Origin of the sequence: Cucumibacter marinus DSM 18995 (assembly GCF_000429865.1) — a bacterium.
Classification (GTDB): Bacteria; Pseudomonadota; Alphaproteobacteria; order Rhizobiales; family Devosiaceae; genus Cucumibacter; species Cucumibacter marinus.
The window spans coordinates 1-53,277 of the sequence record NZ_AUCR01000001.1 but is presented as its reverse complement, the minus strand read 5'-3'; the positions used below and the strand labels follow the sequence as shown (position 1 = coordinate 53,277).

General features: G+C 61.7%; 71 protein-coding genes and 1 tRNA gene (1 of these 72 only partly in view). 24 read left to right on the top strand and 48 right to left on the bottom strand.

Annotated elements, in window-relative coordinates; all coding sequences use genetic code 11:
• The 4 genes from topA to rpmG form a co-directional block, all read left to right on the top strand.
• Positions 1-38, top strand: partial view of a type I DNA topoisomerase gene (gene topA, locus G489_RS0100360; RefSeq protein WP_029039839.1) — the end only. 2,566 nt of this gene lie to the left of the window's left edge; only the last 38 of its 2,604 coding nucleotides appear in the window; its start codon lies off the left edge, out of view; the stop codon is at positions 36-38.
• The gene (gene rnr / locus G489_RS18455) at positions 39-2,393 is read left to right on the top strand and encodes a ribonuclease R (protein ID WP_051332155.1); all 2,355 of its coding nucleotides are present in this window, start codon (positions 39-41) and stop codon (positions 2,391-2,393) included.
• The gene (locus tag G489_RS18450) at positions 2,393-2,818 is read left to right on the top strand and encodes a DUF983 domain-containing protein (RefSeq protein ID WP_051332154.1); all 426 of its coding nucleotides are present in this window, start codon (positions 2,393-2,395) and stop codon (positions 2,816-2,818) included. The genes rnr and G489_RS18450 overlap by 1 nt, the downstream gene beginning before the upstream one ends.
• A gap of 107 nt (positions 2,819-2,925) precedes the next feature.
• Positions 2,926-3,093, top strand: coding sequence for a 50S ribosomal protein L33 (gene rpmG / locus G489_RS0100345; RefSeq protein WP_029039838.1), 168 nt, complete (start codon positions 2,926-2,928; stop codon positions 3,091-3,093).
• A 393-nt stretch (positions 3,094-3,486) separates the two neighbouring features.
• Here the strand turns inward: rpmG and G489_RS0100340 are convergent, their stop codons facing one another.
• Together G489_RS0100340 and G489_RS0100335 are read right to left on the bottom strand one after the other, a co-directional pair.
• A complete protein-coding gene (locus tag G489_RS0100340) occupies positions 3,487-4,860 on the bottom strand; it encodes a PleD family two-component system response regulator (RefSeq protein WP_029039837.1) in 1,374 nt (457 codons plus the stop codon).
• 43 nt (positions 4,861-4,903) lie between these two features.
• Entirely contained in the window at positions 4,904-5,284 is a 381-nt protein-coding gene (locus G489_RS0100335; RefSeq protein ID WP_029039836.1) for a response regulator, read from the bottom strand.
• A gap of 101 nt (positions 5,285-5,385) precedes the next feature.
• Here G489_RS0100335 and G489_RS18445 point away from each other — a divergent pair, with 101 nt between their 5' ends.
• The 5 genes from G489_RS18445 to G489_RS0100310 are packed head-to-tail and all read left to right on the top strand — an operon-like array spanning position 5,386 to position 9,390.
• On the top strand, positions 5,386-5,664 hold the full coding sequence (locus tag G489_RS18445; RefSeq protein WP_035871085.1) for a DUF3572 family protein: 279 nt from the start codon (positions 5,386-5,388) through the stop codon (positions 5,662-5,664).
• A gap of 5 nt (positions 5,665-5,669) precedes the next feature.
• Complete coding sequence (locus G489_RS0100325; RefSeq protein ID WP_029039835.1) at positions 5,670-6,977, top strand: DNA polymerase IV; 1,308 nt, start codon at positions 5,670-5,672, stop codon at positions 6,975-6,977.
• Between the two features lie 6 nt (positions 6,978-6,983).
• Positions 6,984-7,448 (top strand): RidA family protein, encoded by a 465-nt coding sequence (locus G489_RS0100320; RefSeq protein ID WP_029039834.1) that lies wholly within the window; start codon positions 6,984-6,986, stop codon positions 7,446-7,448.
• Positions 7,448-8,209: a glycerophosphodiester phosphodiesterase family protein gene (locus tag G489_RS0100315; RefSeq protein WP_029039833.1), complete on the top strand. Its 762-nt coding sequence runs from the start codon at positions 7,448-7,450 to the stop codon at positions 8,207-8,209. The genes G489_RS0100320 and G489_RS0100315 overlap by 1 nt, the downstream gene beginning before the upstream one ends.
• Before the next feature lie 8 nt (positions 8,210-8,217).
• Complete coding sequence (locus G489_RS0100310; RefSeq protein ID WP_407059815.1) at positions 8,218-9,390, top strand: GNAT family N-acetyltransferase; 1,173 nt, start codon at positions 8,218-8,220, stop codon at positions 9,388-9,390.
• A gap of 14 nt (positions 9,391-9,404) precedes the next feature.
• Here the strand turns inward: G489_RS0100310 and G489_RS0100305 are convergent, their stop codons facing one another.
• Both G489_RS0100305 and G489_RS18440 read right to left on the bottom strand, forming a co-directional pair.
• A complete protein-coding gene (locus tag G489_RS0100305) occupies positions 9,405-9,674 on the bottom strand; it encodes a hypothetical protein (RefSeq protein WP_029039831.1) in 270 nt (89 codons plus the stop codon).
• 63 nt (positions 9,675-9,737) lie between these two features.
• Entirely contained in the window at positions 9,738-11,342 is a 1,605-nt protein-coding gene (locus tag G489_RS18440; RefSeq protein WP_210162553.1) for a D-alanyl-D-alanine carboxypeptidase, read from the bottom strand.
• A gap of 320 nt (positions 11,343-11,662) precedes the next feature.
• Here G489_RS18440 and clpS point away from each other — a divergent pair, with 320 nt between their 5' ends.
• On the top strand, positions 11,663-12,076 hold the full coding sequence (gene clpS, locus G489_RS0100295) for an ATP-dependent Clp protease adapter ClpS (RefSeq protein ID WP_081691312.1): 414 nt from the start codon (positions 11,663-11,665) through the stop codon (positions 12,074-12,076).
• A 9-nt stretch (positions 12,077-12,085) separates the two neighbouring features.
• Complete coding sequence (gene clpA, locus G489_RS18435; protein ID WP_051332153.1) at positions 12,086-14,575, top strand: ATP-dependent Clp protease ATP-binding subunit ClpA; 2,490 nt, start codon at positions 12,086-12,088, stop codon at positions 14,573-14,575.
• Between the two features lie 54 nt (positions 14,576-14,629).
• Here clpA and G489_RS0100285 read toward each other — a convergent pair whose 3' ends face one another.
• The 6 genes from G489_RS0100285 to mgtE form a co-directional block, all read right to left on the bottom strand.
• Complete coding sequence (locus tag G489_RS0100285) at positions 14,630-14,959, bottom strand: hypothetical protein (RefSeq protein WP_155889269.1); 330 nt, start codon at positions 14,957-14,959, stop codon at positions 14,630-14,632.
• 1,298 nt (positions 14,960-16,257) lie between these two features.
• The gene (locus G489_RS0100280) at positions 16,258-16,683 is read right to left on the bottom strand and encodes an HIT family protein (protein WP_029039828.1); all 426 of its coding nucleotides are present in this window, start codon (positions 16,681-16,683) and stop codon (positions 16,258-16,260) included.
• Positions 16,684-16,775: 92 nt separating this feature from the next.
• Complete coding sequence (locus tag G489_RS18430) at positions 16,776-17,687, bottom strand: division plane positioning ATPase MipZ (protein ID WP_051332152.1); 912 nt, start codon at positions 17,685-17,687, stop codon at positions 16,776-16,778.
• A gap of 167 nt (positions 17,688-17,854) precedes the next feature.
• Complete coding sequence (locus tag G489_RS0100270) at positions 17,855-18,271, bottom strand: DUF1489 family protein (RefSeq protein ID WP_035871077.1); 417 nt, start codon at positions 18,269-18,271, stop codon at positions 17,855-17,857.
• On the bottom strand, positions 18,268-18,933 hold the full coding sequence (locus G489_RS0100265) for a glutathione S-transferase family protein (RefSeq protein WP_029039826.1): 666 nt from the start codon (positions 18,931-18,933) through the stop codon (positions 18,268-18,270). The genes G489_RS0100270 and G489_RS0100265 overlap by 4 nt, the downstream gene beginning before the upstream one ends.
• Before the next feature lie 355 nt (positions 18,934-19,288).
• A complete protein-coding gene (gene mgtE / locus G489_RS0100260) occupies positions 19,289-20,707 on the bottom strand; it encodes a magnesium transporter (RefSeq protein ID WP_035871074.1) in 1,419 nt (472 codons plus the stop codon).
• Positions 20,708-20,900: 193 nt separating this feature from the next.
• Between mgtE and G489_RS0100255 the strand changes: the two genes are divergently transcribed.
• The 3 genes from G489_RS0100255 to G489_RS0100245 are packed head-to-tail and all read left to right on the top strand — an operon-like array spanning position 20,901 to position 23,712.
• Entirely contained in the window at positions 20,901-21,929 is a 1,029-nt protein-coding gene (locus tag G489_RS0100255) for a 3-oxoacyl-ACP synthase III family protein (RefSeq protein ID WP_051332151.1), read from the top strand.
• Entirely contained in the window at positions 21,926-22,912 is a 987-nt protein-coding gene (locus G489_RS0100250) for an NAD-dependent epimerase/dehydratase family protein (RefSeq protein WP_029039823.1), read from the top strand. Before G489_RS0100255 ends, G489_RS0100250 begins: the two co-directional genes overlap by 4 nt.
• Entirely contained in the window at positions 22,909-23,712 is an 804-nt protein-coding gene (locus G489_RS0100245; protein WP_029039822.1) for an MBL fold metallo-hydrolase, read from the top strand. Before G489_RS0100250 ends, G489_RS0100245 begins: the two co-directional genes overlap by 4 nt.
• Positions 23,713-23,725: 13 nt before the next feature.
• Here G489_RS0100245 and G489_RS0100240 read toward each other — a convergent pair whose 3' ends face one another.
• Both G489_RS0100240 and G489_RS0100235 read right to left on the bottom strand, forming a co-directional pair.
• On the bottom strand, positions 23,726-24,115 hold the full coding sequence (locus G489_RS0100240; RefSeq protein ID WP_029039821.1) for a hypothetical protein: 390 nt from the start codon (positions 24,113-24,115) through the stop codon (positions 23,726-23,728).
• Between the two features lie 141 nt (positions 24,116-24,256).
• A complete protein-coding gene (locus G489_RS0100235; RefSeq protein WP_029039820.1) occupies positions 24,257-24,883 on the bottom strand; it encodes an NAD(P)-dependent oxidoreductase in 627 nt (208 codons plus the stop codon).
• 118 nt (positions 24,884-25,001) lie between these two features.
• Here G489_RS0100235 and G489_RS0100230 point away from each other — a divergent pair, with 118 nt between their 5' ends.
• The 3 genes from G489_RS0100230 (at position 25,002) to G489_RS0100220 (ending at position 26,336) form a co-directional block, all read left to right on the top strand.
• Positions 25,002-25,373, top strand: a complete 372-nt coding sequence (locus tag G489_RS0100230) for a winged helix-turn-helix transcriptional regulator (RefSeq protein ID WP_029039819.1) — start codon at positions 25,002-25,004, stop codon at positions 25,371-25,373.
• A gap of 80 nt (positions 25,374-25,453) precedes the next feature.
• Positions 25,454-26,023, top strand: coding sequence for a hypothetical protein (locus G489_RS0100225; RefSeq protein ID WP_155889268.1), 570 nt, complete (start codon positions 25,454-25,456; stop codon positions 26,021-26,023).
• Complete coding sequence (locus G489_RS0100220; RefSeq protein WP_029039817.1) at positions 26,016-26,336, top strand: hypothetical protein; 321 nt, start codon at positions 26,016-26,018, stop codon at positions 26,334-26,336. Before G489_RS0100225 ends, G489_RS0100220 begins: the two co-directional genes overlap by 8 nt.
• Before the next feature lie 152 nt (positions 26,337-26,488).
• On the opposite strand, the gene G489_RS0100215 is transcribed toward G489_RS0100220, so the two are convergent.
• Both G489_RS0100215 and G489_RS0100210 read right to left on the bottom strand, forming a co-directional pair.
• Positions 26,489-26,575, bottom strand: a tRNA-Leu gene (locus tag G489_RS0100215).
• A gap of 101 nt (positions 26,576-26,676) precedes the next feature.
• Complete coding sequence (locus G489_RS0100210) at positions 26,677-26,910, bottom strand: FliM/FliN family flagellar motor switch protein (protein ID WP_029039816.1); 234 nt, start codon at positions 26,908-26,910, stop codon at positions 26,677-26,679.
• Between the two features lie 97 nt (positions 26,911-27,007).
• Between G489_RS0100210 and lipB the strand changes: the two genes are divergently transcribed.
• The 6 genes from lipB (at position 27,008) to folK (ending at position 31,549) form a co-directional block, all read left to right on the top strand.
• Positions 27,008-27,718, top strand: a complete 711-nt coding sequence (gene lipB, locus G489_RS0100205) for a lipoyl(octanoyl) transferase LipB (protein WP_029039815.1) — start codon at positions 27,008-27,010, stop codon at positions 27,716-27,718.
• Between the two features lie 97 nt (positions 27,719-27,815).
• Positions 27,816-28,451 (top strand): DUF4282 domain-containing protein, encoded by a 636-nt coding sequence (locus G489_RS21475; protein ID WP_051332150.1) that lies wholly within the window; start codon positions 27,816-27,818, stop codon positions 28,449-28,451.
• Positions 28,452-28,535: 84 nt separating this feature from the next.
• Positions 28,536-29,864: a 30S ribosomal protein S12 methylthiotransferase RimO gene (gene rimO / locus G489_RS0100195; RefSeq protein WP_029039814.1), complete on the top strand. Its 1,329-nt coding sequence runs from the start codon at positions 28,536-28,538 to the stop codon at positions 29,862-29,864.
• Positions 29,861-30,715: a dihydropteroate synthase gene (gene folP / locus G489_RS0100190; RefSeq protein WP_029039813.1), complete on the top strand. Its 855-nt coding sequence runs from the start codon at positions 29,861-29,863 to the stop codon at positions 30,713-30,715. Before rimO ends, folP begins: the two co-directional genes overlap by 4 nt.
• A complete protein-coding gene (gene folB / locus G489_RS0100185) occupies positions 30,715-31,092 on the top strand; it encodes a dihydroneopterin aldolase (RefSeq protein WP_035871070.1) in 378 nt (125 codons plus the stop codon). Before folP ends, folB begins: the two co-directional genes overlap by 1 nt.
• A gap of 1 nt (position 31,093) precedes the next feature.
• Complete coding sequence (gene folK / locus G489_RS0100180; protein WP_029039811.1) at positions 31,094-31,549, top strand: 2-amino-4-hydroxy-6-hydroxymethyldihydropteridine diphosphokinase; 456 nt, start codon at positions 31,094-31,096, stop codon at positions 31,547-31,549.
• On the opposite strand, the gene G489_RS0100175 is transcribed toward folK, so the two are convergent.
• The 6 genes from G489_RS0100175 to G489_RS0100150 are packed head-to-tail and all read right to left on the bottom strand — an operon-like array spanning position 31,528 to position 37,112.
• Positions 31,528-32,313 carry an ATP12 family chaperone protein gene (locus tag G489_RS0100175; protein ID WP_029039810.1) on the bottom strand — a complete coding sequence of 262 codons (786 nt, stop codon included), beginning with the start codon at positions 32,311-32,313 and terminating at the stop codon, positions 31,528-31,530. The genes folK and G489_RS0100175 overlap by 22 nt on opposite strands.
• Complete coding sequence (locus G489_RS0100170) at positions 32,306-32,977, bottom strand: HAD-IA family hydrolase (RefSeq protein ID WP_029039809.1); 672 nt, start codon at positions 32,975-32,977, stop codon at positions 32,306-32,308. The genes G489_RS0100175 and G489_RS0100170 overlap by 8 nt, the downstream gene beginning before the upstream one ends.
• Positions 32,974-33,969 (bottom strand): RluA family pseudouridine synthase, encoded by a 996-nt coding sequence (locus G489_RS0100165; protein WP_029039808.1) that lies wholly within the window; start codon positions 33,967-33,969, stop codon positions 32,974-32,976. The genes G489_RS0100170 and G489_RS0100165 overlap by 4 nt, the downstream gene beginning before the upstream one ends.
• Positions 33,966-34,349 (bottom strand): fluoride efflux transporter CrcB, encoded by a 384-nt coding sequence (gene crcB / locus G489_RS0100160; protein WP_029039807.1) that lies wholly within the window; start codon positions 34,347-34,349, stop codon positions 33,966-33,968. Before crcB ends, G489_RS0100165 begins: the two co-directional genes overlap by 4 nt.
• A gap of 26 nt (positions 34,350-34,375) precedes the next feature.
• Entirely contained in the window at positions 34,376-35,698 is a 1,323-nt protein-coding gene (locus G489_RS0100155) for a replication-associated recombination protein A (RefSeq protein WP_029039806.1), read from the bottom strand.
• A 1-nt stretch (position 35,699) separates the two neighbouring features.
• Positions 35,700-37,112, bottom strand: a complete 1,413-nt coding sequence (locus tag G489_RS0100150) for a DegQ family serine endoprotease (RefSeq protein WP_035871068.1) — start codon at positions 37,110-37,112, stop codon at positions 35,700-35,702.
• A 186-nt stretch (positions 37,113-37,298) separates the two neighbouring features.
• On the opposite strand from G489_RS0100150, the gene G489_RS18420 reads away from it, so the two are divergent.
• Complete coding sequence (locus tag G489_RS18420) at positions 37,299-38,450, top strand: type III PLP-dependent enzyme domain-containing protein (protein WP_051332149.1); 1,152 nt, start codon at positions 37,299-37,301, stop codon at positions 38,448-38,450.
• 580 nt (positions 38,451-39,030) lie between these two features.
• On the opposite strand, the gene rplQ is transcribed toward G489_RS18420, so the two are convergent.
• From rplQ to G489_RS22130, 28 genes are all read right to left on the bottom strand, one after another.
• On the bottom strand, positions 39,031-39,456 hold the full coding sequence (rplQ, locus tag G489_RS0100140) for a 50S ribosomal protein L17 (RefSeq protein WP_029039804.1): 426 nt from the start codon (positions 39,454-39,456) through the stop codon (positions 39,031-39,033).
• Positions 39,457-39,596: 140 nt separating this feature from the next.
• Positions 39,597-40,613: a DNA-directed RNA polymerase subunit alpha gene (locus G489_RS0100135; protein WP_029039803.1), complete on the bottom strand. Its 1,017-nt coding sequence runs from the start codon at positions 40,611-40,613 to the stop codon at positions 39,597-39,599.
• 101 nt (positions 40,614-40,714) lie between these two features.
• A complete protein-coding gene (gene rpsK / locus G489_RS0100130; RefSeq protein WP_029039802.1) occupies positions 40,715-41,104 on the bottom strand; it encodes a 30S ribosomal protein S11 in 390 nt (129 codons plus the stop codon).
• An 83-nt stretch (positions 41,105-41,187) separates the two neighbouring features.
• Positions 41,188-41,556 (bottom strand): 30S ribosomal protein S13, encoded by a 369-nt coding sequence (rpsM, locus tag G489_RS0100125; RefSeq protein ID WP_029039801.1) that lies wholly within the window; start codon positions 41,554-41,556, stop codon positions 41,188-41,190.
• A 189-nt stretch (positions 41,557-41,745) separates the two neighbouring features.
• The gene (locus G489_RS0100120; protein ID WP_029039800.1) at positions 41,746-42,315 is read right to left on the bottom strand and encodes an adenylate kinase; all 570 of its coding nucleotides are present in this window, start codon (positions 42,313-42,315) and stop codon (positions 41,746-41,748) included.
• Positions 42,312-43,646: a preprotein translocase subunit SecY gene (gene secY / locus G489_RS0100115; RefSeq protein ID WP_029039799.1), complete on the bottom strand. Its 1,335-nt coding sequence runs from the start codon at positions 43,644-43,646 to the stop codon at positions 42,312-42,314. Before secY ends, G489_RS0100120 begins: the two co-directional genes overlap by 4 nt.
• A gap of 37 nt (positions 43,647-43,683) precedes the next feature.
• A complete protein-coding gene (gene rplO / locus G489_RS0100110) occupies positions 43,684-44,166 on the bottom strand; it encodes a 50S ribosomal protein L15 (RefSeq protein WP_029039798.1) in 483 nt (160 codons plus the stop codon).
• A gap of 11 nt (positions 44,167-44,177) precedes the next feature.
• Positions 44,178-44,369 (bottom strand): 50S ribosomal protein L30, encoded by a 192-nt coding sequence (rpmD, locus tag G489_RS0100105; protein ID WP_029039797.1) that lies wholly within the window; start codon positions 44,367-44,369, stop codon positions 44,178-44,180.
• 26 nt (positions 44,370-44,395) lie between these two features.
• The gene (gene rpsE / locus G489_RS0100100) at positions 44,396-44,932 is read right to left on the bottom strand and encodes a 30S ribosomal protein S5 (protein ID WP_029039796.1); all 537 of its coding nucleotides are present in this window, start codon (positions 44,930-44,932) and stop codon (positions 44,396-44,398) included.
• Between the two features lie 39 nt (positions 44,933-44,971).
• Complete coding sequence (rplR, locus tag G489_RS0100095) at positions 44,972-45,334, bottom strand: 50S ribosomal protein L18 (RefSeq protein WP_035871066.1); 363 nt, start codon at positions 45,332-45,334, stop codon at positions 44,972-44,974.
• A gap of 11 nt (positions 45,335-45,345) precedes the next feature.
• Positions 45,346-45,879, bottom strand: coding sequence for a 50S ribosomal protein L6 (gene rplF, locus G489_RS0100090; RefSeq protein WP_029039794.1), 534 nt, complete (start codon positions 45,877-45,879; stop codon positions 45,346-45,348).
• A 58-nt stretch (positions 45,880-45,937) separates the two neighbouring features.
• The gene (gene rpsH / locus G489_RS0100085; RefSeq protein ID WP_029039793.1) at positions 45,938-46,336 is read right to left on the bottom strand and encodes a 30S ribosomal protein S8; all 399 of its coding nucleotides are present in this window, start codon (positions 46,334-46,336) and stop codon (positions 45,938-45,940) included.
• A gap of 12 nt (positions 46,337-46,348) precedes the next feature.
• Positions 46,349-46,654 carry a 30S ribosomal protein S14 gene (gene rpsN / locus G489_RS0100080; RefSeq protein ID WP_029039792.1) on the bottom strand — a complete coding sequence of 102 codons (306 nt, stop codon included), beginning with the start codon at positions 46,652-46,654 and terminating at the stop codon, positions 46,349-46,351.
• A gap of 35 nt (positions 46,655-46,689) precedes the next feature.
• On the bottom strand, positions 46,690-47,244 hold the full coding sequence (gene rplE, locus G489_RS0100075; protein WP_035871065.1) for a 50S ribosomal protein L5: 555 nt from the start codon (positions 47,242-47,244) through the stop codon (positions 46,690-46,692).
• Positions 47,237-47,551 carry a 50S ribosomal protein L24 gene (gene rplX / locus G489_RS0100070; protein ID WP_029039790.1) on the bottom strand — a complete coding sequence of 105 codons (315 nt, stop codon included), beginning with the start codon at positions 47,549-47,551 and terminating at the stop codon, positions 47,237-47,239. Before rplX ends, rplE begins: the two co-directional genes overlap by 8 nt.
• 2 nt (positions 47,552-47,553) lie before the next feature.
• Entirely contained in the window at positions 47,554-47,922 is a 369-nt protein-coding gene (gene rplN, locus G489_RS0100065) for a 50S ribosomal protein L14 (protein WP_029039789.1), read from the bottom strand.
• Between the two features lie 77 nt (positions 47,923-47,999).
• Positions 48,000-48,233: a 30S ribosomal protein S17 gene (gene rpsQ / locus G489_RS0100060; protein WP_029039788.1), complete on the bottom strand. Its 234-nt coding sequence runs from the start codon at positions 48,231-48,233 to the stop codon at positions 48,000-48,002.
• Between the two features lie 12 nt (positions 48,234-48,245).
• Positions 48,246-48,443 carry a 50S ribosomal protein L29 gene (gene rpmC, locus G489_RS0100055; protein ID WP_029039787.1) on the bottom strand — a complete coding sequence of 66 codons (198 nt, stop codon included), beginning with the start codon at positions 48,441-48,443 and terminating at the stop codon, positions 48,246-48,248.
• A gap of 11 nt (positions 48,444-48,454) precedes the next feature.
• Positions 48,455-48,868 carry a 50S ribosomal protein L16 gene (gene rplP / locus G489_RS0100050; protein ID WP_029039786.1) on the bottom strand — a complete coding sequence of 138 codons (414 nt, stop codon included), beginning with the start codon at positions 48,866-48,868 and terminating at the stop codon, positions 48,455-48,457.
• A gap of 12 nt (positions 48,869-48,880) precedes the next feature.
• Complete coding sequence (gene rpsC, locus G489_RS0100045; protein ID WP_029039785.1) at positions 48,881-49,594, bottom strand: 30S ribosomal protein S3; 714 nt, start codon at positions 49,592-49,594, stop codon at positions 48,881-48,883.
• Positions 49,594-49,974 carry a 50S ribosomal protein L22 gene (gene rplV, locus G489_RS0100040; protein WP_035871064.1) on the bottom strand — a complete coding sequence of 127 codons (381 nt, stop codon included), beginning with the start codon at positions 49,972-49,974 and terminating at the stop codon, positions 49,594-49,596. The genes rpsC and rplV overlap by 1 nt, the downstream gene beginning before the upstream one ends.
• A gap of 2 nt (positions 49,975-49,976) precedes the next feature.
• Positions 49,977-50,255 carry a 30S ribosomal protein S19 gene (gene rpsS, locus G489_RS0100035; protein WP_029039783.1) on the bottom strand — a complete coding sequence of 93 codons (279 nt, stop codon included), beginning with the start codon at positions 50,253-50,255 and terminating at the stop codon, positions 49,977-49,979.
• Between the two features lie 5 nt (positions 50,256-50,260).
• Complete coding sequence (rplB, locus tag G489_RS0100030) at positions 50,261-51,100, bottom strand: 50S ribosomal protein L2 (protein ID WP_029039782.1); 840 nt, start codon at positions 51,098-51,100, stop codon at positions 50,261-50,263.
• A 19-nt stretch (positions 51,101-51,119) separates the two neighbouring features.
• On the bottom strand, positions 51,120-51,413 hold the full coding sequence (locus G489_RS0100025) for a 50S ribosomal protein L23 (RefSeq protein ID WP_029039781.1): 294 nt from the start codon (positions 51,411-51,413) through the stop codon (positions 51,120-51,122).
• The gene (gene rplD, locus G489_RS0100020; RefSeq protein WP_029039780.1) at positions 51,410-52,030 is read right to left on the bottom strand and encodes a 50S ribosomal protein L4; all 621 of its coding nucleotides are present in this window, start codon (positions 52,028-52,030) and stop codon (positions 51,410-51,412) included. The genes G489_RS0100025 and rplD overlap by 4 nt, the downstream gene beginning before the upstream one ends.
• On the bottom strand, positions 52,030-52,773 hold the full coding sequence (gene rplC, locus G489_RS0100015) for a 50S ribosomal protein L3 (RefSeq protein ID WP_029039779.1): 744 nt from the start codon (positions 52,771-52,773) through the stop codon (positions 52,030-52,032). The genes rplD and rplC overlap by 1 nt, the downstream gene beginning before the upstream one ends.
• 27 nt (positions 52,774-52,800) lie before the next feature.
• The gene (gene rpsJ / locus G489_RS0100010) at positions 52,801-53,109 is read right to left on the bottom strand and encodes a 30S ribosomal protein S10 (RefSeq protein WP_029039778.1); all 309 of its coding nucleotides are present in this window, start codon (positions 53,107-53,109) and stop codon (positions 52,801-52,803) included.
• A 72-nt stretch (positions 53,110-53,181) separates the two neighbouring features.
• The coding region (locus tag G489_RS22130) for an EF-Tu C-terminal domain-related protein (RefSeq protein WP_455423263.1) at positions 53,182-53,277 on the bottom strand (96 nt) is incomplete at its 5' end.

Genomic DNA, 53,277 nt, shown 5'->3' with positions numbered 1-53,277 from the left:
AAAAGAGCGCCAAATCGGGCGCAGAGGCAGGCAGCTAATTGGCACGCAAATCACGGCCGGATAGTGCCCGCCAGTCCCCCGAGCAACGGCGCGTTCGGCGGGGGCGTCCGGGCGCCGGCAAAAGCGCCCTGCCCGACAAGGGCGATGTGCTGGCTTTCCTGGCCGAGCATCCCGATCGCGGCAACAAGCGCGAACTGACCCGCGCCTTTGGCATCAAGGGCGACGCCCGGGCACCGTTCAAGGCCCTGCTGCGCGAGATGGAGCGCGAGGGGCTTCTGTCCCGCAGCCGCAAGACCGTTCGCCGCGCCGCCGAACTGCCGTCGGTCACCGTGCTCGATATCCCCACCGACGCCGATCCCGACAATCTGATCGCCTATCCCGCAAAATGGGATGAGGAAGACGGCGAACGGCCCCGCGTCCGCATCGAGACGCCCAAACGCGCCCGCGTGGTGCCCGGTCCCGGTAATCGCATTCTCGCCCGTATCGAACGTGGCGATGGCGAAGTGCCCGATTATGTCGGCCGGGCCATGAAGATCATCGACCGGCCCCGCCGTGCGATTATCGGCATCGTCCGCACGGCGCGCGAAGGCGCGCGGCTGGTGCCGGTCGAGCGCAAGGGTCGTGAGCTGTCGATTGCACCCGGCGATCTGGGTGAGGCCGAGGACGGCGATCTCGTCGAGGTCGAGATCACCACCACGGGCCGTGCCATGCGCCAGCGGGCGCGTGTGCTCTCGGTGATCGGCAACCCGCATTCGGAGAAGGCGATCAGCCTGATCGCGATCCACAATCTCGAGATCCCCTATCGTTTCCCTGGCGATGTGCTGGCGGAGGCCGAGGCTGCAGAACCCGTCGACCTCAAGGGCCGGGAGGACTGGCGCGAAATGCCGATCCTCACCATCGACCCCGCCGATGCCAAGGACCATGACGACGCTGTCTATGCCGAACCCGACACCGACAAGGCCAACAAAGACGGCTTCATCGTCTATATCGCCATTGCCGATGTGGCCCATTACGTCCGGCCCGGTTCGGATCTCGACCGGGAAGCCTATCTGCGCGGCAATTCCGTCTACTTCCCCGACCGCGTCGTCCCGATGCTGCCCGAACGCATCTCGAACGATCTGTGTTCACTCAAGCAAGGCGAGAACCGGCCGGCCATGGCCCTGCGCATGGTCATCGACAAGTCGGGCGCCAAGAAAAGCCATTCCTTCCACCGGGTGGTGATCCGCTCAGCGGCAAAGCTCAGCTACCAGCAGGCTCAGGCCGCCATCGACGGCAATCCGGACGATCAGACCGGTCCTCTGCTCGAACCGGTACTCAAGCCGCTCTGGGCCGCTTACGGCGCCATGCACAAGGCCCGGCTCGAGCGCGAACCGCTCGATCTCGACCTGCCCGAGCGCCGTGTCGTTCTCAACGACAAGGGCCTTGTCGAAGACATTGTCGTCCCGCCCCGCCTCGATGCCCACAGGCTGATCGAGGAAATGATGATCATGGCCAATGTCTGCGCCGCCGAGACCCTCGAAGCGCATGATGTGCCCCTGCTCTACCGCGCCCACGATGCACCCAGCATCCAGAAGCTCGAGGGCCTGCGCGAAACGCTGAAATCGCTGGAGCTCAACCTCGCCAAGGGAATGACGCTCAAGCCGGCCCACTTCAACCGCATTCTGGCCCGCGCCGATTCCACCGACAATCCGCACCTCGTGAACGAGCTGGTGCTGCGCGCGCAGGCCCAGGCCGAATATACCCATCAGAATTACGGGCATTTCGGCCTCAATCTGCGCCGCTACGCTCACTTCACCTCGCCGATCCGCCGTTATGCCGATCTGATCGTGCACCGCGCGCTGATCCACGCCCTCAAGCTCGGCCCCGATGGCCTCACCGAAAGCGAGGTGTCGAAACTTCCCGGCATCGGTGAACACATTTCGATGACCGAGCGGCGCGCCATGGCCGCCGAGCGCGAAACGGTCGACCGCCTGATGGCGCATTTCCTCGCTGACCGGATCGGAGACACCTTCAAGGGCCGCATCGCCGGGGTCACGCGCTCCGGGCTGTTCGTCAAGCTCGATGTCACCGGTGCCGACGGGTTCATCCCGGCTTCCACCCTGGGCACGGACTATTACCGCTATGTCGAAACCGAGATGGCGATGATCGGTGAGCGCTCGGGCGAGCGCTTCCGCATGGGCGATCGCGTCGAAGTGCGACTATTGGAGGCAGCGCCCATGGCTGGCGCTTTGCGCTTCGAGCTACTAAGTGAAGGGGAACGGGTTACTCCTCTGGTCGGCGGCGGCCGGAGGCAAGCATCGGGCAAGGCTCGGCCGGGCGGGAAGACTTCCGCGCGCGGCAAGAGCCGGTCCGGTGGCCCCAACAAACCCCGCAAGAAGGCGAGACGCCCCTGATGACCGTCACTTATGATTCTGCCAGCCAACGCCAGTCCGACGATGTCCGCGCTGTATGGCCCGCCATCAAGAAGGGGCTGCGCACCCGCTGTCCCAAATGCGGCACCGGCTCCCTGTTCAATGGCTTCTTGAAAGTCAACGACACTTGCGGCCATTGCGGCGAGGAACTCCACCATCACCGCGCCGATGATTTCCCGCCCTATGTCACCATGGTGATTGTCGGTCACATCATCGTTTTCGCCATGCTGCACATGGAAATGGCCTATGAAGTCCAGCCCATGTTCTACCTGTGGACCATGGTCCCGGCAGCCATCATTCTCTCGACGCTGATGATGCGGCCAGTCAAGGGTGCGATCGTTGGACTGCAATGGGCCAACCGCATGCACGGCTTCGCCAGGCAGCCCGTCGGCGCCGACGGAATCTAGTTCACACTTGTCTTGACATTCCCCGCGTTCTGACTAGTTTGCGCGCCAACGAATTCGCCGCGCGTCCGATCGGAAGCATGCGCGGCCTTTTATTTGGAGCCTGACCGATGGCCAAAGCCAACACCGTCAAGATCAAGCTCGTGTCGACCGCCGACACCGGTTTCTTCTATGTGACCAAGAAGAACGCGCGGACGATGACCGAGAAGCTGACCAAGAAGAAATACGACCCGATCGCGCGCAAGCACGTCGAGTTCAAGGAATCCAAGATCAAATAGCGATCTCGGCATTCCCGTTTTTGAGCCCTGCCGGTCCGCCGGCGGGGCTTTTTTGTGTCTCTATGGAATTGGAAAAATCGCGGAAATCAGTGGCTGACCCGGACCGGCGTATGAAGAGGCCACTCTCGCCGGTACCGGGCCAGCCGCCCTACGGACCCAGGAGTTGCGGCGGACCTGAGAAATACCGTAGGGAACCCGAACGCGGTGGCATTAACAGCCCCGCGAATTCCACAACAAATACCTATGCATTTTTCACGTGGTTGCCAATCGGTAAACGCCGGGGGTCCGGCGCTTTCATGCGCTATGGCAAACACACACGGTTAATTTCGCCAACTGAAGACTTTCCCGTCGGCAAGATCAACTCGAAAATACTGCTGGAATGGTCCGGTGACCTCAGGCCGCGTCGTAAACGACCCGGTTGCGCCCTTCGCGCTTGGCCCGATAAAGCGCGATATCGGCACGCTTCATCAGGGCATCCGGCGTGTCGGTGGGATTCTCGTAGAGCGACACCCCGACCGACACCGTCACATTGATCAGCTTCTTCTCTGGCCCCACCGCAATCGGCTCTCCGGCCATGGCCTGCCGTACGCGCTCGGCTACCGCCTGCGCCTGGGCCAGGTCGGTGTCGGGCATCAGTACCACGAATTCCTCGCCGCCGATCCGGCACGCCAAGTCGACCCCGCGCGTATTGCGCTGAAGCCTTCGGGCGAATTCCTTGAGCACCGCATCGCCCACATCGTGACCATGCGTGTCGTTGATCGCCTTGAAGAAATCGATGTCGAGCATCAGCACCGAAAGCGCCCGCTCCTGCTCGCGCGATTTCTCGAGCAGCATGGCCAGGTGCCGATCGAAATAGCGCCGGTTGTAAAGCCCGGTCAGCTGATCGATCACCGCCATCGCCACGGTATTGGAAAGGTTCTGCCGCAGTTCGGCGGAATATCGATGCCGACGGATCTGGGTGCGCACCCGCGCGGCCAGTTCGTTGCGTTCGACCGGACGCTGGATGAAATCGTTGACCCCCAGATCAAGCCCGCGCACGACCTTGGGCTTGTCCTTCTCGTCCGCCACCAGGATGATCGGCATGTTCCGCGTCTGCTCAAGCGTGCGAAGCTGCGAACACACCCGCAGCGGATCGTAGCCATCGAGCGACATAGAGACGACGGCAAGCTCGAATTCCTTCTCCGCCACGGCAAACACCGTGTCCGCGGGCGACGTCAGCAGGTCGACCTCATGCTCTTCCTCGATATAGCCCGCGAGCCGCGCCGCGCTGCGCTCATCGGTATCGATCAGCAGCACACGCCCGTTCCGGGTCTCGATGGAGTTGGTCATGCCGACCGCATCCTCAATGGCGATGACATGGCCGGTCATGGCGCGCGCGCGCAATTCGTCGGTGAGGTTCTTGAGCCGCACCAGGCTTTTGACGCGCGCAAGCAGAGCAACATCGTCGACCGGCTTGGTCAGGAAATCGTCGGCGCCCGATTCGAGCCCCTTCACCCGGTCGGAGGGCTGATCGAGCGCGGTGACCATCACGATGGGTACATGCTGGGTCAGCGGGTCTTCCTTGAGCCGCTGGGCGGTTTCAAACCCGTCCATTTCGGGCATCATCACGTCGAGCAGGACGATGTCGCATTCGCCGCGTCGGCATATGTCGATGGCGTCCTGGCCCGAGAAGGCCCCGATAACATCGAAATATTCCGCCGTCAGCCTTGCTTCCAGCAGCTTCACATTGGTGGGGATGTCATCGACAACCAATACGCGCGCTGTCATGCCGGCTACTCTCTCAACTCGTACTCAACTCGATGCCGCCCGACTAAGCCTGGTCGGCCGGGCCGATGTAACTCTGAATGGTTTCCAAAAAGTGAGGCACAGAGATCGGCTTGGAGATGTAACCCTCGCATCCGCCTTGCAAAATCCGCTCCTCGTCACCCTTCATCGCAAACGCCGTGACTGCGATCACCGGAATCGACGCCAGGTCCTCGTCTTCCTTGAGCCACTTGGTCACCACTAGTCCCGAGACTTCGGGCAACTGGATGTCCATCAGGATGAGATCGGGATGATGGGCACGGGCGAGATCGAGCGCTTCCATGCCGTTCCGTGTCTGGATCGTGCCGTAGCCGCGCGACTCCAGCAAATCGTGGAACAGCTTCATGTTCAGCTCATTGTCTTCCACGATCAGGACGGTCTTCGCCATAAGATGCCGGACCCTTCTGGTTGGCGCTGTTCCATACTATCTCTGTTTGCAATACCATCAAAACCTTACAAAACCCGTAATGGCAGACCCGGATCGCGGCGATGAACTCAGCCACCTTACCCTCGGAAGAACTTGAACAAATTGCCGGTGCCTGCATCGATTTTCTGGCCTCGGACCCGGAGATGCTGGCCCGATTCATGGCCGATGCGGGCATCGGGCCGGATGCCCTGCGGCGAGGCCTTTCCGATGGATCGCTGACTCCGGGCCTCATCCATCACTTCGCCCATGACGAATCGGCGCTCGTCGCCATGTGCGCAAACAAGGGACTGACCCCCGAACGGGTGATGCGCGCCTATTACTCCCTCAATCCGGACGGATAGGACCGATGCCGCGCACAATCGCTGTGTTGTGCCGAGATTGCGATCACGTCATCCCGCAGGCCGAGACCCGGCCGGCGCGCTGCCCCAATTGCCACTCTCCACGACTTCTGGCGCATGAAGAACTGCTCGAGCTCTCGATTGCTCATATCGATTGCGACGCGTTCTACGCCTCGGTCGAAAAGCGCGACAATCCCGAACTCGCCGACAAGCCGGTGATCGTTGGCGGCGGCCAACGCGGCGTTGTCTCGACCTGTTGCTACATCGCCCGTATCGACGGCGTCCGTTCCGCCATGCCCATGTTCCGCGCCCGCCGGCTCTGCCCCGACGCCATCGTCATCAGGCCCGACATGCAGAAATATGTCGCGGTCAGCAAGCAGATCCGCACCCGCATGGATGCATTGACCCCGCTGGTCGAGCCCCTGAGCATCGACGAGGCCTTTCTCGACCTCTCCGGGACCCAGCGGCTGTTCAAGGCCCCGCCCGCTGTCCTGCTGTCCCGCTTCGCACGCGAAATTGAAGAGCAGATCGGAGTCACCGTTTCGGTGGGCCTGAGCCACAACAAGTTCCTTGCCAAGATTGCCTCGGACCTCGACAAGCCACGCGGTTTTGCCGTGATCGGCGAGGCAGAGACCAGGGACTTCCTCGCCGACAAGCCCGTCTCCATTATCTACGGCATCGGCAAGCGCTTCACCGAGAAGCTCGAGAAGGATGGCTTGCGTACGGTTGGCGACATTCAACGCCGCCCCGAACGCGACCTGATCCTCGCCTATGGCGAAATTGGCGCCCGGCTACACCGCCTGTCCCAAGGACTCGACGCACGAAAGATCAATCCGCGCGGCAAGGCAAAATCCGTTAGCAATGAGACCACATTTTTCGAGGATATCAGTGACTTCGATGAACTTTCTCGCCTTTTGATGAAACTGGCAGAAAGCGTCTCTGCCCGCCTCAAGAAGTCCGCGATTGCTGGCGACACGGTCACTCTCAAGCTCAAGACAGCCGGCTTCAAGACCCGCACTCGTGCCAGACAACTGACTGTGCCGACCCAGCTCGCCCATGTCATTTATGAGGCCGGCAACGACCTGCTCGCCCGAGAGGTGGGCACCGCTGCCTTCCGCCTGATCGGCATCGGCGTATCCGGGTTGACCGATGCCGGTGACGACCCCGTCGACCTCGTCGATCCTGGCGTCGCCCGAAAGGCAGCCGCCGAACGGGCCATGGACCGGGTCCGTGACAAGTTCGGCAAGGATGCTGTCTTGCGTGGCAAGCTCTATCCGCGTAACCGTTCTGGCACCGACAATTCGACTCCGGAGTAGCCCCAAATGTCCGAGATCGAAGCACGTCTCGCCGAGTTGGGCGTGACGTTGCCAAGGCCTGCCGCGCCTGCCGCCAACTATGTGCCCATCAGTCAGCAGGGGCGCACGCTGTTCATCTCCGGCCAGCTCTCCGCCGGCCCCAACGGGATGATCACCGGACGGCTGGGTGACACAGTCAGCCTCGAAGAGGGGCAGGCCGCGGCCCAGGCCGCCGCCGTCAACATCCTCGCTCACATCCGGCACACAGCTGGCTTCCCGCTCGAAAGCGTGGCGGCGTTCCACAAGCTGACGGTTCTGGTGTGCGCCGCACCTGATTTCACCGAACATCATCTCGTGGCCAATGGCGCCTCGAACCTTATCGGCGATGTTTTTGGCGAAGCGGGCAAGCATGCACGGGCGGCCTTTGGCGTCACGTCCCTGCCGTTGGGCGCTGCTGTCGAGATCGACGCGATCGTGGAGCTGGCAGACTGATGAGTGCCATCGATGAGGTGTTTGCCCGGCCGATCGCCCATCGCGGTCTGCACGGCCAGGGCCAGGACGCCGTGGAAAACAGTGCAACCGCCTTTGCCCTCGCCATCGCGGGCGGTTTCGGCATCGAATGCGACCTTCAACTGATAGGTGACCAGGTGCCACTCGTCTTTCACGACGAGACCCTCGACAGACTGACCGACCAGTCTGGCGCCGTTGCCGATATCAGCGCCGAGCAGGCAATCCGCATTCCCTTCTCTGGCAGCCGGGAAGGCCCGATCACCCTGCCCCAGATGCTCACCCTTGTGGGCGGGCGCGTACCGCTCGTGATTGAACTCAAGACCCAGCAAACGCGCAATCTGGCCCTGGCCAAGGCGACCATGGACGCCCTCACCGGCTATCATGGTGTCGTCGCCATCAAGTCCTTCGAACCGCGGCTTTTGACCGCCATGCGATCCGCAGGCTTCGCTGGCCCGCTTGGCATTCTCATCGGGCCGGTCAGCCTTGGCGGCAAACCCGAGGATTCAACGGCAACTTTGCAGGTCGCCGGGCGTATGGCGCTACGCCAGCTCATTCACGAACCGCCGGCACAGTTCGATTTCATCTCGACCGCCTATTCGATCATCGACCTGCCGGCCTTCAACCTCTTGCGCCGGGTCGGCAAGAAAATGATGGCCTGGACCATCCGCAGCCATGAGGAAGCCAAAAACGCCCTCGACCATGCGGACCAGATCGTATTCGAAGGATTCATGCCCAAAGGCTGAAGAGCCGCTTGATGGATGCCGAACGTGAACTGACAGCCAGCGTGATGACCGCGGCGGCCGATATCGATGCGGCCCTGTGGAACGCGTGCGCGTCTGGCGGGAAGGAACAGCCCGGCAACCCGTTCCTCGACCACGCTTTTTTCCTTGCGCTTGAGGCATCGGGCAGCGCCCGCGCGGAGACCGGCTGGCTGCCCCAGCACCTCGTCTTGCAGGACGCGACAGGAACGGCAATCGGGATCATGCCGCTCTATCTCAAATCCCATTCCCAGGGAGAATACGTCTTCGACTACGGCTGGGCTGATGCCTTTGAGCGCGCCGGTGGCGATTACTATCCCAAGCTTCAGTGCTCGGTGCCGTTCACCCCGGTGACCGCGCCCAAGCTCATGGTACGAGACCCATCGGACCTCACTGCGAAGTCAGGGCTTCTGGCGGCGGCGGAATCGCTTTGCGCCCGACACCATGCATCCTCGGTTCACGCCACCTTCATTCCAGAAGCCGAACAGGCACTCGCCGCCGATCGGGGCTGGCTCGAGCGCATCGACCGCCAGTTCCATTGGCACAATGATGGATTCTCATCCTACGAGGACTTCCTGGCCGCCCTCGCCTCGCGCAAGCGCAAGGCGCTGAAAAAGGAACGCCGCGCTGCCCTCGAAGAGGGCATCAAGATCGATTGGCTCACCGGCGGCGACATTACCGAGGCCCATTGGGACGCATTTTTCGATTTCTATATGGACACCGGCTCCCGCAAATGGGGACGGCCCTATCTCAACCGCGCTTTCTTCTCGCTGCTGGGGGAAGCCATGGCGGATCGCGTGCTGCTGATCATGGCGCGCGACGGTGACGACTATGTCGGTGGGGCACTCAACCTGATCGGCGACGACACGCTGTACGGGCGCTATTGGGGCTGCAGCCGGCACGTACCTTTCCTGCATTTCGAGGTCTGCTATTATCAGGCAGTGGATTTCGCCATCGAACACGGCCTTGGAACCGTGGAAGCAGGTGCCCAGGGTGAACACAAGCTCGCCCGCGGCTATGTGCCGGTCACGACACGTTCGGCTCATTTCATCGCGCATCCCGGGTTGAGACGCGCGATCGCCGATTATCTGGAAGGAGAGCGGGACTATATGGACCGTGAGCACGAAGTGCTCGGCACCATGACCCCGTTCAGGAAACCGGACTGATGTCCGGTTTCAGATCAATCGTCGTTGTCGAGGATTAACCGGACCGCGCGATGCCCTTCCGGGGTGAACACGTCGAGATCGACCTCGACCCCGGCCTGTGCCATCCGGCGGGTGCGGGCCGAAAGGGCCATCACCGTTCCCAGCAGATCTGTGACGCCTTTGCGCCGCACAGGCTGGTGTTTCCGGGCGGTTGCGCCGTCCGTGTGAATACCCGCAAGCTGGGCCGACCGGTACTCAGCGTCGGCAAGGTTTGCGAGCCGGCTCAGGGCCGTCAATTCACTCATCTCACTACTCCGATACGCACTACTCTACTTACCGAAGTGTGGCGTATTTAAGCTAACATCTCCCTAACCAGGCATTGCCAGGCAGTTAATGTCGCGTTCCTTGAGAGCACGGCAGACGGCGCTAGCCTCGTCTCTTCCGGCGAACCCGACATAGCGGGCGCGGAAGAAGGTCTGGCCGTCGCGTGAGGTGATTTCGACATAGGGCCGGTAGTCACGCAAGGCCCCGTATTTCGAGGACACGTCGGTCAACAAACGGTTGGCCCCGTCTTCACTCGGCGCGGCCCCCACCTGCACGGCCCAGCTGCCGTCGGGCAGCATCGGCGCCGACTGCGGCGGTATGAACGCGCTGGTGTGATCATTGCCGACGGCGGCAGGCGGCACCGGCACGCCATTGTTGCTGGCGCTTGTGTCGTCGCGGCCGATCACGCGGTTGATCAGGTCGCCAATCACATTCACCGGACGAAGTGCGGTCAGATTGCCGCCGCCGGCTTCTACCGGCTCAAGCGAGACCGGGCGTTTTGCCGGCTCTGGTGCCGCGATGCGATTGACTTCTGCAAGCGCGGGCGGCGTCTCCTGGATCAGCATGGTCGGGCGCGCCGGCGGAACCGGAATCTGACCGTTGACCGAAGCAACGCGGATATTGTCCGTGCCCTGATCGAGCAGCACAGGTTCGAGCGGCGCAGGCGCCGGGGCAAAAGTCTGCCCGCCACCCAGATGCGCCGGGCGTTGTGGCGGCGGCGAGGCCAGCGCGACCTGGATCGGATTGGCATTGGATATCCCTGCCCCCCCGGGACGCGGGATCTGCGCCTGCCGCCAGTAATCGCCTTTGCGGGCCTTGGGCAGATAGGCATTCACCAGTTCGGCCACTTTCGCATCGCGCGAACCGCCGGAATTGAACCCGAAGGCGATCACGACGATATGCCGGCCATCCTTGCGTGCGGCGGTCATCAGATTGAACCCGGCGGCGTTGATATAGCCGGTCTTGATACCGTCGACCCCGTTCCGGCCGAGAAGCCGGTTATGGTTGCCGTAGGTCTGGCCCTTGTATTTGAACGATCGGGTCTGGAAATATTCGTAATATTTCGGGAAGTGCTGATAGATCGCCGTCGCCAGCCGCGCCTGGTCGCGCACCGTCGTCACCTGGCGGCTGTCCGGCAGGCCCGATGCATTGCGGTAGACCGTACGGTTCATCCCCAGCGCCTTGGCCGTGGAGGTCATGCGCTCGGCGAAAGCGGATTCCGAACCCGAGATGTTTTCGGCCACAACCCGCGCCACGTCATTGGCTGACTTCGTCACCAGCGCCAGAATGGCGTCCTTGGCGGCGATTGTGCTGCCGGGCTTCAGATAGAGCTTGCTGGGCTGGGCATTCGCGGCGTGCTGGGAGACCTTGAGCGGGGTTGAAAGGCTCATCCGCCCCGCATCGATCTCCTGGAACAGGATATAAAGCGTCATCACCTTCGCCACGGAGGCGGGGTAACGCTGACTGTCCGCTGCGTTTGAATAGAGCACCTTGCCGGTTTTCGCATCGACCACGATCCCCGCATACTTGCGCAGATTCTGGGCCTGTGCCGGGGTTGCCGCCGCAAGCGCAACCAGCACGATCATCACGAAAACGAGGACACGGGAATAAAGACCGCCCGCGCGGTTTGACGCCTGCTGGGTTCTCACCCTCTACTCCAACTCGCCTGGCGGAACCCGCCCCCGTGGGCCCCGACCGGTTACTTTTCACGGCATTCGCCCCGCCTTCTACGCGGACAGGACCGATACGCGCCGTGTGACCTTGGCCGGACTCTATGGCCGCCCCCGTTACGAATGGGTAAAATTGCAGGCAAATCGCGCGAAATTTGTTCGGATTGTGCGGTCAAGCGCGTGGCTGGCGAAGTTGTGTTCCAGCGCGCCTAGTGGGGCCTTAACAAGCCGCAATTTTTCCCTACATAATGAGGTCCATGCGTCGCTTCTGATTTGGGCGCAGTGAGAAATAGGCGGACATGCTCGACACGACCAAGAGATGGGATGATCTGACCGAGCTCGGCTTCGCCGGCTTGCCCTTTGTGGCATCCGGGGACGACGAGGGTCGCGGTTCTGACGGTGACAACGGTGATGACGAGGGCGGCACCGGAACCGCAACCAAGGCGCGTCAGAAGGTCAAGCGACCGAGCATGTACCGCGTGCTTTTGCTGAACGATGACTACACGCCGATGGAATTCGTCGTGATGGTTCTGCAGAAGGTTTTTCACAAATCCCAGGACGATGCGACGCGCATCATGCTGCATGTCCATACCCAGGGCATCGGCGAATGCGGGGTCTATCCCTACGAAGTGGCCGAAACCAAGGTCACCCAGGTGATGGATCTCGCCAGACGCAATCAGCACCCGCTGCAGTGCGTCATGGAAAAGAAGTAGGAACGCGATATGCCCTCATTTTCTCGCGGACTTGAAAAAGCCCTCCACAAGGCCATGAACCTGGCAAGGGAGCGGCGCCACGAGTTCGCCACTCTCGAGCACCTGTTGCTGGCGCTCACCGAAGACCGGGATGCAATCTCGGTGCTCGGCGCCTGCAATGTCGATATCGAGGTGCTGCGCCAGGACATTGAGGACTTCCTCGATGAGGAACTCGACGCGCTCGTCGCCGAGGTCGAAGAGGATTCGCGTCCCACGGCCGCTTTCCAGCGCGTCATCCAGCGCGCGGTGATTCATGTGCAGTCGTCCGGCCGCGAGGAAGTGACCGGCGCCAATGTGCTTGTCGCGATCTTTGCCGAACGCGAAAGCCATGCCGCCTATTTCCTCGAACAGCAGCAGATGACCCGCTACGACGCGGTCAACTATATCGCCCACGGCATCACCAAATCCGGCGCCTCCGAGACCCGGCGCGTACGTGGTGCGGAAGAAGGCGGCCCCGGCGGACCGGAAGAAGCTGGTGGTGCAACCAACTCCCCGCTCGAGGATTTCTGCGTCAACCTCAACGAGAAGGCCAAGGCCGGCAAGATCGACCCGCTGATCGGGCGCGAGAAAGAACTTTCCCGCACCATCCAGGTCCTGTGCCGCCGTTCCAAGAACAACCCGCTTTATGTCGGTGATGCCGGCGTCGGCAAGACCGCGATCGCGGAAGGGCTGGCCCGCCGCATTACCGAAGGCAAGGTCCCCGAAGTCCTCAAGGATTCTGTGATCTACGCCCTCGACATGGGCGCCCTGCTCGCCGGCACGCGCTATCGTGGCGATTTCGAGGAACGGCTCAAGGCCGTGATGAAAGAACTCGAAAAGCACGAGGAATCGGTGCTTTTCATCGACGAGATCCACACCGTTATCGGTGCGGGTGCCACCTCGGGCGGCGCGCTCGATGCCTCGAACCTTTTGAAGCCCGCTCTGGCCTCCGGGGCCATCCGGTGCATCGGCTCGACGACCTACAAGGAATACCGCCAGTTCTTCGAGAAGGACCGCGCCCTTGTGCGTCGGTTCCAGAAAATCGATGTGGCCGAACCGACAATCTCGGACGCCATCGAGATCATGAAGGGCCTCAAGCCCTATTTCGAAGACTACCACAAGGTCGAATACACCGACGACGCGCTCAAATCGGCGGTCGAACTCTCGGCACGCTACATCAATGACCGCCGCTTGCCCGACAAGGCCATCGACGTGATCGATGAAACCGGTGCATCACTGAAGTTGCTGCCGGAAGATCAGCGCAAGGCCACCATCGAGGTCGAGGACGTCGAAGCCACGGTGTCGACCATGGCACGCATTCCGCCCAAGACGGTGTCCAAGTCCGATTCCGAACTGCTCGCCGGCCTCGAGAACAATCTCAAGACCGTCGTTTTCGGCCAGGACAAGGCCATCGACTCGCTGTCATCGGCCATCAAGCTGGCCCGCGCCGGTCTGCGCGAACCGGAAAAGCCCATCGGCTCTTACCTGTTCACCGGCCCGACTGGTGTCGGCAAGACCGAAGTGGCAAAGCAGCTCGCCGATACCCTCGGCGTGGAACTGCTGCGCTTCGACATGTCCGAATATATGGAACGCCATACCGTCTCACGGCTGATTGGCGCGCCGCCGGGCTATGTCGGCTTTGACCAGGGCGGCCTTTTGACCGATGGCGTCGATCAGAACCCGCATTGTGTGGTGCTGCTCGACGAGATCGAAAAGGCTCATCCGGACCTGTTCAACATCCTGTTGCAGGTCATGGACCACGGCAAGCTGACCGACCATAACGGCAAGCAGATCGACTTCCGCAACGTTATCCTGATCATGACCTCGAATGTCGGGGCCATGGAGCTGGCCAAGGCGCCAATCGGCTTCGGCCGCACGCGCCGCGAGGGCGACGACGAGGAAGCGCTCAAGCGCACCTTCTCGCCCGAGTTCCGCAACCGGCTGGATGCGACCATTTCCTTCGCCTCGCTGCCGGCGGAAGTGGTGTCGCGGGTCGTCGAGAAGTTCATCATGCAGCTCGAGGCTCAACTTTCGGAACGTGGCGTCGAGATCGAACTCTCCCCTGCCGCCAACACCTGGCTGGCCGAGCGCGGTTACGACGAGCAGATGGGCGCACGCCCGCTTGGCCGCGTTATCCAGGAGCACGTCAAAAAGCCCCTTGCCGACGAAGTGCTGTTTGGCAAGCTCAAGGATGGCGGTCTCGTCAAGGTCGATGTCTCCAAGGACGGCGAGAGCCTTGTGCTCGAATCCATGCCCCTGCCCCCGGCCCGCCCCAAGGCGCTCAACCCGCCCAAGGATGGCAGCAAGGACGCAGACAAGGGTTCGGACACCGAAGGCGATCCGACAGCCGGAGGCAAAGGTGGATCCGGCGATCAGTCCAAGGACGGGTCGAAGGACGACAAGCCCTCAGGCGGTCGAACGAGCCGCGTGCCCAGCGCCGCCAAGAAGTCGCGCAAGAGCACCAGCACCCAGAAGAGCTGAACGCCACGCGATACGCAGAAAATGTGAAAGGGCCGGTCAATGACCGGCCCTTTTTCAAACCGTGCCTGCTTCCGCGCCATAGGCCTTTAGAACCCGAAGCGCCATAAGCGTGATCCACCGGCTCGGTTGACCGCCGGTTTCCATGTTGAAGTGGGTCTTGCCGGCCAACCTTGATTGCAGGGCCCAACGTCCGTCCTCCCGGCGCTTGTCTGTCAGCACACCGATCGCGTCGCTCATCCTTTCATCCCACGGGTGCCCCGCCACCTGGAAATAATCGAGCGCACGCAGGATGTTGTACTTCCAGCGCGGCGGGTACCGCAGGATCAGGAACTCCGGATGGATAATCTCGCCGGTGTGATCTGACGTGTAGAGCCGGTGCATCACGCTTATGACGCTGCGGGCAGGATTGGATGCCCTCAAGACGATACAGCCCTCACCCTGAGCTCCTCATGGTGCGCGTCCTGAGCCTGTCGCAGGGCGAGCCTCGAAGGGTGGGTACGGTATATGAAAGCGCTTGTGATCTGCCTTTCCCTCGCCCTTGCGGGGGGGAGGGTTTGGGCGGTGCCGGCTTCACCGATGGAGTTGAAGGAACAATGAGCTGGCCCCAATGTCACCTCCCCCTTTGACGGGGGGTGACAAGCGGTTGGGCGAAGCCCAAACCGAGGTGCCTGTGGAACCTTGGTAGTGCTGGAACGGGTGGGGCTGAAGCCAGTTATCCGGCCACAGTCTAGCCTGTTTCTCCTTCGTCATTCTCGGGCTCGACCCGAGAATCCATGACGAGGTGCCATTCAGCAAACGGTATGGATGGTTCGCGACCGCTGAACCTGCTGCAGCGCCTCATGGACCCTCGGATCAAGTCCGAGGGTGACGAGCGAGTTGGAGCAGCCTCCTTCGAAAAACTTATCCCCACCCACACTACCTCCCTTATCATCCACCTACCTGCCGGCACGGAGCGAGGATGCATACGAGCCTTCTGCCGGAAAGGGTCCGGGTTCCATGAGGGTCGCCTCAGGGAAGGCCAAAGTGAGGCGCGGTCAGGCGCAGCCTGATCCAAAGGTCCAGTGGACCTTTGGAAGCGTTGAACGCCGGAGCCGGCTGCCGTCAAGGCGGTGGCGCACCGTGGAAACATGGCGGGGAGAGAAGCCCGTCCGTAAGGCAATTCGCTCCGGTGGAGCGAATTGAGGGCGTAGCGCCCGTAGAGCTATGCTCGAAGGGCGGAGAGCCTGCACAACAAAGACCTCCCAACCCGCCCCGCGTACCGCTCGAGCGTAGCTCTCACGGTGTTCGGCCCTACAATCGTGCCACCGGCACGATTGTGCCAAACGGCACGGGCCTCACTCTCTCCCGCTCTGTTCTTTTTTGAACCCTGGAGGTGAAAGCCTGCCGGGCCTGCTGGGGTGTACGCTTGCACCAATACCGCGCTGTCCCGGCCTTGAGCCGGGACCTCGTTAGAAATGATCTTGGCCCCGGATCAAGTCCGGGGCGGCCCGTGGGATAGAAACCCTCACCCTGAGCCCTCATGGTGAGCTTGTCGAACCACGAAGGGCGAGGGTGGCCCATCCTTCGACAAGCTCAGGATGAGGACAGTTTATGTTGCGGTGCCGTACAAACACACAGCGCTGTCCTGGCCAGTCCGCCGGCGTGAGGCAAAAGGCGTCCGGTGCAGCCCTCAAGGATGCCCTCTATTCGAACGCTGCGCGGATTTCCTCGGCAAGCGCTGCCAGTTCGTCCTGATCGGCCATCTCGCCATCGGCGTGGCGCCCCATGGGCTGGCCTTCGAACACTGGGATGATGTGGAAATGCAGGTGAAAGACCGTCTGGCCGGCCGGTGTTTCGTTGAACTGCTTCACCACCATCCCGTCCGGCGAGAGGGCACGATTGACGGCATGGGCAACGATCTGGACCTTCTGAATGAGGTCGGACAACACCTCGGGGTCGGCATCGATGAGATTGCGCGAGCCGCTCTTGGGGATCACGAGCGTATGGCCCCGCGATTGCGGCATCACATCCATGAAGGCGAGCGTGTCTTCATCCTCATAGACCTTGTGGCTCGGGATATCCCCGGCGATGATCTTGGCGAAAATATTGTCCGCGTCATAGGCCGGCATGGCATATCCTCCAATCGTCACTGGCGCGATGATTGGCGGCCCGCCGGGCTCAAGTCAACACGACAAAGTGCCCGCAAGCATGTCGGACCGGGTCAGGCGCTGCCCTGCCCTTCAGGGAGCCCCGCTTCGGCGCCGTTGGCATGCAACGCCCATTCGGCATGGGCCTTCATGCGGCGCTCGGCCCGCTGGCGCATGGGCAGATTGAGGGCGCTGACCAGATGACGGTATTCTTGGCGCGCACTGACATGGGACATGGTCGCCACGCCACCAAGCGTCTCGTCTTCGAGCGGATCGAACACCGTCAGGCCCAGCGGGAACAGCGAGCGGAACACCACCCGTTCGGCGATCCCGTCCGCCACCCGGCAGCCGAGCCGCGTCGCCACCTGCTCGATACCGCTCTGCACCGCGCGCATATTGCGCGAGGACAGCATCGAGATCCGGTTGCGCGTGATGACCCAGTCGATGGTGCGGCCGTCGATCGACAGCCTTTCCTTGCGGGCGCGCTGCACCAAGCGCGAATAGTGGCTGATCCCGCGCATCTCCATGGTCACCGGATCGATCTTGGCGAGCACGTCGAGATCGATGAGGCTGTCATTGACCGGGGTGATCAGCGTATCGGCCAGCGAATGGCTCAAGCGCGTGAGATGGGTATCGAAACCCGGTGTGTCGACGATGAGGAAGTCGGCCTCGCCCTCGACCTCGGCCACCGCCTGGCGAAACAGTTCGAACTCCAGCCGCTCGTTTTCGCGAATGCTGTCGCCCTTGGTGCGCGGCAGGTGAAAGTGAGTCGTATGCGGTACGCTCAGATCGTGCTCACGCACCCAGTTGCGGCGGTTGGTGATGTATTGAGTGAGAGTCTGCTGGCGGCTGTCTGTGTCGATCGTGGCGACGTTAAAGCCCTGATAAAGCAGGTAAACTGCGAGATGAAACGCCGTGGTCGACTTGCCGGAGCCGCCCTTTTCGTTCCCCAGCACGATGACGTGTGCACTCTCGCCGAAGGCCATTCCCAGCTCCTTCGAGCCCGAAAACGGACCCGCTCCCGATGCTCCCCCGTCAACATTCTGCCGTATTCCCCGAGACCCGGCAACAACGCCGATCACCGAGATGATGTTAGGCTTAATTTAACCAGTTCATGATGTCGGGGCGCCACAGGTCGCTTGACCAGCCGGGTCTAGAGCAAGCCGAGTTCCGCCAGTTCGGCGGCCATCTCTTCGGGCAATTCTCCGGTATCGCCGGACCCGCCGAGATCGGCCGGTGCGTCCCCGGGTTTGAGATAGCGCCAGCCCTGGAAAGGCCGCTTGGGCTGCGGCACCGTTCGGATCACGGTTGTGTCCATGATAATGGCGCAGCAGCTGCGCCCCTCGGCATCTGTCTGCGCTTCAAGGTCGATGATCCGCTGCCGCGCCCGGATCTGTCCACCGATCACCCAGTACAAAGAGCCGCCCTCAATGATGGCGTCGCGCTGTTTCGGCATCATCCGGGTCACGTGCACGCTTTGTGTATGTCCCTCGGCCCGGCGCCTCTCACGATAGGCCTCGAGCTGTTCAACCGAGGTCACGCCGACGCACAGTTTGACCAAATTCATCATTCAGCCACCAGGCCCTGCACCACGTCGATCTCATCCGACGGCACGATCCAGGGCTCTTCCAGCGCCGCGAGCTTCCATTCAACGAAAGCCGGGAGCACGAACAGGGTTTCCATGTACTGGCGCGCCGTATCGCTCACCTCAATGGCATAGGTTTCAAACCGGGCCGCAACCGGCGCATAGAACGCATCCGCCGCGCTGAACTGGCCGAAAAGGAACGGCCCGCCGGACAGATCAAGGGCCTCCTGCCAGATCTGCTCGATCCGCGCCACATCCGCCTCAACGCTCGAGCGGTCCACACGCCCCGGATAGGAAGCGCGCAGATTCATCGGTGCCTTTGAGCGCAAAGTCTGGAAACTGGCATGCATCTCGCAGGCCGCCGCCCGGGCCCGCCCCCGCAGTTTCCGGTCTTCGGGCCAGAGCGCCTTCTCAGGATATTTGTCCGCCACATACTCAACGATTGCCAGGCTCTCGGCGATGTAAACATCGTCGTCAACAAGGGCCGGCACATTCCCCGTCGGCGAGATCCTGATCAGCTTGTCTTTCCACCCTTCCCCGTCGAGCCGGGCCATTTCCTCTTCGAACGGGACACCGCTGCCGCGCAGCGACAGCCAGGCGCGCATCGACCAGGTCGAATAGTTCTTGTTGCCAATGAAGAGTTTCATGCGTCGCCTCCCGCACCTCCGGCGCCTCGACCGGGAATCAAAAAGGGCGCCGATCTGATTCGGCGCCCCTTGTTATACACCAGCAATGAGCCGCCCTTAGGGCCTTGGTTCTCAGCTGCCGGCGATGATTGAAACTACGAAACCAAAGACAACCAGGCAGACCAAAGTCCAGCTCGCGGCCCGCCAGCACACCGCCTTGGATTGGCTATGCATGCGTACTCCTGTTGCTGTTTCCCGCATATGTCGGCGGGCTCGACGCCCCTTGCATTTGCTAACGATCCATTAACGTCTCGCCTTGCCACAAACAAGCCCCAATTCGGCCCGTCCCCCGCGCCCTGTGCATAACAGACCTGCTTCAGAGGAGCCCGAACCAGACTGCGGCAAGCGACAAGAATGCAAAGAAACCAACAATATCGGTGACCGTTGTCACGAAAACGCTCGAAGCGATGGCCGGATCGACATGCAGTTTTTCAAGGGCAATCGGGATGAGAATGCCCGACAAACCCGCGGCCAGCATGTTCACCACCATGGCAATCCCGATGACGATGCCAAGATCGACATTGGCGAACCAGACGGCGGCCACGATCCCCATGATGATGGCAAAGGTGAACCCGTTCACCACACCGACAAGAATTTCTCTGGTGACGAGCCGGCGGGCGTTGTGGATATCGAGGTCCCGGGTCGCGAGCGCACGCACGGTCACGGTCATGGTCTGGGTGCCGGCGTTCCCCCCCATCGAGGCGACGATCGGCATCAGAACGGCCAACGCCACCATCTGCTCGATTGTGCCATTGAACAGGCCAATGACCAGCGAGGCCAGAATCGCCGTCACGAGGTTTGCCGCGAGCCATGTGACACGGCTCTTCACCGTGCCCCAGACATTGTCGGAAACCTCTTCGTCACCGACACCGCCGAGGCGCCTGATGTCCTCGCTGGCCTCTTCGTTGATGACGTCGACGATGTCGTCGATGGTCAGCACGCCGACCAGCCGCTGATTGTCGTCGACAACCGCGACCTCGATCAAATCGTACCGCTCGAAAACACGGGCCGCTTCTTCCTGGTCTTCTTCGGCCTCGATCTCGATCACATTGGCATTCATGATCGCTTCGATGGTCTCAGGCCGCTGGGAACGCAGGATTCGGTCGAGCGCGATGGTCCCGAGCAGCTTGTAACCGGGATCGACCACATAGATCTGGTAGAAATCGACAGGCAGATCCTCGTCTTCGCGCATGTAGTCGATGGTCTGACCCACCGTCCAGAAGGGCGGAATCGCAATGAACTCGGTCTGCATCCGCCGGCCGGCGGAATCCTCGGGAAAGTCGAAACTGCGTTTCAGCGACAGCCGCTCGAAGGTCGGCAGCGCCGCAAGGATCTCCTCGCGGTCCGGCGCGGAGATGTCCTCGAGGATGTAGACCGCATCATCGCTGTCGAGATCGAGCACGCCCTGAACGATCTGTTCATTGGGCAGTTCGTCCATCACCGTGAGGCGGATATGGTCGTCGACCTCGGTCAGCGCGGCGAAATCGAATCGGTCGCCCAGCAGGTGGATCAGCGCCAGCCGCTCATCGTGATTGAGGGCCTCGAGAACGTCACCGGTGTCCGAAGTGTGAAGAGGCGCCATCAGCGCCTCGACTTCGCCCTTGTCTCCTGCTTCGATGTGCTCGGAAAGCTCGGCCAGCCAGTCCCGGCTCAGCCGCCCTTCTTCGTCGCGAAACAGAATATCGTCGGCAATCGGGGCCGGGTCGCGCTCGGCGATGTCGAGTTCGTCAGTCATAGGCGGCCCCGGCAAGAGTTATCGGGCGTTTCTCAAACGCCTTCGTGTACCCAATTCGCTTGCGCGATGCCAGCGCGATCGGGCGGAATCAAGGCACACGGAAAACAAACTATAGGGGCGGGATGCCGCGTTGACACGGCCCCTTCTCACCTTAACCCTGTATCGTCCTTGGTGTATCACTGCCCCCGAGATTATGACCACCCGAACCTCTCCGCCCACCGCCGACAAGACATTGCAGCTTTGCGGCACCGGCATGGCCGTGCCTGCCCGCCATCGCACCTCTGTGGAGATCGACTCCGAACTGGGGCGCCCCGCCGGCTGGCTCGAACGCCAATGTGGCGTGCGGGCGCGCTTCGTCTGCGAAGGTGAAGGACAGGAAGAGCTGAGTCTCAGCGCCGCAGAGCGGGCCCTGGCCGATGCCGGCATGCGGGCGCAGGATGTCGATCTCGTGATGTTCACGGGCGCAGTGGGCCTGCAGCCCATCCCGGCCACCGCCCCCCGTCTTGCCGGGCTCCTTGGGCTTTTTGATGCAGGCATTGCGGCCTTTGACGTCAATGCCACCTGCCTGGGCTTTCTCGCCGGGTTCGACATTGCCGTCTCGCATTTGCTGGGCGGGCGTTACCACACCGCGCTGATCATCGCCTCCGACATTTCTTCGCGCGCCCTGCCTTGGCACAGCGAGCCGCAGATTGCCGGCCTTTTCGGCGATGGCGCAGCCGCCTGCGTGATCAGCACCCGGGCAGACACGGGGCTGACTTTCGACCTGCGCTCGGCGCGCTTCGAGAGCTATCCGGAAGGCTATGACTATTGCGCCCTGCCCGCCGGCGGCACCCGCATCGATTATCATGCCGACCCTGCCGCCTTTGCAGCCGGCGCCTATTTCGAAATGAACGGCCGCGAACTCTATCGGTTAACCGCCAAACACTTCCCCGCCTTTGTCGACACCCTGCTCGACCGGGCCGGCTGGTCCCATGCCGATGTGGACCTCGTCGTGCCGCATCAGGCCAATCTGAAGGCGCTTGAACATCTCGAACGCCGCTGCGGATTCGACCGCGACCGCGTCGTCTCGATCATGGCCGAATATGGCAACCAGGTCTCAGCCTCCCTGCCGACGGCGCTCCACCTCGCCCTCAGCGAGGGGCGTATCGTGAAGGGCCAGAAACTGCTGATGCTGGGCACCTCTGCCGGCATCTCCTTCGGCGGTCTGGCACTGCAGTTGTGAGCGCGAGCGAGACCATTCTCGTCACTGGGGCGACAGGGTTTTTCGGTGGTGCGCTTGTGAAGCGCCTCTCTCACATCGGACACAAGATCGTGGCGACGGGCCGCAACCCGGGCCGGCTCGACGAACTTGCCCAGTCTGGCCGCGTTACAGTTTTATCGGCAGATCTCGCCGATCCTTCTACCGTCGAGCGCCTGACCACCGCAGGACCGTTCGGCACGATCATTCATTGCGCTGCCCGCTCTTCCGCCTGGGGGCCTCGACCGGCCTTTGATCGCGACAACGTGTTGGGCACGCAAAACGTGATCGAGATTGCACGCCGCGCGAGTGGCGCCAGGATGCTGCACGTCTCGACGCCCAGCATCTATTTTCGGTTCGCCGATCAGTTCGACACCAGAGAAGATGCTGCGCTTCCGTCGCCGGTCAACGCCTATGCCGCCAGCAAGCGCAGGGCAGAAGAGCTGGTCACAGGATCGGGCCTGCCGCACACCATTCTGCGCCCGCGCGGGCTTTACGGCAAAGGCGATACGGCCCTCCTGCCACGACTGATCCACGCCGCGCGGACAGGCCCGCTGCCGTTGCTGCGTGGCGGGCAGGCGGTGACCGACCTCACCTACATTGAAGACGCGGTCGATGCGGTCCTTGCCGTTCTCAATTCCCCCGGGGCAACGGACGGCGCGATCTACAATATTTCTGGCGGCGAGGCCTTGCCGCTCACCCACATGATCGAAAGTGCCGCGCGGCATGCGAATGTCACGGTGCGTTGGCGGCGGGTACCGTTGCCCCTCGCGCTTGGCGTCGCCAAGGCATCCGAAGCCGCGCACAGGGCTTTCGCGCCACAGCGGGAACCCCGCGCTACGGTCTATGGTGCCGGCGTACTCGCTTTCTCGAAAACGCTCGACATTTCAGCCATTTCGCGCGACACCGGCTGGCGCCCTGTGGTTCCGTTTGAAGAGGGTCTGGTTCGAACATTCGGCACGACATGAAAGCCCACTTCTTCATCAATTCCCGACTGTTCGCGCGCGGCAGGCTGACCGATAGCGGCGCCCCCTGGTCGAAGACGGTCATGCCCGTGCGGTTCGCGGTGCTGGAGCACCCCTCGCTTGGCCCGATCCTGGTCGACACGGGCGATGCGCCGCACATGATCGCCGAGAAATCGCCCGCGCTGCGCTTCTATTACGACGTGCTCAAGCCCGATCTCGGGGATGGCCACACGCCAAAATCCGCGCTGAGCGACCTTGGCCATACGCCGGCGGACCTGCATTCTGTCGTGCTGACCCACTACCATGCCGATCATATCGCCGGCCTGCCCGAGATCATGGATGCAGACCTGATTGGCGACCGGCACGCGCTGGCCCGCCTCAAGGCCATGTCCCGGCTCCGCCGGCTGCGTCATGCGGTGTTTCATCAACACCTTGAACCGCTGGCCAAAGGCGTTCGGGGGTTTGACGAAACACCGGCCGTTCGCAGCGAAACCGCGCTCGGTGACGGATTTGATATTCTGGGAGATCAGAGCCTGTTGGCCATTCCCCTGCCCGGCCATGGCCTGGGGCACCACGGTCTGATGTGGCGCGAGGCCGATCGTCCCGTGCTCTATGCCGCCGACACGAGCTGGACCATGGCAGCCCTGATGAACGACAGCCTGCCGCTTCTCACCCGCGGCGCGATCTTCGCCCAGTCCCGCGCCGGGCGCGACAGCGAAGACCGGGTCCGCGCTTTCATTGCCGAAGGCGGGTTGGTGCATTTGTGCCACGACGAAAAATCGAGCGACGACATCGCCCGTTAGCCGGAAGGCCAGCCTAGCTCCCTGAAGGTCTCAGCGGTTGATAGCGCATGCGCGAATAGCCTGCGGATACATCATCGGCCAGTTCCTCGATGAGGCGATGGAAGAAGTCACCTTCGACAAGGAGCCCGGCGATTGCGGCCTCAGCATCACCGTCATAAATGCGCAGCACTTCGGCTGCGGCCTCGCGCCAATCGCCATCCGTGCCGGGTGCGGAAACCAGGAGTGTGCCGCGGCCTGCGCCCGTCAGAGCAATACTGCAATCGCCATAGGCTTGCTTCGCCGCACCCATGGCGGCCCTGCCCACCATCTCGTCGGCACATCGGCACAAGATCGAGACTTCGCCATCCGGCGCGGTTCTGGTGACGGTGATCGGCATGGGTGTGAGATCGGCGGGTTCTGTCATGCCGTCATCGCTAGCACTAGAACAAAAACGGAACAAGTCGGTTTTGTCTGACCCTAGGTTCGACCATTTCGAACAAATCGGGCGGGAATTTTCGGTAACCCCGCCCGCCACTCACAAGTGCCGCGTCTTCAACAGGCGCCGTCAGTAGCCAATCGTGAAGATCTTGCCGGTGTGCTTCGGTTCTTCGATCTCGTCGACAAGCGCTGCAGCATAGTCCTCGGCCGAAATGAAGCTTTTGCCTTCCGCATCCGCGATCTGGATGGTCGTGCCGAGCCGATACCGGCCCGTCTTTTCACCGGGCTGGATCAACCCTGCCGGCGCGAAATAGGTCCATTCCCCGGCGCTGTTCATGGCGGCGCAACTCGCGAGCCGCATGCCGATGACCTCGGCTTTGTAAGCGTCCGGCACCACGGCTGCGACCGGCGTACCATCTTCGAGATTGAGAGTGCCCGAGCCGCCGACGATCACCAGCCGCTTGCCGGCCTTCTCGGCCCCGGTCACCGCGCCCCCCACATTCGCCTGCGCCTCGCTGACAGGATCCCCCGTCGAACGCGGGCTTGCAGCAGCCACCACTACATCGACATCGGCGGAAGCCGCCGCAACGGCATCGCTGTCTGTGATATCGAGCTTGATCGGGGTAACACCCTCCCGCGCCTCGATTTTGTCGGGGTTCCGGCTGGCGGCCACGACACTGTGGCCGCGCTCGAGCACTTCGTCGAGAACCCGCGACCCGATCATGCCTGTCGCACCGATAATGAGAATTTTCATGCCTGCTCCTGCTTATTTTTCGTAACTATGTGATGTAAGGTGCGTGGAACATGACCATCCCGGCCGGGTCGCGAAAGGCGTTTCGGTCGTCACATAGTTATTCGGGAGTAACCCAGACATGGCCAACCGCACCGGCGGAGACCGCAATTACGACTGCCCCGTTCGCGACATTCTCGATCGGATCGGCGACGCCTGGAGCGTCCTGGTGATTCTCGAACTGGCGCGCGGCCCCTGCCGGTTCAATGCCTTGTGCCGCGTGATCGACGGCATCTCCCAGCGCATGCTGGCAGTCACGCTCAGGCGCCTTGAACGCGACGGCTTTGTCAGCCGCAATGTGCTGCCCGTCGCCCCGCCCCAGGTCGAATACGCCCTCACGGACCTAGGCTGGTCGCTCAAATCGCAATTGTCCGGACTTTACGAATGGGCCGACAATCACCAACCTGCCATCCGCCAGGCACGCGAGCGCTATGACGATCTCGCCGACGCGTAATCGCAAGCGGGGGCAAGAGTTGAATGTCGGCATTTCGGCAATTTCCAGGCGTCCACGTTCCGTTGGACGGACGCCCAAGCGTGAGTGTCACCGAGAACTATATCTCGCTGCAGGACTGCAAAGTGGTCCTCCCGCATCCCAGAGAACGGATACGCCCGCTTTTGCCACGCAAAGAGCTGTTAATGTGGTGGCTCTGTTCGGCCGGAATCCTGATCCTCGCTGTCCCAACGAGCGGCGAATCCTTTTCGCGCTCACTGCAATATCCGTTTACCGCCGCCATCGTCCCTGCAGTTCTCCTGTTCGGGCTTTTCAACCTCGCTGTCTACATGATCCCGATCTACCGGCGCCATGCAGCGCCGTTCTATCTCGACCGGGATGTGATCGCGGAGCCGGTCGGGCATCGCCACACACTTCACTATTGGGATGAACTGACAAACATCGGCCTTGCCTACGAAAGGGGTCCCAACCCCATGCTGACACTCGAGTTTGACGACAAATCACACCGTGCTGTTTTGCTCCCCGAGCTCACCGAATCGGAACTGTTAGAATTCCGCGATATCATTGCTGCGGTCAGGAGCGAGCGGGGTTTGCCATCACCGCCCAAGAAGGCCGCCTCTGAAGCCGGGAACACAGGAAAACACGATGGGTGATCTGGTGATCGTGGCCTACAAACCCAAACCGGGAAAGGTCGAGGAGCTTCTGGCGCTTTCGCGCGCCCATGTGCCGATCCTGCGGGCATTGGGCTTGGCGACCGACCGCACGCCGATTATCGCACAGGCCGCAGACGGAACGGTGGTCGAAATCTTCGAATGGGCGGATGGCGCCATTGCCACGGCACACGAGTTACCCGAAGTCCAGGCCATGTGGGGCCGCTACGCGGAGGTGAGCGACTACATCCCGATTGCCGACTTGCCGGAGGCGACTGAAGTCTTCTCGCAATTCGCACCGGTCCACAGCCATTGATGTGCACTTCGGCCCGTCGAGGAAGCCCTCGCCGGCCCTGCAAAACCATCAAGATTTTCGAGGGGATTTGCCACTCGAGCGCAGCTCTCCAAGCTTTCGAACCTCAATTCGGTCCACTGGACCGAACGGGCGCCGGAGGCGCCGGTTCGAAATGGTGCGGTCGAGAAGACTCGAACTTCCACGGGTTTTACCCCACAGCGACCTCAACGCTGCGCGTCTACCAATTCCGCCACGACCGCACGTGATGGAGGCGTCCGAAGCGATCCGCTCCGGAGCGCGCTTGCTCTATCAAATGAATTGACGGCGCTCAAGCGCTCAATGCGAGAAAAGTGAGCCGCGCTCAAACTTTCTTGTGCGCCTTCTCCACCACCTCGACGGAAAGGTGCCCATCATCGATCTTCACTTCGCCAAAGGCCACAAGCGTCTTGTTGGCATAGATCTTCATGAGATCGGTTTCGATCGCATCGAGTTCGATGACCGCGCCACGCCCCATCCGCAAAAGGTGATGGATAGGCATGGTCGTCGCCCCCAGCTCGACGGTAATGTCCACCTCGATCGAATCGAATGTGCTCATGAAGCGCCTTTCAAAACTCCACCCGCTGTCCCATATGGTGAATCGCGCGGGGATAACCGCTTCACAATCGGTTATCCTTGGTTAGGGAAAAGTTAAGATGGATACCACTTCCGTGCCGAAACAGGATCGAACGCCGCTTCTCGCCGGTGACGGGGTGACTCCGGCCCGCTGGGAGATCGCTTCGGCCCCGGTCGACTACCCTTACGCCCTTGACGAAATGCAGGCCCATGCGGCCGCCATTGCGCGCGGTGAAGCGGGCGAACGCATCTGGCTCCTCGAGCATCCGGCCCTGTTCACCGCAGGCACCTCCGCCAAGCCCGAGGACCTGCTCGACGCCAACGCCCTGCCCGTTTTCAAGACCGGTCGTGGCGGCCAGTACACCTATCATGGCCCCGGCCAGCGCATTGCCTATGTCATGCTGGACCTGAGGACGCGCGGTCGTGACATCCGGGCGCTCGTCAACGGCCTCGAACAATGGGTGATCGACACGCTTGAACGCTTCAACATCAAGGGCGAGCGCCGCGAAGGCGCCATTGGTGTCTGGGTCAAACGCCCCGAAAAGGGCCCGCAGCGCTATGACAAGATTTCAGCGATTGGTGTCCGGGTCAGCCGCTGGGTCAGCTATCACGGCATCTCACTAAACGTGTCGCCCGACCTTTCCCACTATGCCGGTATCGTGCCTTGCGGCATTGCCGATCAGGACGTGACGAGCTTCGAAGATCTCGGTCAGATCGTCTCCATGGAGGAAGTCGATATCGCACTGCGCGAATGTTTCGAGCCGATTTTCGGCCCCGTTTCGGCCCGGTAACGCGGGCGTCATACCGATAAACCTTTAAAGTCACGGCCTGAAACGATAGGGTTTTCAACGGATCAGGACCGAAATTCCGACAAAGGGCGGACGCATCATGACCCCGGACGATCTCAAGAAACTCTCGACCAGCCCCACACTGTTCAACCTCGACCGGTTGATCGGCCCGCGCATCATCAAGCTGTTTTATCTGCTTGGACTGGGTGCCATCGTGCTTTGGGCAGTCTCTCATCTGTTCGCCACTTTCGGCACCTCGTTCGGCGCCGGGCTCTGGGGGCTTCTGGAAATCGCAGTTTTCGGCCTGCTCGCCTTCGTGGTGTTGCGCTTGGTCTGTGAAGGCCTGATCGTGTTCTTCAGGGCCAATGCCAAGGTCCTGGACGCAGAGACCGTACAGCCTCAACCGCAGACCAGCATTTTTGATGACGTGCGCGATGCGCTTGAAGAACTGGCCGAGGAGGAAGAGGAACCGGCGCAAATCCCGGACAATTCGTCCAAACCGGCCGCCAGGACTGCAGCGAAACCTGCAAGCCGCGCCAGCGCTGCCAAAACCTCTGCCCGGAGCACTGCCAAGACCGCAACGCGCGCCAAAACCAGCCCGGCGGCAAAGGGCCCGGCGAAGGCAAGCGGGTCATCCGCGCCAAAGGCCCCGGCCAAGCGTGGCCCGGCGAGCAAATCCGGCACCGCCCGCAAGACCTCAACGGCCCGGAAATCAAGCCCTTCGGATAAGGCATAGCAGCCCGGCGCCGGCCATTCGCCCATTGACCTTTGCGGCCAAAAGAGTAGAACGGCGCCTCAATCCGGACCGACAGAGACGCGAATGTCCAGCACCCCCACGATCGGGCTTGTCAGCCTCGGCTGCCCCAAGGCCTTGGTCGATTCCGAACGCATCCTGACGACGCTCCGCGCTCAGGGGTACAATTTCTCACCCAGCTATGACGGTGCCGACCTCGTCATCGTCAATACCTGCGGCTTTCTCGACAGCGCCAAGGCGGAAAGCCTCGACGCGATCGGCGAAGCGCTGAGCGAAAACGGCAAGGTCGTCGTCACCGGGTGCCTGGGCAATGAGGAAGAACTCATCCGCGGTGCCCATCCCAAGGTGCTCGCCGTCACCGGCCCGCAGCAATACGAAGCCGTTGTTGAGGCCGTGCATGAGAGCCTGCCGCCGGTCCCCAAGCCGTTTGAAGACCTGGTGCCGCCCCAGGGGCTCAAGCTGACCCCGCGCCATTACGCCTATCTCAAGATTTCCGAGGGCTGCTCGAACCGCTGTTCGTTCTGCATCATCCCCTCGATCCGCGGCGACCTGGTCTCACGCCCGGCCGCCAGCGTGCTTTACGAGGCGGAACGCCTGGTCAAGGCCGGGGTCAAGGAGATCATGGTGATCTCCCAGGACACTTCGGCCTATGGCCAGGACATCAAATACGCGACCTCCCCCTATCACGGGCGTCAGGTGAAGGCGAAGTTCCTTGATCTGTGCGAGGAAATGGGCGAACTCGATGCCTGGGTGCGCCTGCACTATGTCTATCCCTATCCGCATGTTGACGCGGCCATCGAGCTGATGGCGGACGGCAAGATCCTGCCCTATCTCGACATTCCCTTCCAGCACGCCTCTCCGACGGTTCTCAAGGCCATGCGGCGCCCTGCGAACCAGGAAAAGACACTCGACCGGGTCAAGGCCTGGCGTCAGACCTGCCCGGATCTCGCCATCCGCTCGACTTTCATCGTCGGCTTCCCCGGCGAGACCGAGGCCGATTTCGAAATGCTGCTCGACTGGCTCGAGGAAGCAGAGATCGACCGCGTCGGCGCTTTCGAATACGAGCCGGTTTCCGGCGCCAGATCCAACGAGATCGAGGGCCAGGTGCCCGCCGAGGTCAAAGCCGAGCGTTACGGCCGCCTGATGGAAAAAGCACAGGCCATCAGCGCCCGTCTTCTCGCGCGCAAGGTCGGCCGCGAGATCGAGGTTCTGGTCGACGACGTCCGCCCCGAGGAATCGGTGGTGATCGGCCGCAGCAAATGGGATGCGCCGGATATCGATGGCCAGGTGATCGTCGCGCACGCTGACGGCATCAAACCAGGCGACCTGATTACCGTCACCGTCACCGGCTCGGACGAATACGATCTCTACGCGACGGCCGGATCTGCCCAGTGACCCATCGTTCCTACACCCTCCGGCTGCCCGCGGGCGAACTCCGGCTGGGTGATGAACCGGTTGTGATGGGCATCCTCAACACAACCCCTGACAGCTTTTCGGACGGCGGGGACAATTTCAGCCTTGAGGATGCCCTCTCGAGTGCCGAACGCATGAAGGCCGAAGGCGCCGCGATCCTCGATGTGGGGGGTGAAAGCACCCGCCCGGGCGCCGAGGAAGTCACCGCCCAGCAGGAACTCGACCGGGTGATGCCGGTACTCGATGCCCTGCGGGAAACGAACTACGGCCTGCCCATATCCATCGACACTTATAAGGCCATCGTTGCCGATCAGGCGATTGAGGCTGGCGCGGTCATTGTCAATGATGTCTGTGGATTTCAGCGCGATCCCGAAATCGCCGACGTGGCAGCTGCTGCCGACGTGCCCGTCATCGCCATGCACTGGGATCTGAAGCGCGACCGCGACAAGGATCTGATCACCGAAATGGCCCGCTATTTCGATCAGACCCTGATGATCGCGGACAAGGCCGGTATCCCGAAGGACCGGATCGTGCTCGACCCGGGTTTTGGTTTTGGCAAGACCTTTGAAGAGAACTATGTCCTTCTCAACCGGCTCGATGAACTGCTCTCGCTTGGCTTTCCGATGTTGATCGGAACCTCTCGAAAATCCATGTTGGGCAAATTGCTGGGCGTACCGCCAAAGGACCGGCTGGCTGCGACTGTGGCTACTTCGGTACTTGCCTATCTCAAGGGCGGCCATATCTTCCGGGTGCACGATGTGCGAGCCAATCTTGATGGACTCGCCGTGGCCCGGGCAACCCGCTATGGCGCTCCACCGCCACTGGAGGTCTGATGGCACAGGCAGACAAGATCATCCTCTCGGACCTGGCCTTTTATGGCTATCACGGCGTCATGCTGGAGGAGAACAGCCTCGGCCAGCGCTTCCGGCTCGACATCGAATGCGGTGTCGATCTGTCTACCGCCTGCCAGAGCGATGACGTCAACCAGACGATTTCCTATGTCGACATCTTCAGCGTCATCCAGACCGCATTCGAAGAGAGACGTTTCAAGCTGATCGAGGCGTTGGCCCAGCATATTGCCGACCGCCTGTTTGACTCGTTCGAGCATTTCGAATGGGTCCGCATCCGCGTACGCAAACCCGAAGCCCCGATTCCAGTCGTTGTCGGCGAATTCGCCATCGAAATTTTCCGCGAGAGGACCAACCGCTAATATGACCCGCGCCATTCTGGCCCTGGGCGCCAATATCGGCGACCCGCTCACCCAGCTCAAGAAAGCCTGTGCCAGCCTCGATGCCCATCCGGACATCCACGTGATCCGGCGTTCCAAGGTCATTGAAACAGCACCCTGGGGGAAGACCGACCAGCCGAAATTCTACAATATGGCCGTCGAGATCCACACGGCCCTGACCGCGCATGATCTCCTCGATGCCTGTCTGATGGTTGAAAAGGCCATGGGGCGTGAGCGTGACGAAAAATGGGGGCCGCGGCTGATCGATATCGACATCGTCACCTATGGCCACAAGCAGACCCGGTCAGACCGGCTCACCCTGCCCCATGAGCACGCCCATGAGCGCGCCTTTGTGCTCGATCCGGTACGTGAGATCGCTCCGGATATGGCCGACTGGATCGTGGAAGTCGCTGGGGCTCAGTCCGAAGCCTCGACATAACCCAGGATATCGAGCGCGGCGTCATAGTCTTCACGCCGCTTCGACCTGCGCGCAGCGGCTTCGCTGTCCTCTCCCCATTGGGAGATGTTGAAGTCCTCATCGACATGCGCGGCGGCCCACGCTGCATCACGCTCGAACAAATCGTGCGCGAGCCCCAGCGAAAGCACCGCCGAACCTGTGATGGCTGTGATCGAGGTGACGGCCATCAGCGAGAACACACCGAATCCCTCGGTCAGCCTGTCGACACGGGTCAGAGTTTCCTCCGACTGCTGCTGGTGCATGATGCCGGTCGTCGCCACGAACCTGATATCGAACCGGCGCGCGAAATCGGCAAGCGCCTTGTCCCAGTGTTCTGCCTGGCGCTCGACCAGCGAATCCGGACCATCGGCACGGTAAAGCAGCAGGTCGGTGCCCGCATATTTGACGATCTCGGCCCGAAGTGCCGGTATGACCTGCTCCCCGGATTCAACGCTGGTGTTTACGAGACGGGTAAAGGGCATCAACGCCGGATCGATGAACTCGCCTTGCGAGCCCCATTCGCCGGCCACCTTCTCGGCCAGCGCCTTTGAGGGCATCTCGACCGTGGCGCGGCCCGGTGTCTTGATAGGCTTGCCATCGAGCAGAACGCGGAAGAGCCCGCCCTCGCCTTCAGCCACATCCGCCGTTTTGTAGAACCGCTTGGGCAACTGCCGCTGGGCATGTTTTTGGGCCCGGCCATAGCCGTCGTCACGGTGGGCATGGGCATCTTCAAGAAATTCACGCATGGGGCGTGTCCAACACGGTCTCGAGCGCTTCGTCAAGCTGCTCGTAATTGTCGATGACAAGGTTTGCACCCGCATCAATCAGCGACTGCCGGTCGTGATAGCCCCAGCTCACCCCGATCGCCTTGCCGCCAGCGGCCCGCGCCAATTCCATGTCAAAGCTGGTATCACCAACCATGACCGCGCGGGATTCATCGATTCCCGTCTCCGCCATGGCCGTCAGCATCATCCCCGGGTGTGGCTTCGACGGGTTATTGTCCGGCGTCTGGAACGTAACAAAATGATCGGTCAGATCATGCAGGCCCAGAATGCGCTTGAGCCCGCGCAAATTCTTGCCTGTCGCCACACCCAACAGCGTCGTCTCATGCCCCGCCAGCCGCAGGATGGCCTCCGAGGCCCCCGGATAGAGCGGCTCGTTGATTAGACCCCTGGAGACGTAATCAAGCGTATGCGCGCGGTAGTGGTCTGCAACGATCTTGGCATCCGCCTCATTGAGCCCCGCAAGGGACGCCATCGCGGTTTCGAGCGAAAGCCCCACCGTACGCCGGATTGCGTCGGGGGTCGGCACGGTCAGCCCATGGGTCGTGAACGCCTCCCCCATCAACTGAACGATGATATCGGCACTGTCGACCAGCGTCCCGTCAACATCGAAAACAACCAGCCTCATGCCTCGACCTCTTCTTCCGGGTCGGTCTCGCGCACATCGTAGCGGCTGGCGTCAAACCCCAGCAGATCGAAGGTTTTCTGCATATGCGGAGGCAGCGGCGCCGAGATGTCGAGCCGCTTGCCGCTGGGCAGCGGCAGGCTCAGCCGCCGGGCATGCAGGTGCAGGCCCTTGCCGACTTCCTCGGCGGGCTCCCAGTTCTCGATGTTGAAATAGCGCGGATCGTTGAGGATCGGCGTACCAAGCTGCGCCATGTGAACGCGGAGCTGGTGGGTACGGCCCGTGACAGGCTTGAGGGATACCCAGCCATACTGCCCCGCCGCATCGTCGATCACCGAGTAATAGCTGATGGAATGCTGCGCGCCGTCGACGCCCTGATCGACAACCTGCATCTGCTCGCCATCCTCGGTCGCCTGCCGGGCCAGAAAGCACGACAAACGCCCCTGTTTGGGCTGCGGCACATGGGCGGTGATCGCCCAATAGATCTTGCGTGCCGACCGCGAGCGAAAAACCTTGCCGAAATGGCTGGCGGCCGAGCGGGTCTTGGCCACCAACAGACACCCGGAGGTATCCCGGTCGAGCCTGTGCACCAGTCTCGGTTTCTCACCTTTATCGTTAGGAAGTGCAGCTAACATACCGTCAAGATGACGCTTTGTGCCAGAACCACCTTGCACCGCCAGCCCGTGCGGCTTGTTGAACACATAGATGTCCTTGTCCTCATAGAGGATGAGATCGCGCAGAAACGCGGCGTCCTTCGGGTTGGCATCGCGGGGCGGTTTGTTCTCGGCCGGTGCAATTGGCGGCACGCGCACGATCTGCCCCGAACTCAGCCGCGTGGCGGCCTTGGCACGCCCCTTGTCGACCCGCACCTGCCCCGTGCGAATGAGCTTCTGAAGCCTTGAAAACGGGAGGTCCGGGTAGTTGGCGGCGAACCAGCGGTCGAGCCGCATGCCGTCTTCCTGTCGCGAGACCGTTCGGTGCTGAACCCCGCTCATGCCGCCCCCAACCGCATGATCCAAAGACCGATAAACAGCGCAATAATCGAGGCCAGAACGGAGGCCAGAACGTAAGCCAGGGCATTCATGCCTTGTCCCCGCTCCATCAGGGTGACCGCATCAAGCGAAAAAGCGGAAAAGGTCGTGAAGCCGCCGAGCAGGCCCGTGGCGATGAAAAGCTGCGCTTCACGTCCCCATTCCGGTGTCAGTCGTGCCAACCCGCCGACCAGCAGCCCCATGGCGAGCGAGCCGAGGATATTGACGATGAGGGTGGCATAGGGAAAGCCGGAATAGCCGGCGCGCATCACCAGGACGCTGGCGCCATAACGCCCCATGGCGCCAAGGGCGCCGCCCGCGCCGACCAGCAGGAAGCCTTGCATGAACCAAACCTTTGACCGTGTGAGGCCTAGCTTTTGCCTGTTGTCTTGGCCGAACGCAAGCGCGCAAAATAGTCGAGCCGCTTGCGCAGCTCGCGCTCAAAACCGCGATCGACCGGTGAATAGAATTCCTGGCGCCCCAACTGCTCGGGGAAATACTCCTGCCCGGAAAAGCCCTCCGGCGTGTCGTGATCGTAGATATAGCCCTCCCCATACCCTTCCTGCTTCATCAGCTTGGTCGGGGCGTTGAGAATGGCATTGGGCGGGGTCGGTGACCCACCATCCCGCGCCAGCCGCTCTGCGGCCTTCATGGCGGTGTAGACGGCATTCGATTTCGGCGCGGTTGCCAGATAAACGGTCGCCTGCGCAAGCGCCAGCTCGCCTTCGGGTGTGCCCAGCATGTGATAGGCATCGCGGGCGGCAATCGTCTGTGGCAGCGCTTGCGGATCTGCAAGCCCGATATCCTCGACAGCCATGCGAATGAGCCGCCGGGCCAGGAACATCGGGTCCTCGCCTGCCGCCAGCATCCGCGCGAGATAATAGAGCGCCGCATCCGGGTCCGACCCGCGCACGCATTTATGCAGCGCGGATATGAGGTTGTAATGCCCGTCCTGTGCCTTGTCGTAGATCGGGGCGCGGCGCTGCACGAGCGCCTCCAGCCCCGCCGGATCGAGAATGTCTTCCCCGGCGCCGGCATAGACTTCCTCGCACAGCCCCAGCATGGCCCGCCCGTCGCCATCGGCCATCCTGACGAGGGCGGCCTTTGCATCCTCGTCCACAGGCAAGGGACGCCCCATCTCGGTCTCCGCACGGGCAATCAGTGCAGTGAGACCGGCCTCATCGAGCGGTTTGAACTTGAGCACCTGCGCACGGGACAACAACGCGGCATTGAGCTCGAAGCTGGGGTTCTCTGTCGTTGCTCCGACCAGCACTACGGTGCCGTCTTCCATGACCGGCAGAAAGCTGTCCTGCTGGGCGCGGTTGAAGCGATGGATTTCATCGACGAACAACATGGTGCGCCCGCCCGTCGAGCGGTGTTGCCTCGCGCGTTCGAAGACCTTCTTGAGGTCCGCCACACCGGAAAAGACCGCAGAGATCTGCTCGAAGCGGTAGTCGGCGGCATCGGCCAACAGCCGCGCCACCGTGGTCTTGCCGCACCCCGGCGGGCCCCAGAGCACCAGCGAGCCGAGACGTCCGGAGGCGATCATGCGCCGAAGCGCACCATTGTCCCCAAGCAGATGCTCCTGACCCGTCACTTCGTCCAGCGTTGCCGGACGCAACCGGTCCGCAAGCGGCCGGTCAAGTCGGTCAGGCTGGGCGGGTGCGGCGGCATCTCCGAACAGATCGCTCATATCAACCGCCGATGAACCGGCGGATGATCGAATTGCCGCGCCTGACGGTCAGTCGCAGGCCGCGGGTGGCCGCATTCGCTGCCTCGACAAAGGTTTGGACATCGTCGATCTGTGCGCCATTGAGCTCAAGGATCACATCGCCAGGCCTTAGACCCAGGGCCTGGGCCGGCGAATTGCGCTCTACCCGCGTGATGACCACGCCCCGCGGCTCACCATTCATGCCCAGATCAGCCATGATTTCTGCGGTAAGGACCGTCGCGGCAGCGCCGGCAAAACGGCTCGAACCCGAGATAGCGACCTCTGTGGGTTCCGGCTCCTCCGGCTGCGCCACCAAAGGCACCGAAACGGTGAAGTAAACGCCATCCCGCATGACCTCGAGCCGGGCGGTCTCGCCCACCAGCTTGGTGGCCAGCCGATAGCCGAACGCGCCTTCATCCTGCAGGGGCACATCATCGAAGGCGACGATCACATCGCCTGGCTGCAGCCCGGCCTGCTCTGCCGGACCATCAGGCTCCAACTCGACGACCAATGCACCGTGCGGGGTGTCGAGCCCGAGGCTGTCCGCGATATCGCTGGTGATACCCTGCAGCGTGACGCCGACAAACGGCCGTTCGATCTCGCCACCCGTCGCGCTGGCATTGGCGATGAACCGCGCCATATTGGCCGGAATGGCAAAACCGATGCCGTTGGAGCCGCCCGAGCGTGTGAAGATCGCCGTGTTGATGCCGACAAGCTTGCCGTTCATGTCGACAAGTGCGCCCCCGGAGTTGCCCGGATTGATGGCTGCGTCGGTCTGAATGAAGAACTGATAGTCCGACACCCCGACACCCGTGCGGGCAAGCGCCGAGACAATGCCGCTCGTCACCGTCTGCCCCACCCCGAACGGATTGCCGATCGCAAGCACGAGGTCACCGACCTCGAGCATGTCGGAATCGGCGAATTCGAGCGCCGGGAATTCGCGGTCACCCGAATCGCGGATCTGCAGCACTGCCAGGTCCGTATCCGGATCGGCAAGCTTGAGATCGGTTTCGAATTCGCGGCCGTCAGCCAGAGAGATGCGGATATTTGTGGCGTCCTCGACCACATGATTGTTGGTCAGGATGAGCCCCGATCTATCGACGATCACCCCGGAACCCAGCGACTGGGTCGTGCGCGGCTGACGGCGGGAGAACGGACTGTTCTCGCCAAAGAAGCGTTCGAAGAACGGATCGTTGAACATCGGCGATTGCGACGCCTGGTTCTCGCGGATCGCATAGACATTGACGACCGCCGGAGCTGTCTGTTTGACAATCGGGGCGAAGCTGAGTTGGACTTCAGCCTGGGACTCGGGCACGCGCTCTTCAACCTGCGCACTGACCGGAGCCGCCCAGAGTGCGAACGCGAAAACGATCAGGGTGAGCCTATGCAATCTCATGGTCTGCCTCGGAAATTATCTGCTGCCGGTTTTGCGCAACCGACGGTGATTCAATGAATTTTAGGGCGCCGTTCAAATGGGGTCCAGCCATGCTGAAACCCCTTGGTGCCGCAGCAAAAATAGTCATTGTATGTGACCAAATTCGGCCATATACGTCGCGCCTCTTTGACCCCGGGGGAATGCCCAATGTCGACTGACCAGCCCGCCCGTTACCCCTCGACCGAAGCGGTAATTACCGCCGAGGCGCCGGACGTGCCGTCCTTTCTTTTCTCACACAATGAAGTCGCCAAATCAGCCGCTGCGTTCCGCGATGGCATCGATGCTTTGCTCACCTATGCGGTGAAGGCGAACCCGGCGACTTTTCTGCTTGAGGCCCTGCATCAGAACGGGGTCAAGGCCTTCGATGTGGCCTCGACCAACGAGATGGAAGTGCTGACCTCGGTTATCCCCGATGCGGTCATGCACTACAACAACCCGATCCGCACCCGCCGCGAAATCGAGACCGCCTACCATCAGTATGGTGTGCGCTCCTATGTTGTCGATCATGCTGACGAACTCAAGCAGCTGGCCGAGACCATCCCGGCATCCAAGGACGTGGAGATCACCATCCGCTTCAAGGCGGGCCGCACTCGCCGCGCTTATGATTTCGGCACCAAGTTCGGCATTCTCGAGGCCGGCGCCATCGAGCTGGCAGCCGAAGCCAAACGCCTCGGGTTTTCGGTCGGGCTCTGCTTCCATGTCGGGTCGCAATGCGAGGAGGACTATGCCTATGTGCGTCACATCGCCTGCGCCTCCCGCATTGCAAAGGCAGCCAAGCTCGATCTGACCCGTCTCAATGTCGGCGGCGGCTTCCCCGCCCGCTACCCGTCGAGCGCCGCTCCCCCGCTTTCGCGCTATTTCGAATCCATCAACGGCGCGGTGAAATCGAATTTCGGCGACAGCAAGCCGCCGCTGATCATGGAGCCGGGCCGCCGGCTCGCGGCCTCCTCGACCTCGGTCCTCTTGCGCGTCAAGCATCAGCGCAATGGCATGTCGATCTATCTCAATGACGGCGTCTACGGCGCATTGATGGAAGTGAAGTTCATGCCGATCCTGCCGCCCGTCCGGGTCTGGCGTGATGGCAAGGTTGTCCAGGGCGAGGTCTCGGCTTTCACCGTCTTCGGTCCGACCTGCGACAGCTATGACAGCCTGCCGCGCCCCTTCCCGCTGCCGGAGGCAATCCGCGAGGACGACTGGGTCGAATTCGGCCAGATGGGTGCCTATTCGCAGGCATCGACCACCAGCTTCAACGGCTTTGCGACCCGCAACACCTATTTCGTCGACGAGATTCTCGTCTGATCCTACAGGGGGAGGACCTCACAAGGAGCGCCTGATTCCCCGACCAGGTCTGACAAGAGCAAGTGGGTTGGGCATCGCGCGTGCCCAACTCGCCACCGTCACCACCCGACTTGTTCGGGTGGTCCATCTGGCTTCCTCCCATGGATCACCCGGCTGAACCGGGTGATGATGGCGGAGTGTGTTGGAACGTCGAGACACAATCTCCAGCCTCATCCTGAGGCGGGAGCGCCACTGGCGCGACCCTCGAAGGGTGAGGCGGGACCAGCAATCTCTCCAGCGGAGAGATTGCCCGCTCAACGCCCGTAGAGCTGTGCTCGAAGTGCCGGAGGGCCACTGAGCCGCCCTCGCCCTTCGAGGCTCCGCTCCGCTTCGCACCTCAGGGTGAGGGCGTAGGCGGTTGCTCATTTGCGTGCTACCCCGGATGATTTTGCCTCGCCCGGCGGGCTGGCCGGGAATGCCGGTATGGGGCGGGGGAGCCTGCCGGCCTTGCTCCGCAACAAGCACTGGTCGGCCAGCGTAACAACAAAAAAAGGCGGTGCCATTGGCACCGCCCTTTTCAATTCGGTCGTGAAGCCCGGCCTTATGCGGCGTCGGCTTCTTCCTCGCGCGCGTCGGCGGTCGGGCCGGAATCGACACCCTTGGCAGCCGGATCGCGGTCAACGAGCTCGATCACGGCGATCGGCGCATTGTCGCCGTGGCGGAAACCAGCCTTCATGATCCGGCAATAGCCACCCGGACGGTCCTGGTAACGCGGGCCGAGGGTTTCGAACAGCTTGTGGACCATGGCTTCGTCGCGCATGCGCGCAACGGCCTGACGGCGCGCATGAAGATCGCCGCGCTTGGCCAGCGTGATAAGCTTTTCGACGACCGGACGCAGTTCCTTGGCCTTGGGCAAGGTGGTCACGATCTGCTCGTGTTTGATCAGCGAAGCGGCCATGTTCGCGAACATCGCCTTGCGATGGCTCGCCGTCCGGTTCAGCTTGCGCCCTGCTTTGCGGTGACGCATCTCTTAACTCCTGTCAGTCCTCTAAGGCATCCGGAATTGACTATGTGCAATCCCGATGCCCTCAACCTTCGTTAATCGCGCGCCCGAACCGAAAAACCGCTTCGCACTTTTCCTGGACACGCTCCGCCTGGCGCTCGAGATCAGTAGTGATCTTCGTAGCGCTTGGCGAGTTCCTCAATATTCTCAGGCGGCCAGCTGGACACATCCATGCCCAGGTGCAGACCCATCTGCGCCAGCACTTCCTTGATCTCGTTCAGCGACTTGCGGCCGAAGTTCGGCGTGCGAAGCATTTCCGCCTCGGTCTTCTGGATCAGGTCGCCGATATAAACGATGTTGTCGTTCTTCAGGCAGTTTGCCGAGCGAACCGAAAGCTCGAGCTCGTCGACCTTCTTGAGCAACGCCGGGTTGAAGGCGAGCTCCGGGGTCGATTCCTCGATCGCTTCCTTCTCGGGTTCCTCGAAGTTGACGAACACCGTCAGCTGGTCCTGGACGATACGCGCAGCAAACGCCACAGCGTCTTCCGGGGTGATCGAACCATCGGTTTCAACCGTAAGCGACAGCTTGTCATAATCGAGAACCTGGCCCTCACGGGTGTTCTCGACCTTGTAAGACACGCGCTTGACCGGCGAATACAGCGCATCGACCGGGATATAGCCGATCGGTGCGTCTTCAGGCCGGTTGCGGTCAGCCGGGACATAGCCCTTGCCGACATCGACGGTGAATTCCATGTTCAGCTCGGCACCATCATCGAGATGGCACAGAACAAGATCAGGATTGAGGATCTCGATATCGCCGGAAACCGCGATATCGCCGGCGAGCACAGTGCCCGGGCCCTGCTTGGTGAGGCTGAGACGCTTCGGACCGTCGCCACCCATCTTGATGGCGATTTCCTTGATGTTGAGGACCATGTCGGTCACGTCCTCACGCACCCCGGCGACCGAAGAAAACTCATGCAGAACACCGTCGATCTGCACCGCGGTCACGGCCGCGCCCTGCAGCGACGACAGCAGCACACGGCGCAACGCGTTGCCCAGGGTCAGGCCATAGCCGCGTTCCAGCGGCTCGGCGACGATCGAGGCCAAGCGCGACGGATCGCTGCCCGGTACAATGTCCAGCTTCGTCGGCTTGATCAGCTCCTGCCAGTTTTTCTGGATCATTATGGATTAAGCCCTTTCAAAAACGCGGCACTTGAAGCCGCTTGCCGCATAGAATTCGAAGCCGCCCCCGATTTGCCGGGAGCGGCAGCCAAAGGCGCGAATCAGACCCGGCGCTTCTTGCGCGGGCGGCAACCGTTGTGCGGGATCGACGTGACATCCCGGATGCTGGTCACGGTGAAACCAGCGGCCTGCAGTGCGCGCAATGCGGATTCGCGCCCCGAACCCGGGCCGCGCACTTCGACCTCGAGGGTCTTCATGCCATGATCCTGCGCCTTCTTGGCGGCGTCTTCAGCCGCAACCTGCGCCGCATAAGGGGTCGACTTGCGCGAACCCTTGAAGCCCATCGTGCCGGCGGAGGACCACGAAATCGTGTTGCCCTGCACATCGGTGATGGTGATCATGGTGTTGTTGAAGGTGGCGTTCACATGCGCAACGCCGGACGAAATATTCTTGCGTTCCTTACGGCGAACGCGTGCAGCTTCTCTAGCCATTCAATCCTCTGATCGATCTCAACACCGCCATTTCGGCAGGCGGCTCCACCGAAGTCCCGGCCCGAACCCCGGGCCGAAACTCATTATTTCTTCTTGCCGGCGATCGGCTTGGCCGGACCCTTGCGGGTACGGGCATTGGTGTGGGTGCGCTGACCACGGACCGGCAGGCCACGGCGATGCCGCAGGCCACGATAGTTCCCCAGGTCCATGAGGCGCTTGATGTTCATCGCCACACTACGGCGCAGATCGCCTTCAACCAGATAGTCGCGGTCGATGGTCTCACGGATCTGAATCACTTCAGCATCCGAAAGCTCATTGACGCGGCGTTCGCGCGGAATGTTGACCTTGTCGCAAATTTCCGACGCTTTTTTCGCCCCAATCCCGTGAATGTACTGAAGCGCGATTTCTACGCGCTTGTTCGTCGGGATGTTGACGCCAGCAATACGTGCCACGTCCGATCACTCCTCAGCTCTCGCGGGCACTGTTCTGGCCCGAATTAACGCAACAACAAAGGACCGGTCGCCGATCCCTTGTCGATTCAAGAGAACCAAGCCCAGTCCCTCACTATGCGTGTGACTGGCGGTTCATAAACGAGATGCGATGGCGAAGTCAACTGGCCGCCGCACCTAGAGTTCGATTTGTCAGGCGCCGAGCGCCGACCGGATCGCTGCCTTGACCTCATCGATCGACTGCATGCCGTCGACGGTCTTGAGCAATCCCTTCTCGCGGTAATAGGCCACGAGCGGCGCCGTGCTTTCTTCGTAGACATCAAGGCGCTTGCGCAGCACTTCCTCATTGTCGTCCGAACGGGCACCGCCGCTTTCCTGCGCCCGCTTGACGATGCGGTCGACAAGAATGTCGGCGTCGGCGCGAATCTCGACAACGGCGTCGAGGTTCATGTCCTTCTCGGCAAGCATGCCGTCAAGGGTTTCAGCCTGCGGAATGGTCCGCGGAAACCCGTCGAGCACGAAGCCATTCGACGCATCGGGGGCATCGAGCCGTTCGGAAACGATGCCGCACACGATCTCGTCCGAAACCAGATCCCCGCGGTCCATCACTTCCTTGGCGGCCAGCCCCAGCGGGGTCTCGGCCTTGATCGCGGCACGCAGCATGTCCCCGGTCGATAGATGGGCCAGCTTGAATTCCTGGATCAGGAAGTCGGCCTGGGTGCCCTTCCCGGCGCCCGGCGGTCCCAAAAGGATCAGTCTCATCGACGGCGTCCCCCGAGCCTTTGTTTCTTCACGAGCCCTTCATACTGCTGGGCAATCAGATGGCTTTGCACCTGCGATACGGTATCGAGCGTCACCGTCACCATGATGAGCAGCGACGTGCCGCCCAGGAAGGCCGAAACATTGAGGCTGCTCAACAGCACTTCCGGGATGAGCGCGACGATCATCAGATAGATCGCACCGATCACGGTGATGCGGGTCAGCACATAATCGATATGCTGGGCGGTGCGTTCACCCGGACGGATGCCGGGAATGAACCCGCCGGAACGCTTCAGATTGTCCGCCGTCTCGGTCGGGTTGAACACGATCGAGGTGTAGAAGAACGCGAAGAAGACGATCAGCGCACCGTAAAGGAACAGATAGAGCGGCTGGCCACGGCCGAGCAAGGCGGTCGTGAAAGTCAGCCAGCCCGGCGCCTGCCCCGAGGCGGCGAAGCTTGCAAACGTTGCCGGCAGCAACAGCAGCGAAGACGCGAAGATCACCGGGATAACACCCGAGGTGTTCAGCTTCAGCGGCAGATGCGAGGTGTCGCCCCCGAACATGCGGTTGCCCTGCTGTCGCTTTGGATACTGGATCAACAGCCGGCGCTGGGCGCGTTCGAAGAACACGATCACGCCAATGACCACAACGCCGAGCACCAGCAAAAGGAAGGCCATGAAGCCCGGCAGAGCACCGGTCTGGCTCAATTCCAGGGTCTGCACGACCGCGGTCGGCAGGCTCGCCACGATACCGGCGAAAATGATCAGCGAAATGCCGTTCCCTACCCCGCGCGCAGTCACCTGCTCGCCGAGCCACATCAGGAACATGGTCCCGCCCACCAGCGTAATGACGGTCGAGAGGCGGAAGAACCAGCCCGGATCGGTCACAACGCCGTCACTGGCCTCGAGACCCACGGCAATGCCATAGGCCTGCACCGCACAGAACGCCACGGCCAGATAGCGCGTGTACTGGTTCATCTTGCGGCGGCCCTGCTCACCTTCCTTCTTGAGCTGCTCAAGGGTCGGAATGGTGGTGGCAAGCACCTGGATCACGATCGAGGCCGTGATGTAGGGAATCAGGTTGAGGGCAAAGATCGCCATACGCTCGACGGCACCGCCGGCGAACATGTTGAACATGCCCAGAATACCCTGCTGCGCCTGGTCAAAGGTCGCCGCAAAAGCATCGGGATCGATCCCGGGAATGGGGATGAAGGTACCCAGCCGATAGACCAAAAGCGCACCCAGGGTGAACAGGATGCGCTGTTGGAGGTCTTTTGCCTTCGAAAAGGTCGAAAAGCTGAGATTGCGGGCGAGTTGTTCCGCTGCCGATGCCATAAGGAAACGTCCTGCGCTATTCCGCTAGAGGATTGGACTATTCGGCGTCGGCGGCCTTGCCGTCCACCGCCTCGACACGGCCACCGGCCGCCTCGATGGCTTCGATTGCGCCCTTGGACGCATGGGCGACCTTGAAGGACACCTTCTTGGCCGAGAAATCACCACCGGCCACGAGCCGCACGCCGTCCTTGGCGCGACGGATCACGCCCGACTTGACGAGTGCCTCGGCGTCGATGAAGCCCTTGGCATCCAGCTTGCCGGCGTCGATCGCCGCCTGGATACGGCTGAGCTTGACCGTGTTGTACTTCTTGCCGAACGGCGAGTTGAAGCCGCGCTTCGGCAGCCGCATGTGCAGCGGCATCTGCCCGCCTTCGAACCCCTTGATGGCGACGCCTGAACGGGACTTCTGACCCTTGACACCACGGCCACCGGTCTTGCCCTTGCCCGAACCGATACCACGGCCGACGCGCTTGCGATCGGGCGTGGCGCCACGGTTGTCTGCAATCTCATTCAATCGCATGACGTATTCCTTTACTTGCTCTCGTCGACGACGCGGACGAGGTGCGCAACCTTGTTGATCATGCCGCGGACCTGCGGCGTGTCTTGAAGCGTAGTGCGCTTGTGCATCTTGTTGAGCCCGAGCCCGATCAGGGTCGCACGCTGGTCAGCCGTACGGCGAATCGGGGAGCCAGTCTGCTCGATGGTTACGGTCTTGTCAGCCATGGTTCTACTCCGTCAAGCGTCCCGCCTTAGGCGTTCTCGCTGGCGTCCTGTTCGCGACGACGACCCTGGATGTCCGACACCTTGAGACCACGGCGAGCGGCCACCGAACGGGGGCTGTCGACGGTCTTGAGGGCATCGAAAGTCGCCCGGATCATGTTGTACGGGTTCGCGGAGCCCTGCGACTTGGCGACGATGTCGTGAATGCCCAGGGTCTCGAACACGGCGCGCATCGGGCCGCCGGCGATGATGCCGGTACCGGCCGGAGCCGCACGCAGGTGAACCTTGCCGGCGCCGTGGCGGCCCGACACGTCATGATGCAGCGTACGCGCTTCACGAAGTGGAACACGGATCATCTGGCGCTTGGCCTGCTCGGTTGCCTTGCGGATGGCCTCGGGCACTTCACGGGCCTTACCGTGACCAAACCCGACACGGCCCTTCTGATCGCCGACCACGACAAGCGCGGCAAAGCCGAAACGCCGGCCGCCCTTCACCACTTTGGCGACGCGGTTGATGTGCACCAGGCGGTCGACAAATTCGCTGTCGCGCTCTTGAACGTCTCTCATTGCTAAACCAGCTCTCTTCTCGAAATCTGTGTTTCGGCCCTAGAACTTCAGGCCGGCTTCGCGGGCTGCATCGGCCAGGGCCTTGACCCGGCCGTGATACAGATAGGATCCGCGATCAAAAATCACTTCGCTGACACCAGCCTTGACGGCCCGCTCGGCGACGAGCTTACCCACTTCGACCGCAGCCGACTGGTTGCTGCCATTCCCGACCTTGCCCTTGAGGTCCTTGTCGAGCGTGGAAGCCTGGGCCACCGTACGGCCCGACTTGTCGTCGATCACCTGGGCATAAATGTTCTTGTCGGAACGGAACACGCTCAACCGCGGACGGCCATTGGCACGCAGCCGAATGGAGCGGCGGACGCGAGCCTTGCGGCGTTCCATACCTTTATTGCTGTAGGCCATTTCCGGCGTCCTTACTTCTTCTTGCCTTCCTTGCGGAAGATATATTCGTCTGCGTAGCGAATGCCCTTGCCCTTGTAAGGCTCAGGCGGACGGAATTCGCGGATGTTGGCCGCGACCTGACCGACCAGCTGCTTGTCGATACCCGACACAACAACTTCGGTCTGCTGCGGCGCCGCGATCTCGATGCCTTCAGGCGGCTCGAACACCACGTCATGCGACAGGCCAAGTGCGAGCTTGAGGCTCGAACCCTGCATCTGCGCGCGGTAACCAACGCCGGTGATGGCCAGCTTTTTCTCAAAGCCATCCTTCACGCCGGTCACGATGTTCTGGACGAGGGTCCGGGACATGCCCCAGGCCGCACGTGCTTCATTCGATTCACCCAGCGGAGTGACGACCACGCCTTCATCGGTCTGTTCGACCTTGACGAGATCCACGAGCTCAACGCTCAACTCGCCCTTCGGGCCCTTTGCGGACACTGTCTGACCGTCGATGGTGACGGTCACTCCATCCACCGGTGCAATCGGCTTTTTGCCAATACGCGACATCTTATCTGCTTTCCCGGTTCAATCGTTTCGTTCTGCTCAATTCCCTGCCCTCGCCTTCTTAGAAGACCTGGCAGAGAACCTCGCCACCTACATTCTGCGACCGCGCTTCGTGGTCGGCCATGACACCCTTCGGGGTCGACAGGATCGACACACCGAGGCCGTTGGCGACCTGCGGAATGGATTTAACCGAGGCATAGACCCGGCGGCCCGGCTTGGAAACGCGCTTGATTTCGCGGATCACCGGCTCCTGGTCGTTATATTTCAGCTCGATATCCAACACGGCAGTCCCGTTCTCGAAATCCGTGCGCGAATAGCCGCGGATGAAGCCCTCGGACTTCAGCACGTCCAGCACACGGGCCCGGAGCTTGGAAGCCGGGGTCGACACGCTGGTCTTGTTCCGCATCTGTGCGTTGCGGATACGGGTCAGCATATCGCCAAGAGGATCAGTCAGATTCATCTCAATCGCTCCTTACCAGCTCGACTTGACCATACCGGGGACTTTCCCCTTGGAGCCAAGATCGCGCAGGGCCACACGGCTCATCTTCAGCTTGCGATAGAAACCGCGCGGACGCCCGGACACTTCGCACCGGTTGCGAATACGCACCGGCGAGGAATTGCGCGGAAGTTCGGCCAGCTTGAGCTGGGCCTGGAACCGCTCTTCCATCGACAGCGAGGAGTCCTTGGCAATTGCTTTGAGCGCAGCGCGCTTGCCGGCATACTGCTTGGCGAGCTTGCGACGGCGCTTGTTCTTCTCGATGGCGCTAACTTTAGCCATTGATAATCCCTTTCAAAGGTTCCTGTCCGCGCCGACTACTGGCGGAACGGGAAATTGAAGGCCCGAAGCAGCGCAAGCGCTTCCTCGTCGGTCGTGGCGGTGGTGCACACGATCACGTCGAGCCCCCAGATCTGGTCGACCTGGTCGTAATTGATTTCCGGGAACACGATGTGTTCCTTGATGCCCATGGCGAAATTGCCCCGGCCGTCAAAGCTCTTGGGATTGAGACCACGGAAGTCTCGCACGCGCGGCAGAGCAATGTTCACCAGACGATCCATGAATTCGTACATCCGGGTCTTGCGCAGGGTCACCTTGGCGCCAAGCGGCATGCCTTCGCGAACCTTGAAGCCGGCAATCGAATTGCGTGCATGGGTCACAACCGGCTTCTGACCGGCGATCTTCGCCAGGTCCTCAGCTGCAGAGCGCACCTTCTTGGTGTCGCTCACGGCATCGCCGACGCCCATATTGAGGACGATCTTCTCGAGCCGCGGCACCATCATCGGATTGCTGTAGTTGAACTGCTCGGTCAGCCCGGCACGAATGGTGTCGAGATACTGTGAGCGCAGGCGCGGAATATATGCCTCAGCCATCGATCACTTCTCCGGAACGTTTGGCGACGCGCTTCTTGGCGCCGTCCTTGACTTGAAAACCGACGCGGGTCGGCTTGTTTTCCTTGGGATCGGCCAGAGCGATATTCGACAGGTGGATCGGCGCTTCACGGGTGAAGATGCCGCCTTCCTGGTCAGCGGTCTGACGCTGATGCTTGCGCACCAGATTGATGCCCTGGACGACGGCACGGTTTTCGGACGGCAGAACCTGCAGGACCTGACCGGTCTTGCCCTTGTCTTTGCCTGTCAGAACGAAAACGCGATCGCCCTTTTTGATCTTCGCAGCCATGGTTACAGCACCTCCGGCGCGAGCGAGATGATCTTCATGTGGTTCTTGGCACGGAGTTCACGCGGTACCGGCCCGAAGATACGGGTGCCCACGGGCTCCTTGTTGGTGTTCACCAGAACCGCGGCGTTGCGGTCGAACCGGATCACGGTGCCATCGGGACGGCGAATATCTTTCGCAGTCCGCACGACGACAGCACGCATCACCTGGCCCTTCTTCACACGACCGCGCGGGATGGCTTCCTTGACCGACACCACGATGATGTCGCCCACGGACGCATATTTGCGCTTGGAGCCGCCCAGCACCTTGATGCACATAACACGACGTGCGCCGGAATTATCGGCCACATCGAGATTTGTTTGCATCTGAATCATGACTGATGCCTTTTCTCTTCGGGTCTGCCAGGCTCACCCCAACAGACCGAATTCCTTTATTCCCAGACAGTTACCGGTCAGTTAGCCGGAACGACTGTCCAACGCTTGTTTTTCGAGATCGGCGCGCATTCCTCGATCAGCACCGTATCGCCAATCTTCGCCGAATTCTCGGCGTCATGGGCCTGGTACTTCTTGGACCGCCGCACGGTCTTTTTCAGAAGCGGATGGGTGAAACGCCGTTCGACGCGCACCACAACCGTCTTGTCGTTTTTGTCGGAGACAACGGTCCCCTGCAAAACTCGCTTCGGCATTTGCGGAAACCCTTATTCGCTCGCTGCGCGTTTTTCGCGCAGAATGGTCTTGATGCGCGCGATATCGCGGCGCACCTGCCGCACCCGCGCGGAGTCTTCAAGCTGCTGGGTGGCACGCTGGAAGCGCAGATTGAACTGCTCCTTCTTCAGCGCGGTCAGTTCGTCGCCCAGCTCGTCGACCGTCTTGGTCCGTACGTCACTCGCCTTCATCGGTCCGCCTCTTAGTTCTCGATCCGCGTCACAACGCGGGTCTTCACGGGCAGCTTCATTGCCGCCAGACGCAGGGCTTCACGCGCGACATCGTCGGGAACACCGTCGATTTCGAACATGATCCGGCCCGGCTTCACTCTGGCCGCCCAATATTCCGGCGAGCCCTTACCCTTACCCATGCGGACTTCGGTCGGCTTCTTGGAAACCGGCACATCCGGGAAGATCCGGATCCACACGCGACCGGCACGCTTCATGTGACGGGTCATCGCGCGGCGAGCCGCCTCGATCTGACGGGCAGTGATACGCTCGGGCTCCTGGGCCTTGAGGCCGTGCGAGCCGAAGTTGAGCGCGGTACCGCCCTTGGCCACACCATGGATGCGGCCCTTGTGCATTTTGCGGAACTTGGTCCGTTTCGGTTGCAGCATCTCTGGTATCCCTTAGCTCGCGGGGGCCTGCTGACGGCGCTGCTGTCCACCATCACCGGCGCCTTCAGTGGCGCGGCGCTCGTGGGCCATCGGATCGTGCTCAAGGATTTCGCCCTTGAAGATCCAGCACTTGATGCCGATCACGCCATAAGTGGTCGCCGCTTCCGCGGTGCCATAGTCGATATCGGCGCGCAGGGTGTGAAGCGGAACGCGGCCTTCGCGATACCATTCGGTACGCGCGATGTCGGCACCGCCAAGACGACCGGCGACATTGACGCGGATGCCCAGGGCACCCATGCGCATCGCGGTCTGCACGGCACGCTTCATGGCCCGGCGGAAAGCAACACGACGCTCGAGCTGCTGGGCAATGCCCTGCGCAACGAGGGTGGCGTCGATTTCCGGCTTGCGCACTTCCACGATGTTCACATGAACGTCGCTGTCGGTGATCTTGCGGATCTTCTGGCGCAGCTTCTCGATGTCAGCGCCCTTCTTGCCGATCACGATGCCCGGACGGGCAGTGTGGATCGACACGCGGCACTTGCGGTGCGGGCGCTCGATGACGATCTTGGAGACCGCAGCCTGCTTCAGTTCCTTCTCAAGCATCTCGCGGATCTTGAGATCTTCCTGTAGCAGCGAACCATATTCACCCTTGCCGGCGAACCAGCGGGAATCCCAGGTTCGGTTGATGCCGAGGCGCAGACCGATCGGATTGACTTTCTGGCCCATTACACGGCCTCCTCATGTTCGCGCACGACGATGGTGAGATGCGAGAAAGGCTTCTCGATCCGGCCGACGCGGCCACGGGCCCGCGGACGGAAACGCTTCATCACCAGGGCCTTGCCCACATAGGCTTCAGCAACCACGAGCGCGTCAGTGTCGAGACCGTGATTGTTCTCGGCATTGGCGATCGCGCTTTCGAGCGTCTTCTTGACTTCGCCGGCAATCCGCTTGGGCGAAAAGGCGAGCTCGGCGAGCGCCTTCTCAACCTTCTTGCCGCGGATCGACGAGGCCACCAGGTTCAGTTTCTGCGGGCTCGTCCGGAGCATTTTCCGAACGGCGCGCGCTTCGTTGTCTTTGAGCGTGCGCTCGCGCTTCTGCTTGCCCATCGTTACTTCCTCTTCGCCTTCTTGTCGGCGGCGTGGCCGTAATAGGTCCGGGACGGCGCGAATTCGCCGAACTTGTGCCCGATCATGTCTTCGGTCACCAGCACCGGAACGTGCTTCTGCCCGTTATAGACACCGAAGGTCAGGCCGACGAACTGCGGCAGGATGGTGGAACGGCGCGACCAGATCTTGATGACCTCGTTGCGGCCCGCTTCCCGAACCTTGTCGGCTTTCTTCAACATATACCCGTCGACAAACGGGCCTTTCCAAACAGAACGAGTCATGTCGACTACCGTCCCTTCTTCTGATGGCGCGACCGGACGATGAACTTGTCCGTCGACTTGTTCTTGCGGGTGCGCTTGCCCTTGGTCGGCTGACCCCAGGGCGACACCGGATGACGGCCACCCGAAGTACGGCCTTCACCACCACCATGCGGGTGGTCGACCGGGTTCATCGCGACACCGCGAACGCTCGGGCGACGGCCCAGCCAGCGCGAACGCCCGGCCTTGCCCAGATTGGTGTTGCCGTGGTCTGAGTTCGAAACCGCACCGACGGTCGCCATGCACGAACCATGCACCAGGCGCTGTTCGCCGGAGTTGAGACGAAGGATCGCCATGCCCTGGTCGCGGCCCACATACTGGACGTAGGTCCCGGCGGAGCGAGCAATCTGGCCACCCTTGAGCGGCTTCATCTCGACATTGTGCACGATGGTGCCAACCGGCATCCGCTCAAGCGGCATCGCATTGCCCGGCTTGACGTCGACAGCACCGCGCGAAGAAACGACCTTGTCGCCTTCGCCCAGACGCTGCGGCGCCAAAATGTAAGCCTGCTCGCCATCCGAATAGGTGATCAGCGCAATGAAGGCAGTCCGGTTCGGATCGTATTCGAGCCGCTCGACGGTTGCCTCGACGTCGTACTTGTTGCGCTTGAAGTCAACCAGACGATAGGCGCGCTTCACACCGCCACCACGGCGACGCTGGGTGATCCGGCCACGGTTGTTGCGGCCGCCCTTGGAGGTCAGGCCTTCAGTCAGTTTCTTGACCGGGCCGCCGGACCACAGCTGGGAGCGGTCGATACCGATCAGCGCACGCTGACCAGGGGACCGGGGATTATATTGCTTCAGAGCCATCTAACTACTTCCCCTCGCCTTAAAGACCGGTCGTCACGTCGATCGACTGGCCTTCGGCAAGCGTCACGATTGCCTTTTTCACGTCCACGCGGCGGCCCTTGACGCGGCGGAACATCTTCTGCTTGCCCTTGCGGACCAGCGTGTTCACCGCGGCCACCTTGACCGAGAAAAGCTGCTCGACGGCGGCCTTGATCTCGGGCTTGGACGCATCGATCGCTACGTCGAACACCACCTGGTTGTTTTCCGAGGCGTAGGTCGACTTTTCGGTCACGACCGGATTGCGGATAATGTCGTAAGCCTTGATGTCGCTCATGAGAACCGAGCCTCCAGCGCTTCCAGCGCAGCCTTGGTCAGAACCAGCTTGTCGCGCCGCAAAATGTCGTAAACGTTGATGCCCTGAGCCGGCAGCACATCGACATTCGGAATGTTGCGGGCAGCGAGCGAGAAATTCTCGTTCACTTCCGTACCATCGATGACGAGCGCATTGCCCAGCCCCAGCTTGGCAAAGGCAGTCCGCAGCGCGCCGGTCTTGGCGTCCTTGGCTTCGGCCTTTTCCAGCACGATCAGATCGCCGGCCTGGGCCTTGGCGCTCAGCGCGTGCTTAAGGGCAAGGGCACGGATCTTCTTCGGCAGATTGATCGCGTGGCTGCGCGGAGTGGGACCAAAGGCCCGGCCGCCGCCGCGGAACAGATTGACCTTGCGGTTGCCGTGACGTGCACCGCCCGAACCCTTCTGGCGCACGAACTTCTTCGTGGTGCCGCGGATTTCGCTGCGGTTCTGCACGTCGTGAGTGCCGGCCATGCGCTTCAGAAGCTGATAGCGCACCATACGCTGCAGGATGTCGGGACGCGGTTCGAGACCGAACACTTCGTCAGCAACAGAGACCTTGCCAGCCGCCTTGCCTTCAAGAGTGGTGACGTTGAGATCCATTATTCATCTCCCCCGTTGGCCGGGGCCTCTTCAGCCGGAGCCTGGGCAGCCGGGGCAGCAGCAGCGGCGTCGACCCGGAACGAGCCGGGAAGCGGTGCACCTTCCGGAGCAGACTTCTTGACCGCGTCACGGATGGTGATCCAGCCGCCCTTGGAACCGGGCACCGCACCTTCGACCATGATCAGGCCGCGCTCCACATCGGTCTTGACGACCTTGAGGTTTTGCGTGGTGACACGGGCAGCGCCCATGTGACCGGCCATCTTCTTGCCCTTGAACACCTTGCCGGGATCCTGGCACTGACCGGTCGAACCATGCGAGCGGTGCGAAATCGAAACACCGTGCGAGGCACGCAGGCCGCCAAAATTGTGGCGCTTCATGGCGCCGGCAAAGCCCTTACCGATCGAGGTACCGGTCACGTCTACATATTGGCCGGGAGTAAAATGATCGGCCAGCAGCTCAGCGCCGACATCGATCAGATTGTCTTCCGACACACGGAACTCGACCACCTTGCGCTTGGGCTCGACCTTCGCAACTGCGAAGTGCCCGCGCTCGGCACGAGTGACGTTCTTTACCTTCGCCGAGCCGGCACCAAGCTGAAGCGCGGTATAACCGTGCTTATCCTGGTGGCGCTGGGCGACGACCTGGCACTTCTCGAGGCTCAACACGGTCACCGGGACGTGATTTCCGTCTTCGGTGAAGATCCGGGTCATCCCGAGCTTCTGTGCGATCACTCCTGAACGCATGGGTTCAAACCTTCTTCTTTGGCGCCGTTAAAGCTTGATCTCGACATCCACGCCGGCGGCGAGATCGAGTTTCATCAGCGCATCGACCGTCTGAGGAGTCGGGTCCACAATGTCCAGAAGACGCTTGTGGGTCCGGATCTCGAACTGTTCGCGGCTCTTCTTGTCGATGTGCGGCGAACGGTTCACGGTGTATTTTTCAATTCGCGTCGGCAACGGGATCGGACCCCGAACCTGGGCACCGGTGCGCTTGGCCGTATTGACGATCTCGTGGGTCGAATTATCGAGGACCCGGTGATCGAAGGCCTTCAGCCGAATGCGAATATTCTGACCATTCATGTCGAAGCTTCCATTTGAACTGCGACGCGGCGCGCTGCCCTTGGGCCCGCGCCGCGTAGCGGTGTGAGCGTTTTACTCGACGATTTTGGAGACGACGCCGGACCCGACGGTGCGGCCGCCTTCACGGATAGCGAAGCGCAGCTTCTCTTCCATGGCGATCGGCACGAT

Bases quoted from the DNA above. Each gene is read 5' to 3' on its own strand.
- G489_RS18450 (WP_051332154.1), top strand. From the start codon at position 2,393: ATGACCGTCACTTATGATTCTGCCAGCCAACGCCAGTCCGACGATGTC.
- rpmG (WP_029039838.1), top strand. From the start codon at position 2,926: ATGGCCAAAGCCAACACCGTCAAGATCAAGCTCGTGTCGACCGCCGAC.
- G489_RS0100340 (WP_029039837.1), bottom strand. From the start codon at position 4,860: ATGACAGCGCGCGTATTGGTTGTCGATGACATCCCCACCAATGTGAAG.
- G489_RS0100335 (WP_029039836.1), bottom strand. From the start codon at position 5,284: ATGGCGAAGACCGTCCTGATCGTGGAAGACAATGAGCTGAACATGAAG.
- G489_RS18445 (WP_035871085.1), top strand. From the start codon at position 5,386: ATGAACTCAGCCACCTTACCCTCGGAAGAACTTGAACAAATTGCCGGT.
- G489_RS0100325 (WP_029039835.1), top strand. From the start codon at position 5,670: ATGCCGCGCACAATCGCTGTGTTGTGCCGAGATTGCGATCACGTCATC.
- G489_RS0100320 (WP_029039834.1), top strand. From the start codon at position 6,984: ATGTCCGAGATCGAAGCACGTCTCGCCGAGTTGGGCGTGACGTTGCCA.
- G489_RS0100315 (WP_029039833.1), top strand. From the start codon at position 7,448: ATGAGTGCCATCGATGAGGTGTTTGCCCGGCCGATCGCCCATCGCGGT.
- G489_RS0100305 (WP_029039831.1), bottom strand. From the start codon at position 9,674: ATGAGTGAATTGACGGCCCTGAGCCGGCTCGCAAACCTTGCCGACGCT.
- clpS (WP_081691312.1), top strand. From the start codon at position 11,663: ATGCTCGACACGACCAAGAGATGGGATGATCTGACCGAGCTCGGCTTC.
- clpA (WP_051332153.1), top strand. From the start codon at position 12,086: ATGCCCTCATTTTCTCGCGGACTTGAAAAAGCCCTCCACAAGGCCATG.
- G489_RS0100280 (WP_029039828.1), bottom strand. From the start codon at position 16,683: ATGCCGGCCTATGACGCGGACAATATTTTCGCCAAGATCATCGCCGGG.
- G489_RS18430 (WP_051332152.1), bottom strand. From the start codon at position 17,687: ATGGCCTTCGGCGAGAGTGCACACGTCATCGTGCTGGGGAACGAAAAG.
- G489_RS0100270 (WP_035871077.1), bottom strand. From the start codon at position 18,271: ATGATGAATTTGGTCAAACTGTGCGTCGGCGTGACCTCGGTTGAACAG.
- G489_RS0100265 (WP_029039826.1), bottom strand. From the start codon at position 18,933: ATGAAACTCTTCATTGGCAACAAGAACTATTCGACCTGGTCGATGCGC.
- mgtE (WP_035871074.1), bottom strand. From the start codon at position 20,707: ATGACTGACGAACTCGACATCGCCGAGCGCGACCCGGCCCCGATTGCC.
- G489_RS0100255 (WP_051332151.1), top strand. From the start codon at position 20,901: ATGACCACCCGAACCTCTCCGCCCACCGCCGACAAGACATTGCAGCTT.
- G489_RS0100245 (WP_029039822.1), top strand. From the start codon at position 22,909: ATGAAAGCCCACTTCTTCATCAATTCCCGACTGTTCGCGCGCGGCAGG.
- G489_RS0100240 (WP_029039821.1), bottom strand. From the start codon at position 24,115: ATGACAGAACCCGCCGATCTCACACCCATGCCGATCACCGTCACCAGA.
- G489_RS0100235 (WP_029039820.1), bottom strand. From the start codon at position 24,883: ATGAAAATTCTCATTATCGGTGCGACAGGCATGATCGGGTCGCGGGTT.
- G489_RS0100230 (WP_029039819.1), top strand. From the start codon at position 25,002: ATGGCCAACCGCACCGGCGGAGACCGCAATTACGACTGCCCCGTTCGC.
- G489_RS0100220 (WP_029039817.1), top strand. From the start codon at position 26,016: ATGGGTGATCTGGTGATCGTGGCCTACAAACCCAAACCGGGAAAGGTC.
- G489_RS0100210 (WP_029039816.1), bottom strand. From the start codon at position 26,910: ATGAGCACATTCGATTCGATCGAGGTGGACATTACCGTCGAGCTGGGG.
- lipB (WP_029039815.1), top strand. From the start codon at position 27,008: ATGGATACCACTTCCGTGCCGAAACAGGATCGAACGCCGCTTCTCGCC.
- G489_RS21475 (WP_051332150.1), top strand. From the start codon at position 27,816: ATGACCCCGGACGATCTCAAGAAACTCTCGACCAGCCCCACACTGTTC.
- rimO (WP_029039814.1), top strand. From the start codon at position 28,536: ATGTCCAGCACCCCCACGATCGGGCTTGTCAGCCTCGGCTGCCCCAAG.
- folB (WP_035871070.1), top strand. From the start codon at position 30,715: ATGGCACAGGCAGACAAGATCATCCTCTCGGACCTGGCCTTTTATGGC.
- folK (WP_029039811.1), top strand. From the start codon at position 31,094: ATGACCCGCGCCATTCTGGCCCTGGGCGCCAATATCGGCGACCCGCTC.
- G489_RS0100175 (WP_029039810.1), bottom strand. From the start codon at position 32,313: ATGCGTGAATTTCTTGAAGATGCCCATGCCCACCGTGACGACGGCTAT.
- G489_RS0100170 (WP_029039809.1), bottom strand. From the start codon at position 32,977: ATGAGGCTGGTTGTTTTCGATGTTGACGGGACGCTGGTCGACAGTGCC.
- G489_RS0100165 (WP_029039808.1), bottom strand. From the start codon at position 33,969: ATGAGCGGGGTTCAGCACCGAACGGTCTCGCGACAGGAAGACGGCATG.
- crcB (WP_029039807.1), bottom strand. From the start codon at position 34,349: ATGCAAGGCTTCCTGCTGGTCGGCGCGGGCGGCGCCCTTGGCGCCATG.
- G489_RS0100155 (WP_029039806.1), bottom strand. From the start codon at position 35,698: ATGAGCGATCTGTTCGGAGATGCCGCCGCACCCGCCCAGCCTGACCGA.
- G489_RS0100150 (WP_035871068.1), bottom strand. From the start codon at position 37,112: ATGAGATTGCATAGGCTCACCCTGATCGTTTTCGCGTTCGCACTCTGG.
- G489_RS18420 (WP_051332149.1), top strand. From the start codon at position 37,299: ATGTCGACTGACCAGCCCGCCCGTTACCCCTCGACCGAAGCGGTAATT.
- rplQ (WP_029039804.1), bottom strand. From the start codon at position 39,456: ATGCGTCACCGCAAAGCAGGGCGCAAGCTGAACCGGACGGCGAGCCAT.
- G489_RS0100135 (WP_029039803.1), bottom strand. From the start codon at position 40,613: ATGATCCAGAAAAACTGGCAGGAGCTGATCAAGCCGACGAAGCTGGAC.
- rpsK (WP_029039802.1), bottom strand. From the start codon at position 41,104: ATGGCTAGAGAAGCTGCACGCGTTCGCCGTAAGGAACGCAAGAATATT.
- G489_RS0100120 (WP_029039800.1), bottom strand. From the start codon at position 42,315: ATGAGACTGATCCTTTTGGGACCGCCGGGCGCCGGGAAGGGCACCCAG.
- secY (WP_029039799.1), bottom strand. From the start codon at position 43,646: ATGGCATCGGCAGCGGAACAACTCGCCCGCAATCTCAGCTTTTCGACC.
- rplO (WP_029039798.1), bottom strand. From the start codon at position 44,166: ATGCGATTGAATGAGATTGCAGACAACCGTGGCGCCACGCCCGATCGC.
- rpmD (WP_029039797.1), bottom strand. From the start codon at position 44,369: ATGGCTGACAAGACCGTAACCATCGAGCAGACTGGCTCCCCGATTCGC.
- rpsE (WP_029039796.1), bottom strand. From the start codon at position 44,932: ATGAGAGACGTTCAAGAGCGCGACAGCGAATTTGTCGACCGCCTGGTG.
- rplR (WP_035871066.1), bottom strand. From the start codon at position 45,334: ATGGCCTACAGCAATAAAGGTATGGAACGCCGCAAGGCTCGCGTCCGC.
- rplF (WP_029039794.1), bottom strand. From the start codon at position 45,879: ATGTCGCGTATTGGCAAAAAGCCGATTGCACCGGTGGATGGAGTGACC.
- rpsH (WP_029039793.1), bottom strand. From the start codon at position 46,336: ATGAATCTGACTGATCCTCTTGGCGATATGCTGACCCGTATCCGCAAC.
- rpsN (WP_029039792.1), bottom strand. From the start codon at position 46,654: ATGGCTAAAGTTAGCGCCATCGAGAAGAACAAGCGCCGTCGCAAGCTC.
- rplE (WP_035871065.1), bottom strand. From the start codon at position 47,244: ATGGCTGAGGCATATATTCCGCGCCTGCGCTCACAGTATCTCGACACC.
- rplX (WP_029039790.1), bottom strand. From the start codon at position 47,551: ATGGCTGCGAAGATCAAAAAGGGCGATCGCGTTTTCGTTCTGACAGGC.
- rplN (WP_029039789.1), bottom strand. From the start codon at position 47,922: ATGATTCAGATGCAAACAAATCTCGATGTGGCCGATAATTCCGGCGCA.
- rpsQ (WP_029039788.1), bottom strand. From the start codon at position 48,233: ATGCCGAAGCGAGTTTTGCAGGGGACCGTTGTCTCCGACAAAAACGAC.
- rpmC (WP_029039787.1), bottom strand. From the start codon at position 48,443: ATGAAGGCGAGTGACGTACGGACCAAGACGGTCGACGAGCTGGGCGAC.
- rplP (WP_029039786.1), bottom strand. From the start codon at position 48,868: ATGCTGCAACCGAAACGGACCAAGTTCCGCAAAATGCACAAGGGCCGC.
- rpsC (WP_029039785.1), bottom strand. From the start codon at position 49,594: ATGGGCCAGAAAGTCAATCCGATCGGTCTGCGCCTCGGCATCAACCGA.
- rplV (WP_035871064.1), bottom strand. From the start codon at position 49,974: ATGGGCAAGCAGAAGCGCGAGCGCACGCTCAAAGACAACGAAGCGCGC.
- rpsS (WP_029039783.1), bottom strand. From the start codon at position 50,255: ATGACTCGTTCTGTTTGGAAAGGCCCGTTTGTCGACGGGTATATGTTG.
- rplB (WP_029039782.1), bottom strand. From the start codon at position 51,100: ATGGCTCTGAAGCAATATAATCCCCGGTCCCCTGGTCAGCGTGCGCTG.
- G489_RS0100025 (WP_029039781.1), bottom strand. From the start codon at position 51,413: ATGAGCGACATCAAGGCTTACGACATTATCCGCAATCCGGTCGTGACC.
- rplD (WP_029039780.1), bottom strand. From the start codon at position 52,030: ATGGATCTCAACGTCACCACTCTTGAAGGCAAGGCGGCTGGCAAGGTC.
- rplC (WP_029039779.1), bottom strand. From the start codon at position 52,773: ATGCGTTCAGGAGTGATCGCACAGAAGCTCGGGATGACCCGGATCTTC.
- rpsJ (WP_029039778.1), bottom strand. From the start codon at position 53,109: ATGAATGGTCAGAATATTCGCATTCGGCTGAAGGCCTTCGATCACCGG.